This window comes from Fibrella forsythiae, from assembly GCF_017353175.1.
Classification (GTDB): Bacteria; Bacteroidota; Bacteroidia; order Cytophagales; family Spirosomataceae; genus Fibrella; species Fibrella forsythiae.
In genome coordinates, this window is sequence record NZ_JAFMYW010000003.1 from 1 (window position 1) to 57,671 (window position 57,671).

Genomic DNA, 57,671 nt, shown 5'->3' on the forward strand with positions numbered 1-57,671 from the left:
TCAAAAACAGCGCACAGCCGCCCATACCGTCGAACCGACTAAACAACGCGGGACAACGGATGTCATTACCACGTGGGCCTGCACCATGACCAGTCTGGCCGTGGGCCGAGGAGGTCATTCCATCCCTGGTCAGCAGAGTAAAAAACGGGTTTAGTTCGGCTCAGGTTATCCTATGCAGCCGCTTGATTTCTACTGGTTACGTCAGCCGCTCTTGTCCATAGAACGGCTGATGGCTACGTTACAAGACGGTAATTTATCGGCCCTGCTGGCAGACAAACAGGTAATCGAAGCAATCCACATGGCTTCTCCAGCTGTGGCCGACCAGTTGGCTATGCGTGCTTCCATAGGCGCAAAAGTGGAAGAAACAGTACTAAAATACCTCCTCCGTATGAGTACCCGTTGCACTCCCTTTGGCTTGTTTGCCGGAGCGGGGGTTGGACGTGTGGCAGACCAGTCGCAGTTTGATGGCAGGCAACGAACGTTTGTACCATATCATCGCTTGGATATGCGCGTCGTTGTGGAACTGGCGCATGAACTAAGCAAGCGTTGCTCCGTTCGAGACCAGCTTCATTTTGTCGCTAATGGAACGGCACATTGCGTTGGAAACCGAATTCGTTACATCGAAAAGCAATGGTCGAATGGACAATGGCAGTATTTCACCAGTGAAATACAAGCCACTGATCATATCTTGACTGTCTTGGACGTAGCCAAGTCTGGTGCACTCATCTTGGATTTAGTGAATGCAATTTCTGATGGAGCGCCTAAGGAAGATGCGTATCACTTCATAAATCGTTTAATAGAAGATGGTCTGCTTCAGAGTAACCTGTTACCCCCTCCAACGGGGGCAGATCCACTCGACTCGCTAGTGGCAATAATAGGAGCGTTTACTGTTCCCCCAGCGGCCTACAGCGATTTAGTAGCCATTCAGAAATTGTTAGCAGCAGCGAAAGGGCAACGTCCGCCTACTCAGCTAATCAAATCCATTCTCGAAAAGAAACTTGGTTTGCCCGCAAATTCTAGCCCCATTCTTCAAACTGACACGCGGATAGAACAGCCGACTAATCAGGTCAGCAGTCGTATTATTAATCAACTCCAAGCCCAATTGACCTCCCTGTCCGTACTGGGTCAGTTTACTACAGAAGCTAATGACTTGATCGATTTCAAGCGACGATTTTATGCGCGTTATGAAGAAGAGGAAGTGCCCTTTTTATTAGCCATGGATGAGGATAGTGGTATTGGGTATGGAAATCGCTTCAGTGAACTAACATCTACTCACGAGTTGATTAACGGTTTGTTGACGCACCAAGCAGCGAGTCCCACACCGACGTTCCAGGAAGACTCTTTGCAGGAACTTCGACTAAAACTGTATTCATGCTGGTCTTTACAAACTGATTTACCCGTCGAAATAACCGATCAAGACTTAGCCCGGTTAAGCCTAACTAAAACGTCGCTTCCCGACAGTTTTTATGCGTTCGGGTATTTTTTAGCCGCATCTTCGACTACCCTCGACAGCGGCACATATCGCTTTTATCTTAAAACTCTAGGTGGTCCTTCTGCTTTTTCCTTAATGGGCCGTTTTTGCACAATTGATGACGAATTACATCAGTTAGTGTCGTCGCAACTTAACCGCCAGCAAGAACAGCAGCCAGATCGCTTACTTGCTGAAATAGCCCACCTCCCTCAAGCTAGGGAAGGAAATGTGATTCAGCGTCCTCATCTCCGTCAGTATGAGATTCCAGTTCTAACCACATCTACGCTGCCTGTCTCGCAGCAAATTGGTCTTGACGACCTGATGATATCGATCCCTGGAGCTAACCGTGTCGTTTTACGTTCAAAACGGTTGAATAAACAAGTGATTCCACAATTGACGACCGCGCATAATTACCAGCATGGCTTACCCATTTACCGTTTCCTAAGTGACTTGCAGCATCAGCCTACTCCGTTTGCCATCAGTTGGACGTGGGGATCGATGGTACGGCTCCGCCGATTGCCTAGGGTACAGTACAAAAATATTATTTTGCATGAGGCTGCATGGTATTTTAAGCAGTCTGATCTGGTGGCAGCTGAATCAGACGATGACAATGTACGTCGTCTACGGGAGCAGGATCAATTACCCCGTTTGATAGCCATTCAACAGGGCGATCAGGAGCTGTTTTTAGACCTTGATGCTGCCGTATGCCGGCATCTATTTGTTACTACACTACGCCGTTTAGGAACCGTGCACGTCGTCGAATGGCTGCGGACACCTGCTAATTGCCCGTTAAATGGGCCTGGTGGCAAAATGACACATGAAGTTGTTATTCCCTTCGTTAGTCAGCCCCCAGCACATCTATACGGTTTGACCAAAGCTGCGGCCGTCCTCACCAGCCAGCGGACCTTCCCCCCCGGTAGTGAATGGGTATATATAAAAATCTATTGTGGCAACGCTACCTCGACGCTTGTTTTGGCACAATTAATCAGTTTCGCTCGCCAATTAGTCCATCAAGGTCAGGTGAGCCACTGGTTCTTTGTTCGTTATGCAGATCCCGAGCCCCATATTCGCTTTCGATTCAAGCTAGCTGAGCCCAGCCTCTACTCAGCAGTAGTAGTAGGCTGCCAAAACACGTTAGCAGAGTACATTAGGTCAGGAGAGATACATAGACTATTAACGGACACGTATCGCCGGGAACTCGAACGATATGGCGACGCAATCATCGAGCAGACCGAACGGATTTTCTGGCGCGATAGTGAATTAGTCAGCGATTTACTGGAGCTAGACTTAAGTGACATACTCCTTTTCCGGACTGCCTTATTGGTCATTAATCAATATCAGACGAGTTTTGGACTAACTCAGCAGGAGAAACAGCTGCACTGTAAACATATGTATAACGCATTATTTGCCAAGCATGAAGCTTTACCAAACTTACGGCAGGCGTTGGCTAATCAGTACAGGAAAAATCAATCCGATGTTTTATATATAATCCAGCAGGGGTTCCAAGAGGATGAGCGTGAAATCGTCTGTTCCGTCAACCGTTTCAGAGACTCAATCAATGAGTATATGATAGTTATACTGCATAATTTTTCCTCTAATGAACAGGGCAATAAGCAGGATTACATTGGCAATGTGGGACATATGTTCCTCAATCGCCTCTTTAGCGTCCATCAGCCCTACTACGAACTCTTGGTGTATCATCATCTCTACCGAGCCTATCAATCCATTAGTGCTCAGTCAAGTAAGGAGAGTTAGCTTGCAGGATGAAGATTTCACTATTTACAATGAGCTACTCGTCAAGCACTCCATTTTGAGTCAGTAGTTGATCACCCAAATATGACCTTTTAATTACAATAGACCAGCCACTAGGTATTTTTTTAATTTGCCCATTTAACATGGAACCGTCTTCACCAAATGCTCCTAATCAAGCGCCAGCCGAACACCTAGCCCACGGGTTTAAGCGCACCTTATTTGGTTTTTCCCCGTCGCTCAAGAAAGCGTCTAATAATTACGGGTATCTGTTTAAGACGAGCTCTTCAAAAGCCAGCCTACCGTTTTCCTCAGATAACCAGCAGTTACTTGAGCGACTAGGCCGCTCCATGATTGATTCCGATGGTCGCGATGAACAGAGTGGCTTTAGTGGCATCGATGCTGGCTATACGTATTTCGGTCAGTTTGTCGATCATGACTTGACACTTGATGTAGACTCTAAAACGAGTCAGTTGCAAGATGCCAGTCAGCTAACGAACTACCGTTCACCGAATTTAGATCTGGATTCGGTGTACGGAGCAGGTCCAGCTATTAGCGCCTACATGTACGATACGGAGAGCCTGCGCTTTATATTGGGCCGAACGAGTGGCCAAGGGCAAGAATTTGACTTACCCAGAACGACGGGAGCTAATTCTGGCCTTGCCATCATAGGCGATCCGCGTAATGATGAAAACTTATTTGTCGCGCAATTTCACATGAGCATACTACGGTTTCACAACGCGGTCGTTGAGGCCCTGAGGCCTTCATTCTCTCCAGAAAAAAAAGCAGAGTTATTCGCGCAAGCCCAAAAAGAGGTACGACAACATTATCAGTGGGTGGTGTTTCATGATTATTTGCGCACCCTTATCGGCGCTGATCTACTGAACGATCTCTTAAGCAACGGGCCAACTTACTTTACGCGGAAGAAATATCCCAGTTTCTCTATGCCCGTTGAGTTTTCAGTAGCCGCTTATCGCTTTGGCCATAGCCTTATTCGTAATCACTATCATTTCAACGCTTCTTTTTCGGACGCGCCCTTTACGAATGCATTTGGCTTTACAAAGGGAACGGTACCGTCCATCTGGAATGTACACTGGCCTAGCTTTTTTGGCACAGCGGCACAACCTGCGGTCAATAAAGCGCGGAAAATAGATACGTGTGTGGCTTTTAGCATGGGCAATTTACCCCTTGCTCCCGGTGCAGCTCCTCAGAACATGTTTACGGTGTTGTCGGCTCGTAACCTGGTCCGTAGCATGGCCTTAAACGTGCCAACGGGGCAATATGTAGCCAAACGGATGAGGCAAACGCCCCTATCTCAAGCACAGCTTTTAAGTAGTCCATACTTGAACCCGACTGACGAACAAGTTACGAGCCATAGGCAACAGCAAGAAATTCTACAGGCCGACAACGGCTTATTGCTAAAGCAGACACCCTTATGGTTTTACATCCTTAAGGAAGCTGAAGTCATTCATCAAGGGGAGCAGCTTGGTCCTGTAGGTGGCCGAATTGTAGGTGAGGTATTTATGCGCCTTTTGGTTGATAGTGAAGAATCATTTATTCACAATCCTGAATTTAAGCCTCACTATGGCTTTGAGGGAACAGACCCTAGTAAGTACAAAATCGCTGATATGTTACGCTTTGCAGGTACGTATCCCATTCCCGGTTTACAGTAAGCCTTTTCCATTTAAAAGCATTGATTTGGCAGGTCATTAGTGACGGACCAGAATTAGCGGGTATCTCTGAATACTCTCTGCTACTGTGAAATCATGAACAATGCATAAATCCTTATAACCCAACCATGAAGAAAATCTTATCAATTGACGGCGGTGGGATCAGGGGTATTATTCCAGGGCAAGTTCTAGTTAGTCTAGAAAAAAAACTCCAAGCCAAAGTTGGGGATCAAAATGCACGCCTGGCTGATTTCTTTGACTTCTTTGCCGGTACAAGCACTGGTGGCATTCTAACTTGCATCTATCTATGCCCTTCTGAAGAGGATAATCAGAAAGCTCGCTTCTCTGCTGAAGAAGCGGTAGATCTTTATATTAAAAATGGTAGTAAAATATTTGATTTGTCAATCTGGCAAAGGATTGTGTCAGCAGATGGCATATCGGATGAAAAATATGATGCTTCCGCCTTAGAGAAACTGCTTAAACGATATTTCAAATCTTTAACGTTAAGTCAACTCATCAAACCATGTATCATTCCGAGCTATGATATTCAAAAGAGGCGTGCGCATTTTTTTGCCCAGCACGATTTCCAAAAGAAAGGAGAAGGATCGGATTATTTAATCCGGGATGTGTGTCGCGCAACTTCCGCAGCACCAACCTATTTCGAGGCTGCTTTAAGTGAATCAATCAGCGGTATTTCTTATCCACTTATAGACGGAGGAGTTTTTGCCAATAACCCGGCCCTATGTGCTTATTCAGAAGTGTGTGGAGCCGATGGTGACTTAAGTGCTAAAGATATGTTCGTGGTTTCGCTAGGAACCAGCAGCGTAAATGCTAGATATGACTATGATAAAGCCAAAAATTGGGGATCCATAAATTGGATTAAACCAGTCATAGATATTATGATGTCAGGTGCGTCAGAAACGACACATTATCATCTGACAAAAATGTTTAATGCTATTGGGAGACCAACTCAGTACGTGCGCTTCCAACCCACCGATTTAAGGAATGCTAATCCTGCAATGGATGATGCTACAGAGCAAAATATAGCGGCTTTAGTTGAAGTTGGCAAAGAAACCGCCCAAGATTGTGATAAAGAGTTAGATCGGATTGTGAATATATTAGTTGGTGAAGGCCTTGATCCAGTTACCTTCTCTTAAATTAACTGGTCTTTGTCTCCGCTCCATGCCTAAAAATGCTGTTTTATACGTGCTACTAGTCTTAAAAAATGTCACTCCTGTAGAACTAGCCTACAATACCCTACTTAATAAAGAGCTCTGGTGAAACCACTAAAGTTAGATTCACACTGATAACCGCTTACTTCATGAAAAGGTCGATTTGGGCTTTACTGATTATAACGTTGTTGAATGGGTGCGCTGTCCTCAATAAAACTCAGGTTGATGCGGTGAATCAGTTTGCTTTAATCAGCAGGAACTTTTCTGCCTATCCTAGTAGAATCATTATTGAGCTAGACGATATACGGCGAGAAAGGGGATTATATAATTCGAATTCTCTTATTGATGATCCAACCGCGCATATTGACAACTTAAATAGTTTATATGATTTTCAGGTATCGAATTCAACTGTATCTGAAAAAGTAGATATTACGTTTAGAATAATTGATAAATACGCGCAATCGCTTCAGTTATTAACTTCGGATAGATACACTTCAGATGTTTCTGACCAGGTCAAGTCGTTAAGTATAGGTTTGGATTCATTGAGTAGCTTGTATAATTCGAAAATACGAAACACCCCCCCGCTACCCACAGGTATCGGTAACGTTGTTAGTCAATTGGTTGCACGAGGTGGTCGTCAGTTGATCCGAGCCAGACAAGCAAAGGAACTCAAGTTATTCGTTCCTAGGGCGGATGCATTGATCGATATTATGTGCAAAAACCTTCTTGAATTTCTTGAACAGTCTAGAATTCAAGAGTTACTGGACAATGAGGCCAATAACCTACCGCGTGATTTCAAGCTTTATTTGATCTCGCGTGCACAATTGAAATCTAATTCATCAATCAAGGATGAACAGGCTTATCTAAATTTGAGAAGCCGTTTAGATGGTGTTAAATTACTCAAAGCTCAATCTATTGCGGCTGTTCATTCTTTACAGGAAGGTCATCACAAATTAGTGTCAATCGTCATGAGAAAGATGACTCTTACGGACAATATAAAAGAAGTTCAAATTTTTTATGAGGACGTCAAGCAAGTAAGAGCTACTATTCAAAGAATTGATATCGCCAGAACGACAAGATAATGAACGGAGAGAAGATTGAAACATTAAAGCAATTGCTGCCTGCCAAAGATGAACTTATAGAACTACGATCTCGCGAAGATCTACCGAAAGGCCAAAGGAAACTACTGGATAAAGCTCTGATGCATCTCAATAAAATTGAACGCACTATATTAATAGAGATAGGCAACCAGCTCATCTGCAACTTAACAGAAGATGCAGACAAGCTCAAGCAACTCATCAATGAGATTGAGCAAAAATCAGATGCTTTAAAAACTACATCTAAAACAATTAGTCAGGCTGTCAGCATAGTAGAAGCTTTAATCAAAGTAGTATCCACCGCTACTTCAGTAGGCTTATCGTAAAAATGAAATATCAGTGTAATATATACTCATTAGTAATAAAATTTCTAATCTAGCTACATTCAAGTGCTTACGCTAAGAAACAGTAACTTCGTTGGAGAAAAGAGACTCTATAGATAAGATGTACTTAACTTTTCTTAACTCATAGCCAGCCTGTCGTTTGCCCAATACACTGTGGCTGTTTTAATAAGTTGGCTAGGTTCAATAAGTATCTGCATTAGACTTTAAAGGATGAAGATCAACTGCCAGACTTAATTTTTCTGTATGCTCTAAAATAGTGCGTTTTTTAATGCAAAGAAACAGTAGATTATCGCTAGAACACCTTTAAGTTGAAATTGCCCAACTTCTAATCACACTATTAATTATGGACTTATTAAAAATTGTAAATTCTGTAACACCTTCTTTCCCCGAAATTCAGGAAGAAATAAAGGAACTACGTAGAGCTCATCCAACAAAGAGTAAGCATGAAATAGCAGAGCTGTATGGAAATCGAATTCGTACAAAGTATACTTCAGTAGGGATTACTTCAGCGCTTCCCAGTATCATTCCAGGAGTTGGAACTCTAACTCAAGCTGCTGTCGAAGTGGGGACTATTACTGCTGATCTTGCTTTAATGCTTAGATGGATGGGGGCTATTTGCTACGGTACTGCTTTTATTTACGATAAAAATAAAGACTCTGAATTTAGTCAAGAATTTATTACTGTGCTTGGATTAGAATACGGCGCTATCACGGTTTACAAAAATGCTACAGCTTTTTTTGGTGGAAAAGTAGTCCAAGATCAATTTAAAAGACATTTTCCTAAAAAAATATTAGGTCAAATCAATAAAGCTGTTGGAATGCGACTATTAACAAAGTTCGGGACTAAGCGAGGAAGTATTGCCCTAGGTAAGCTCATACCATTTGGTATAGGTGCAGCAGTTTCTGGAACCGTGAATTATAGAACTATGGACAGCTTTAAAAATAAAGCTATAGAATATTATAGCTCTGATGACAATTCTGAATACGTATTGGTAGAGTAAAAGTGCATGCGGCTCGTGAGCGGGGAGAGCATAAGAGATATTAGACTAGAGTCAGTTTCAAGCTATTTTCAGAAATAGATTTAGTCTTAAATGTAGAAAGATTTTTCCTGTAGGACTAAAGCCATCTTACCAAACATCAACCGAAAATAACGATCCTTCTAGGAATGAAATAATGAATAGTAGCAAATTCATGTTTGAGTCCCATTAGTGAATGCACCTTGAGATTAAATGTGACGTACTTGTTCTAAGATGTGGCATCTTGAGTAAAACCTAGTGTTTGCTAGTTCCGCTATTATGATAAAAAAATTGCTGAATAAATCAGTTTTCCTCTAACAGGTATAGCTATCAAATACTCATTAAAAACGCGTACTTACAAATTTGTATTTAGTCAGTTATAGCTTTTAAATTTAAACTCAAATAGTTTAAAGATTATGGACCTCAGACATTTTTGGTGCAATTGGTGATGCGTTTAAAAAGAGCGCTATTATGTGGCCAGTGACTTGAATAATTATTTCAGCATGGGTCAAACAACAGTCTAAAAAGGGTTTGAATCGTCAGTACTATGATCTTGGTCCAAACAAAGGGTCTGCTGAGTGGCAGAAGTTGCGAAAATTGGAGAAAACCTACAACGAAGGCCACGATGCAGGTCAAGTAGAAAAGAAACAACCGTACAAAAGATAGATCACGATCTTGGAAGTAAAAGTGATCACTTTTGTCTCCAAGGTCGTAAGTGTCTATAGTTAATTATACTTTATGTTCTAACCTATGCAAAAAGTACAATCAGCGTCTTGTTATTGCAAAGACGATACAAAGTTTATTAATATTGGAATGAAGTGGTAGAATGTATATAATACACATTGTGTATTACGAAGGCTAACTCTCTCCGAATAGTACGACTACATTAATGGGAAAATCACCATTTGTGATTCGGTTGAGTTAGCAGATTAAAACCTGTTCGATTATTTCTTTCTTTTGACATTATGCTATAGGCCATAGTTATGGTAGCGTTTTAAAAACGTAGTCGTGCTCTGATTTGCCAGTTCGCATTTTAACCTGTTTAGACCATTTCGCTTATTCAACTGTCCTGGCCAGAACATGACCGCTATGTGAATGCTAGGTCTGAATGGCTCCTAGGCTTTTCCAATATGGAACTGTTACTTCCACGATATTCCGTTCTCTGTTCCATGCCTAAAGGACCAGGTTGCTGACAGGCTAACTTAACCATGTTATACGCCATGACTTCGTAACTTTATCAACCAACAAGACGATGGTTAGCATAACGACGTAGCAAGGCCTACTGGGGGATGTGCGCTCATGACGTAGATAGTTATGAGTGTTATTGAAATGGCTCGACTGTCTAATTAAAATAGCTTTGCGCTGTAGGAACATTCATAAAAGTGGTAAGTTTAGCTTAAAAAGAAATACCCATGCAAGATTACGCTAACTACCAATTTGAAATCATCTGGATTACCCAACCTGGACATTTACAGCAATATGCGCAGTTAATAGATGAGTTTTTTACACTTTATGAAGACCCGTCCAACTTTCCTGATCCTGATGAACGGGAAGAACCAAGTTTTATTAAAGGGCGCATTGCTGAAGGCACTAATAATCCGCACACGCACCTGATGGCTTACCTGTTGATTAGTCCGTCCGGTGAACAATACTTTATTGCCGGCTGTGTAGTGGAGTTCTATCCTGACAGTGCCTGCGCATTAGTAACGTATTTATTTGTTAATCAAAACTTTAGGGGGGTGAAAATTGGGGCTCAAGAGCAAAAAGTGGCCGAGTCGATGCTACAGTCCCAGCTAGGCTTAGTCGGATTAGTAGCCTTTTTTACTCAGCAATACAAAAAACCGGTTAAAGCAGTTTTGTTCGAGTCGAATAATCCAGCTCAAACAGTAGCGGAAAACGACTCAATGCCCCCCATTAAACGGATACAGTTTTTCGCTCGTCTAGGTGCACGACGTATTAATTTCGAATACATTCAACCACCGCTTGGTGATGATAAAGGCATTGTGACGAACCTGTTTCTACTAACATTTCCTTGGCTCACCCAAATGGGGGAGTCGATACCCGTGACGGTGGTGATGGAGTTCGTAATGGAACTAGCTAAGAGCTTAGACCGAAATAAAGAACCCGGCTCTGCCACCTGTTATGGCGACGAAAACTACTACCGCGACCTCGCGGCCCTCGCTGAGCTAGGTGGGGTTAAACAGCTCGACACAGTTAATCCTGAACTCATTGGTATTGACGTCGATGGGTGTAATATCATCCGGACTATGTATAATAATTTAGTTGCTCAACGTGTTGATGAAAAAAACGTGGATTTAATCAGCCCGCTTTAATTACTGGCTACTTGAGCGGCCTAGTGTAGCTTAAAGTTTTGCTTACCCCATTATTGAATGAGTGCGTATTCACACCCTGATCATAAATATGGAGCAATCACTACGAGCCGAATTCCTATCGTTTTTTCAGAAATTTTCCGATTTTTCGGATCGGGCCGTTAAACATTGGCCTTTGGCTACGTCAGCCAGCGAAGCTGACGAGGACGTTGAGATTGGCTATGAGTTTAAGGCAATTGTTACCCAAGATGCTTTTGATGCGGACGATAATAGACTATTAATCGATTCATTTTTTGCCGAGTTGTACGCTTCAGGTCGCCCGTTTAACGGAGCGGCAACGCGAACTCGTAAAGAGATAAGGGAGGCCATGGTAGCTAATGACCTGTCTCGACCAATAGCTGATACAGCGGGCCAATCGTTTCAGGCACACACTTTCTTGCTTATTGGGTATATACCGAACGAAGAGATAGTTCGGGCTCGGGCAGGTTGCGTCATGCAGTATTTCCACCAATCCCAGACGGTCTTTATTGAATCGATCTGGTTGGCCAGTGTACTCCAACAACACATCCGAAGTATTGGTGAGATTGAGTTGGTTGTCGACGGGTTAGAAAGTGAGGACGCAGAAATAGACGAGAAAATTTTGCAACGAAATCGGGAGCAGAACCGACAGACCGTCTTGTCATGGATGCTTACTTACCGCAAACCCGAACGCAATCAGCAATCGGCCCTTTTAGAGCTACTGAAAAATTACAATACCTACTCGATCACTGGTGTTTTTCTAGAGGTTCAAAACCCAATTGAATTAGCAACGATTCATCAGGACAATGAGAACCTATTGATTCAGGCAGCCAAACGATTGGCAGCCTTTCATGCTATCGAAGCACGCTATATAAAATTTGCCTATGAACGCCCCGACAGACTATCAGGGGCGATTGGTGACCGAAGCTGTTTTCTACTTACCCTGCCGCAGATGCAAAGAAAAAGCGGCGAGCTGGCGATTGACTCAGCGGTAGTAATGAAATTTATTGTGGACTACGGCAAATGGTTGTTGCACGGAAAGTATGACAATGAACGGTATGAAAAAGACCTGAAAACCTGTAATCAATTCCGCCCTAACAAGGAGACCCCGATGGTAGGGCTGCAAAACGGTGCTGACGCCATTGCCCGTAACAATAAATCGCTGTTTAAAAACCGGCTTTCAGAACACAACACGTTTCTGTATTTGCATAGTATCCCCCGTTTGGAGGAACCTCGCTTCACTTACCGTCGCTCGAGTGTAGGGTTTGAAATTCTAGTGGATGAAGATTATTTTGAACCGGTTGGCCTAGACCCCTATCACAATATGGCCCCAGCGGAACCGAAACGAACGCCATTAGGGCAAAAGGCAGCCATTCTCTGGAAAGAGTGGAACCCACCTAAACACGGGATTCCCAAGGCTCTATATTGTCCTGTCGCTCATTCAGGCGAAACCGACTTGTTCGCCTACAAGTATCAAGCTGATCCGCCGTACTACACGCGCTATTATGATATTAAAGAAGCTGACGTACAGGTAGAATTTCCGTCTCACTTCGAATTCACCTCGGAGGGGCGAATGGAAAATTTTTATCAGCTTCCCAAAACAGCTGATCAACTTAAGCAGGTCAAGGAATCCATTGAGGCAGGCGATGCCCTGCCTCAATTTACGCACCAAATACGCATGGAAGCTTGCGTTAGCTATACTTACTTTCTGAAAAGTGCCGTACGCGTATGGCATCTAGTATTGAAACCAACGTCCGGTGATGTCAGTGAGTTAGAAATTATTAAGCTCATGCGGTTCTTCAGCGGTTCACAAGAACATGAAAATGAGGAAGAACGTCGGAAGTCAGTACGCCGGATTAAGTTTTCGGTTGAAAAGGATAACGAACAGCCAACCAACCGAAAACTGAAGCCAGCTAATGCGTTTCAGCGGTTTGTGGAGAACAAACTCCCGTATTTTAAATTCCAGCCGAAAATTTTTTATTACGACGAAACGGAACAGAAGATCCAACGATGGGCTTGGCGAATAAAGACATTCGGGCAAATCATTTTTTGGATAGGATTAGGTGCATTCATTCTATGTGTACTCCTATTTAGCCTACCATCTTGGTTGGAGAAAACGTTTAACTGTTCGCCAATTGGGACGTTTCCAGCTAAACGCATGACTCCTACAATGAGAGCAGTAGACAATGGATGGAATTGGTCCAATGTATTGTTATCAGCTGTTTACTGGTCAATTGGCTTACTTGTTCTCCGTACAGTGTGGCGATGGCTTTTCAGCACTATTGCTGAATTGATTCAAACAATTTGCCAGACCCTTGTAAATCTAGCTAAGCGGTTATTTATACTTCCAGAGGAAAAGAAGCTAACGCAGGAAAAGCCAGACAATTTAATTCAACTTTTATACGACTTAACAGGAGTGCATTATGAGCAAAATAACAATGCGCAGTTCCACCGACAAATGAATGAGGCTGACCAAATTGTCTCACTTCGTAATGTCCGATCAGGGGTTGTCGAGATCGACACCGGCGATGTTAGCCCAGAACCAGAAGACGCTGATAAAAAAAATGCCGATGCGACGAGTTTTTTAGGGTTTTATAACAACCTCACTTACCCTAAACCGCCAACCGTTCGTGAACGAAACAAAATTCGCACACAAGTAAAGGAATTGTACAAAAAATTGTACGAGGGTGATATTCAAATAGAAAACGCTCCCGAGCCGTTTACGGCAGAGGAATATGCGGACTATGTTTTTAAATCGTATTGCGGTATTTGTTTGGGCATTTTCGATTATGACCGAATGAGCTTTCAAGAGATTGACGACACGCTGGTTCCCTTAGCTGATAGCAAAACTGAGGACTCGTTTATGGTTATCCATAGGGGGGTACTGGCTATGCTAGGCCATGATGATGACGTGATGGACACGTTCTGGAATACGCTTGGAACGAATGCCTATCTACTCATTCCAAGCGCAGTACTGGCCCATAACGATATGGTCTCTCGCGATGCCGATACCCGGTTAGATCAGCTGCTCAAGAACCTCCGAGAAGGGCGATCACGGTTATCAGTTCGGCAGTTAAACCTGGAGCGTAACCACATCGATGATCTACTAAACGACGACGTTCTTGGTAACGTCTTTCAATACAAGACTGAGCAGGAAATCTACGAACAGGGAATGATCCGACGGGGTATTGCCGAGCGTATTAAAGATGCCCGATCGAAATTGGAACAGTTAGAAAAACTGATTAATGAAAAACACGAAGCCGGATCAACCCGGTATCAGAGGCGGATTACGTTTTTGGCGTCACTGGTAGGTATTTTTAGTTTTTATGAGTACGTCCGTGACTACTTCCAGAATGAACTGGCACTGGACAATCCGGGCAAAAGAAACATTAAAGAAGTAGCCTTTAACGATATTCCACTCTGGTTTAAAATTCCTGCAAAGCTAATTGATCAATTGAATGAGCACATTCATATACTATCTCCAATATTACCAGGCACAGATAAGAGCCGCTATGATTCACTTTATTTAGCGCATACTGTTATCGCATTTCTTTTCGTGGTATTTGTAGCCTATTTATTGGCACTCAACTTAGCCGATCCAGGTCGAAACAAAAAATATTTCTGGCAACGCGCTACCAGTCGCTACCGTTCACTCCCCATAACCAATGCCTCGATTTCCAAAACTCGTTCAAAATCTGTTTGATAGTACGAAGCCGCAGTCTCCAGCGATTGCGTATTCCCGGCGCGATTTCATTGGCCAGTCGGCCCGGCTCATCGCTCTCAGTAGTATGGCTCCAATTTGGGCACCATCGCGAACAGCACCGCGAATTGCCATTATTGGGGCGGGATTGGCTGGTCTTACGTCGGCTTACTATCTCGAAAAAGCGGGTTATAAGACCATTTTGTATGAAGCAGCCGAACGAGTGGGAGGACGAATCTCGACGGTAAAAGATTTGCTTGCTCCTGGTATCATCACTGAAAAAGGGGGAGAGTTTATCGACTCAAACCACACCGATGTGAGGACTTTATGTAACGATCTGCAGCTTCGATTTTGGGATACGAAAACCGCCGAAGAGAAGCGACTCATTGGGACGGATTATTTTCTGAAAGGGCAACGTCTGCACGAGCGCGACCTAATTGCAGCTTTCAAGCCCTTTGCCGACCAAATTCGTAAAGATGCTGCCAGTATTCCTGATTCGCTTGACCCGAAGCACCCTAAGCTTATTGAATTGGATAAGCTGTCGATCGACGAGTATCTGCGCCAAATTGGCGTCGACGGGCCATTATTCGATCTGCTCGCAGCGGCTTTCACCAGTGAACTAGGTATTGATTCAGGAAATCAGTCCAGTTTGAATTTATTAGTCGTTATCAACACGGACCTCCGAAAGGGCTTTGAAGTGTACGGGGAAAGTGACGAACGCTACAAAGTCATTGGTGGTAATGAACAGATTGTCACAAAACTCCATCAGAAACTTAAAAGTCCGGTCGAATTCGGTTCTCATCTAGTGCGGCTCGCCAGTAAGGGAGCCACCTATGAACTGTCCTTTGCCAATGGGCGACAGATCGCAGCCGACTTCGTTATCATGACGCTGCCATTTTCGGTGCTGCGCGAAGTAGATATAACCGTCGGAATGTCCGATCGCAAGCGTCGCTGTATTCACGAGTTAGGCTATGGAACTCAGTCTAAACTGCTTATTGGTGTAACAGATCGGTTATGGCGTTCACAGGGGCTTTCGGGCTATGTGTTAAGCGATCACATTCACAATGGTTGGGATAGTAGTCAGATGCAATTGGGTAATACAGGGCAGGGGGGATATAGTTTATTCTTGGGGGCAGAGAAAGGCAAAGCCCTGCGCCTAGATCAATTCGATCAATACGTAGATGGCTGTGAGCAAGTGTTTCCGGGCTTTAAACAGCGTATCAATGGTAAAAAGGGAATTGCGAACTGGTCCCAAAATCCCCTGACGAAAGGAACGTATGCCTGTTATAAAGTTGGTCAGTATGCGTCCATTGGTGGTGAAGAAGGTAAGTCAATTAACCGGATCTTTTTTGCAGGCGAGCATTGTAGCCAGGAGTTTCAGGGGTTTATGAATGGCTCAGCTGAAACAGGCCGTAAAGCCGCCAAAGCGATTCTTGCACTGCTTCAGAGACATTGGGTAAGATCTCGGATTTAATTTATTTGCTAAATGAACGAACAACCAAACAACTTAAGGTGCCTAGGCGTATTACTAAGTTGATTCCGTACTTTAGTGAGGTAAGTTTGTCGTCACAAGATGACTAGCAGTGGTCCAACGCGAACGTCGTAACAGTAATAGACCACTGCAGAAGAAAGCTTTATGCAAGAGTGTTGTAAGGATAGCGTTTATCTTAGGTATTGTGAGCCTATGAATATAGCGTCGATAATAGGCTCGTCAGCACCTAGTATTTATTTAGTTTCCTTCAGCTTCGAATTTCTAGGCACAGATTTCTTCTTGCTACCATCCAGGTATTCCGTGGCTGTCAACGCTACATATTCATCATAATCAATCTCGGGTCTTAATACACCATTATTTTTAATGAGATGGATAACGGCATCTACAGCCAGTCTTACTGCTGGTTCTATCCACCCGCCCTCAACAGAATAAGCTTCCCCAGCAAAATATAAGTTTGAGTCGTGATATTTTTTTCCTTTCTTCTTATTTTCATTAAATCTATTGTAATTCAATAATCTGTAGTTTTCAGTCTCATTGTTTTGCCTGTAAAGCTTGGAGCATCCAGCGTAAGTTGGTTTTTTAGCCCAATGGACGATAACGGGACTATCTCTATTAACCATAGTTGAAATAACTAAGGGCTCTTCAGTACCCGGTTTCTTATAAGCGCATTTGGCAAAAATTTCGTCTAATTTCCGGAGGCAAATATCCGCCAGTTCCTTGTCGTCTCTAAATCCAAGCATTTTCATGGAATTGTCCTCCCAGGTATAACTGGCCAGTAGTACACCAGGATCGTTATCGACGGCGGCATAGATATAGATATCCTGAAGAAAGGTATCCGTTAAAATGACCTGTGGAAATTCATCTGTATCCCAGAACCGTTCTTTAAGTGGAAAGAATACCTTACAACTATTGATCCAGTGTGAAAATTTCATACTCTGCATCACATAATGGGGCAACTGCTCCTTGGGGAATTTTAAATCCAAATTTACTTGCGTTGCCCAAGTCGGAGTAGTCAGAATGACCGCATCATACGTATGGCAGTAATTTTTAGATGTTAGCTTTATCTTGCCTTTGCTGTTGGAATTTTGTGTATCAGTTAGTTTAGTAATGTCTTGCACTGCTTCATTTGTAAAGAAATTAATGGCTGACTTCGGATCAATTGCTTGTTGATAGATCGAATCTGTAATGTCTTCTACTTGGTTTATTCCTAAATAAAACAAACATTCAGCAAAGCTTTGAACACCTAGAAATTCAGGCTTATCGAGTGGGTTTCCAGAAGAGTCGTGAAATTTTTCGTCAGCGTATGGAAAGGGCTTAGTTTTACCATCAACCTCAGCCACGTTACGACCTACGATTAACTTGTGGTCAGCACCGTAGCCTCCCAAAAGCACTCTGATGACATACAAACTCGATATATCATAGAAGGCTCCCCAGCCACCATCACCGGCTCCAATTGTAAAAAAGGTTGTAGCCTGATCGTTAGTGAGCCCTAATCCTCCAAAATTGCCTTTATCAAGTAATGTTTTTAATTTCTTACCGCTTCTGTTCGTAGCAGATGGGTTTTTTCTGTACGGGGTCGTGATATTTTCTTCAAATACAAGTTGTCTGAAATCCTTTGCCTGATAGTAAGTGACAATACGCTGCCAATAAGATTTCCATTCTTTCAGCGATAAAGAATTGTATTTATCTCTAACAGTATCTTTGAAAACGCTGGCGAAGTTCTCCCATGCCTTATCTATTCTTCTCAATTCGCCTAAACCCAATTTAGCCATATTCTTCTTGTGTGTGAAAGGATTGGGATGGGTAGAAGAATCCGTAGGGGCAAAGTTCTTTTTCCAAGTGAGGAGTTTAGGCGTTTCACTATTGCCTAAAATGCCGCTTCCATCGTTTATGTAAGCCGCTGTCCAGCAGACGTCCCCACCGGGCATAGGAAAATCTTTTGTTTCTAAACCGTATAGTTCCTTGAGATAGCCTAAGATGCAATTCTCAGCATCGTTAGCATTAGTTTTGAAAAATGGTATACGCATGGCTCCCATTTCAAATGTGGTCTTTTGCCGTTTCGCCTTTATCGAGTAAGTGCGCCCTCCCAGCCGTTCACTAGCCTCATATATATCGATTGTTGTACACCCTGCTTTAATTAATTCTCTGGCGGCGAAGATGCCAGCAATGCCCGCGCCGACAATGGCTATTTTAGGCATGGGTTTACCCTTAAAATTTCCTAGGGGAAGGTGCTGGCCATCCGCATGAAGAAGCTTATAAAAATCAAAATTCCAGTCTAGCGTAGTCGGCCATTTACTGGCCCATTTTTTATCCGTTGGCATTTGGCTAACTAGTGAATTGCGTGGTTCTTAAACGTTTCAATGAATTTTTAAGCAACAAGAGCGTCAACTAATTGGTCTTACTCTACGGTCATAAAAGAGTGGTCTATTGACTAGGCTATTAAGGGTAAAGGTAGTCAGGCAAGGCCCAAGTAAGTTTGCTGAGGCTCCAATCGACCTTCTTTAGAGATATACTGACCAAACCGTTTGGAAACGTCTAAACAGTCTACTTTTCCTTAAACCAGAAAGAAACAATATAGGAAAAAGTCAATATTATTCTATTTTGACCATTGCTTTATTTATTAAGCGTTACCGGCGTCTTATAAATGCCGTTTAAGCCGCTGCAATAGACCAGTGAAAAACTTGGACAATTATCCGACCAAACCCTAAATCAGTTGAAGAGTTGATAAAGCAACGGAGCGCGTGTTGTGTACTTACAGGGCTAAGAAATGCCCCTACAAAAGCTCTGACGGCTTAATGGTAATCCCCATCAAGGCATACCTCAATCTTAATTTTACCCAATGGTTAACTTGATCGATGTAAGCAAAAAAACCTGATTTTTTAATCCACATTAGTCCCGCTTACCAGTAGACTTTACAATTTTTAGATTACATTTTTAGGAAAATAAATTCCTAACTTAAATACCTGTGTTATTATCAATTTAAGACCTAATCCATTCAATTTATACCAATTCAATTCAAGTATTGAATTTTCCCCAAAAAGTTATTTTTATCAATAAGCCATTTGCCATTTTCACGCTTGAGAATATATATTTGAGTTTCCTTAGCTAAATCTGTATACTCATAAGTGTATTTCTTTCTTTTTGTGTTGTACCATCTATTGGACCAATATTCATTCGTTTCAACTAATATACGCTTGTCATTTAAATGTATTATTGATCCCTTAATAAATTCAAATCCGGAAGGATTTTTGTAATTGTTTATTATTTCGTTCCGATTATAATGATATAAAAGTCGTTCTATTATTTTCTTTCTACCCTCACCATCTTTTGTATAGTATTTATCTAACCAGGCGGTATCAAGTTGAGGCAACAGCTTATAGGCCCGATACTCACTATTTACAGATAATTCAATAAATTGAATAATTTCTTTGTCTTTTGGAGTAACTAAATTGTATATGGAGCCAATAAGTATAGTTAAACATATTAGGATTGCGCCTAATTTTAACCAATATATTTTAAAGAAACCTTTTATATATAATAACTTTAAAAGATTGTCATTTTCAGATGCTTTTAAATAATACGTAAAATCTGGGAAATCTGAAAATTTACTTCGAGCAAATGGAGAGGCAGTATGATGAATTTCTTGGAATATAGCCATTTGAACATCATCATTAACAGAAAACTTTATGCGGTGACCCGCATATGCCCAAAAAGTAAGTGATAGTATTGGTGATAAACTTAAAATTATAGAAAAAAGAAAAGTGCTTAACTCAAAGAGAATACTATCAAATATATATATTTTGAAAAATAAACATACACCTATGGAAATTAATAGTGATAAAGAGAAGAATTGTGTTGCTCTAACAAACAATAGACGTGCTGATATAAAAACAGCTCTATTGTATCTACTACGTTTCCGCCAATCTCTTAATAATACAATTATTAAATAAGCGAAAGAAAATAAATTAAAAAAGAATAAAATAATAAATGAACAATTTCTCAGCGAATAGAATCCACTTATATTTATAGCATTACTATTAAGAGAAATAGCTCGCTGTGTTTCTGCCAATCCGGATAAGATTAGGATATAAAAGCAATAAAATCCACAATATATAAAGATAGGTATAAATTTAATTCTAGCTTTAACTTTAAGAAATTTAGTATTGTAAAACCGTTTGTAATTTTCATTAATTTCTTTAAGCCGTGTGATTAAAGAATTAATTTTTTCTTGAGCTTCTGGCGTGACTACAAATGCTTCTGCTGTCAATGAACTAAAGCTAGTTGCATCGCGTGTTAATTTAGAAGACCTGTATTGACGTCTAGCGGTTAAAATCAAATGCGAGTTAACAAAATGATTAACAATTTGTAGACCAGCGAATGCAAAATTATAACCAGCGAGAAGTTCGAAAATAGAATTAAAAAAAGATAATCTAAAACTTAAATCTTCAAAGTTATCCACAATGGTTTTATCAAATTATATGGGGTGGCTATAAACTAAAGCTTCATTCAAGCATTCTTTCAGGTTTTCAGCCATTTCGTTGTCGTTAAAATGAGCATAAGCGGCCTTACTTACTGGGTCAATTTCTATACGGTATCTTTTGCTATCACTGACTGCGAAATGAAGAGGCTTTGACTCTTTGAATAATATACCTATTTTACTTCTAGAATTATCTGTTGCTATACCAATTTTACCTCGACCTGAATCTTGAATATAATTAGCTATTAAATTGTAAGCTTCGGAATCCAAATTAGGCTCACTATCTAACAACAAGTTGACTGTGATTTTTCTATCTAGGCAATTTTTTAAATTTTCTAGATATTCTGGGTGAGAGGAATATACACCAGAAAACCGATTTACGTATAAACCTAGTTCCTCTTTAGTTTCATTGAAAATATATCGCATCAGAATAGCTGCATGCTTCTTCTCGTTATTTTGTATAGGAATACTTAAAGAGTTTTTAGAAATTTTTTCTAAAACAATTTTATAATTATCAATTGACAATTCGTCAAATGAATGAGAGTTTCGAATAAGAATTGGGGACAATAGGCCAGAGACTCCCATAGTACATATTGTTGTTTAATTAGTAACAAAGCTAATGCCAACTATGCACAAGTCAATACCATTTAATAAATCTAATATTAAATGGTACTAAAATGATATAACAGTTATTTCTCTGCGTTGTTCTGTAGAAACCCTTCTTATGCTGTTTTGATTTAATAGCATTAATTATCATATAGTGCATCATACATGTCGACAGTAGCATAAGTTACTGATAATCAATACTTTGTGTAGCTGCGGATGCGTATCTTTCTGTACTGCTTAACTTTGTGATTTAACGGAAATAGTGACGCGAAATTCGACGTATTTCCATTCATTTTTTACACCGTACCAAAACTCGTATTTCATGTCAGGAGCATTTTAACTTCTCTTAGCTCGTGTATCTTAAGAACCAGTGGGAGTCACGCTGGATGGTCATGGGGTTATCATAGATGTCGTGGAAGTCCACTCTCAATGTAATAGGTGCCAGTTGCTGACGGGCCTGATCAATGGCTGCTTCGCCCTCTTGGGCCTCAAAGCTGGTTTCAAACACCGTCAGGAACGAATTGGGTAAAATCACTTTGCGCATCGACTCATAGCCATCCAGTCGGGCATACGAGCGTCTGTCCAGTTGCAGGCACGTCTCAATGGTGGTGTACGATTTGCCGTTTTTGATAAACGTGAGCCGATCAACGATCATCGGTCCCACGCCGTTATTGCTGACCCGGACATAGAGCTGGTCATGGCGATCCCTGAAGTCAATCTAGCCTAATGGCTTGAGTGATTTTTCGTTGTGAGTTCGCTGCAAATACACTTGCCCGAACAGGCCCACTACCGCCAAGTCCGACATCACCATCGTTGCGTCCACACTCATCTGCCGTTTACCCTTTCTGGTCTGTGCCTGATAAGAAGGTATTTAAGATAAGTTGGCCTTGAAACCAACTAAAGCATTATGAATTTGGTCTCCATTAGTCAAGCGATCCTTCTAATTTTCTCCCTTAACACGCCATATATCCGTTTAGTGGCCATTATTTTACGTGTTTATTATAGCTGATAATCAGAAGATTACTTATAGTTTTTGCATGAATTTTGAATTAATATTCTTGCAATTACGTCTTAACTATGATATACTTACACCACACGAGGCAACCATGAAAATTGACCATTTGAAAAGACACTTAAAGCCGGGAGACGTCTATCGAAGAGCCGATTTAGCCCAATGGTCAAAGTCGGTTGATCGGCATGTCGAGCAGCTTGTTGAAAGCGGAACGTTGCAAAAGCTAGCTCCAGGGATATACTATATGCCTAAAGAGAGTGTTTTTGGGCAAACACCACCCAACGAAGAACTCCTGGTACGCCGGTTTTTAAAAGATGACCGGTTTCTGGTAACCTCTCCCAATAGCTACAATAGCCTGGGCGTTGGAACGACCCAGCTCTACAACAAACGCATTGTCTACAACCATAAGCGGCATGGGGAGTTCAAACTAGGCAATCGAAACTTTTCCTTCCGTAAAAAGCCGCATTTCCCCAAGAAGGCCACTTTAGAATTTCTACTAGTTGACCTGGTCAACAATCTGGACACACTTGCTGAGGATCAAGCTTATGTGTTGAAAAACGCGCTTATGAAGGCTTCCACAATGGATACGGGCAAGTTGAAGCAGTCTGTTTCAGCATACGGCAGTGTTAAAACAAAGAAATTACTCGAACCGCTTATCCTGAACAACGAACGACCCCACCATGCCCTCTAGTTATCTGCACGACCGCAACGATTTCGTTGATTTACTGCGTATTCTGGAAGACGAGACGGGCATCCAAGCTGGTTTGATCGAAAAGGATTATTGGATCATGCACGTACTGTATGGCTTGAAAAAACAACCATTCGACTTCGAGCTAAAAGGCGGAACATCTTTGTCGAAAGGGTATAAGATCATCGACCGTTTTTCTGAAGATATTGACATTCATATCAAAGCACCAGCTGCGTTAGGCGTAAATGAAAATCCCAAAAACACCAAAAGGCAGGCTGTAGAGGGCCGAAAAGCATTTTACGATTGGCTGGCGACGACCATAAAAATAGATGGTATTCAATCCATCGGGCGGGACACCAATTTTGATGACCTTGAGCATTATCGCAGCGGAGGTATACGCCTACATTATCAAAGCCAAACCGGAACGATTAAGGGTGTTAAAGAAGGAATATTGCTGGAAGCGGGGTTTGATACCGTTCATCCTAATCAGGCTTTGACGATTTCATAGTGGGCTTACGATAAAGCTAGTATCAACCCTAAAATCAACTTGATTGACAATCGAGCCGTTGATATTCTGTGTTATCATCCCGGTTACACCTTTGTTGAAAAGCTACAGACCATCGCGACGAAATTTCGGCAAGAGCAACAGGGCGGAGACGTTCGCGTCAATTTCATGCGGCAATATTATGACGTTGCCCAATTGCTGGCGAATAAGCAAGTATTAGACTTTATTGGTACGGATGCTTATAAAGCCCACAAGGCAGCAAGGTTCCCGAAAGCGGATTTGGTGATTCCGATTGCCGAAAATGACGCGTTCCTGCTCAATGATCCAATTCTGAGGGCGCAGTATATACGCCGTTATGAGGAGACATCATCGTTGTATTATCAAGGGCAACCAGACTTTTTGATGCTGCTGGACACTATCAAGACGCATTTGGGCAAAATGTAAGTCTAGCATGAGCATAAACCGTTTGACCCTGATGCATCACTTGCTGGCGTGTCGGGCAAACCATGCCAATTCGCGCTCAAGGATGATTTTATGTTCGTAGATGTCTCGGCCTTCCGTTTTCAATGTGATTAGTTTTAGCTGCATCCTGACACTATGAATGTAAGCGGCACTGTCCGTTTCGTCGAAGATGGCCTCAAAAACGGTCAGGGCTGAATTTGGCAGAATGACCTTTTCCACAGAATTGTCTCCTGAACTGTGGCTATACGCTTTCGGATCAAGATCAAGACAATCTTGAATGCTGGAATATATATTATCACCCATTTTGAACAATATCCGGTCGATGATGAGCGGGCCTAGCCCGTTATTCAAAATCTGTACAGCCACATAGTCTTTACGATCTACCAGAAAGATTTGACCCAACGGCTTGAGCGATTTTTCGTTATGGACGCGCTGTAGATAGAGTTGGTAGAAGGTTGCCAGCAAAGCCAGCAGAGAAATGATAATCGAAACAATGATGGACAAGTAAATCCTCCCCCGTTGGTCAATGTCACTGCATCATCTGGTATTCATGCAGCAATTGCAATCGCTCTTTTGCCTGGAGGTCGTAGATCAGAGGGATGAACTGATGATAGAGGCTGCATTGCGGATCTTTGCCATCGACGCGATAGACGGGGCAGCCACTGGTACACACCGATTTGTAACGACAGGTCTGGCAGTCCGTCGAGCGTGGGCCTTCATAATGACTGACAGCCTGAATCATATCGACCAAATCCAAGCCCTCATCAAAGATCGAATGCGCCTGTTTGGCGGTGTCGCCGACATGGGTATGGCAGTAATTGACCGTACCATCGACATAGACGGCCCCACCGGAAAACCCCGACGCGCAGGTCTGAAACCCTAATTCATTGGGCTTAAGGTCGCAGAATTGATGCCGTTGCGAGAACCGCCATCCTTCTTCGATTGCCTCAAACATGATGGCGTAAGCTTCAGTCAGGTAGTGATCGAGAAGCCCGGCATCAATCGCCTCGCCTTTGACAATCGAGTAGCGAAACGGAATATCGAGGTTGATCAGGTAGCGGGTTAAGTCGGGCAACCCCGCCAGATTGGCGTTGTTGATGACGGTGCTGGTCGAGACTGGAATGTTGTTTGCCAGTAATGTTCTTAGATTAGCATCCACCCGGTCGAAGGTGCCAATGCCGGGCCGCAACGACCGGGTGGCATCGTGGTAGGCTCCCTCCCCATCCAGCGATACACCAAAGCTAATGTGCTGTGCTTTGGCAAAGCCAATAATGTCGTCGTTGAGGATAGTCAGGTTGGTCAAAAACGAGACATCCAGCCCACAGCCGACTTCGGCCAGCCTCTCCCGGACTTGAGGGATGAAGGCTTGCCAGGCTTTGAACTGCGTGAGCGGTTCACCACCGGCCAGCCGAAATTTGACCGAGGCAAGGCCACGCCGCTGCACGGTCTCTACCAGCTTGTGCAATAGCTGTTGCTGCACGGCGGCACTCATGCCGCCACTGGTATTGAGTGTCCCGATATAGCAATAGCCGCAGGACAGATTGCAACGGTTGGTGGTGTGTATCCAGAAATTGAGCGAACTTACCCGGTCCGGCTTTGTCGGCTGGCTGAACTGATCATCAAACCGGATCAGTTCGGTTTGAGCCAATAGCCTGAAAAAGCCGTCTACCATGTCCGGCGCAAGGCCAAGCCCTTCCGCCAGTACTGCCGTATCGGTCTGGCTGTCAACAGCATTCAATAATCCATATTGTGCCTGGTTCAGTAGCCGGAGAGAATGCGGATGGGCGCAATTGACCGCGTAGAAATAGCCGTCCTCAACGGGCCGTAGCAGCAGATGAGGGGATTGTATGGGTGTGGCGGTCATCATAACATAAGTGAGTGGGTGAACTGCCACAATCGCAGTCGTCGGTCAATAAAACTGTCCTGGCACAGTCGCAATCTGAACGGAATGCGGTTGGTGCACTTGAGCAATCACAATTGGAATTGACCGATAAGGCAATAAGCTGGCTCTGGCCGAGATGCTGTTGCAGAAAGGCCAAATCATCGAAAAGCAGAGAGGTATTGAGCGAAGTTGTCATTGTCCAGGGTATTAGCGTTGTGCGGCTAAAACTACTGGCTCTGAACGGCTTGGCTGCGCTGGTAGGCCTTGTATCGCACAAGCCGACAGCTTGTTTTTTACAAGCGCTGAATTGGGTTAGCTTTGTGTATGGAGAACACGCCACCACCAACCGTCCATCACGGCCGCAACGTCAAGCGCATTCGCGAGATGCTGGGGATCAAACAGGAGTTTCTAGCAAGCTCACTGGGGTTAAGCCAACAAGCTGTTTCTCAGTTGGAACAAAAGGAAGTATTGGACCAAGCGGCTCTGCAAAAAGCGTCGAAAGCATTAGGGATTGCGGAAGGTGTAATTGAAAACTTTAATGATGAAGCCGCCATCAATATTGTTGCCAATACAATTAATAACCACGATCAAGCCAGTGTAGTCAACTACTATCCGACCTTTAATCCAATCGACAAGATTGTCGAACTATATAATGACAAGATCGCGCTATATGAACGAATACTAGCGATTGAGCGGGAGAAAAATGAATTGTTGCAACGGCTTTTGGATCCAAAGCAGTAAGTCAAGGAACCTCCTCATTAAAAAATGATACCTAGCCGATAGGTTGACTAAGCACTCACATCTTGTGAGATCTTTTTAACTGTGGTGATACATATATGTATCTTAACTAGCAAATGGTTATGTTTGAAAATATCATCCGTTCACATGCAAACACGACTACTAAGCAGTTTACTGATTTGTCTAATTTTTCTTAGTTGTCGTCAGCCAGAAACGGCAATTAAGCCCAGCACAGAAATCAACCAACTTATCGATGCACAAACTCATTTGCATGAACCGGCACTTGAAGGGACTGTGTTATTGAGTGATGAACCGTCCTACCCGCAAATTATCAATGGTTCTGGTTACACGACGCGCAAACGTACCTTTCGACAATCCAAGAGATTCTCTACCCATCTCAACGCAACAAGTTTTGATCAAGCCGATCCGAATAATGGCCAAGGCTTATATGTGGGATCAATTGTGCGCTTAAGATCATTTGGGCAGCAAGGAAATCTTACGTCTATTGGTGTTACGGCGCGTGAACCGGTGACCCTGACGAGCAGCTTGCCAGGTGCTACGTCCAAGACAATACAGCCTGGAAAAGCTGCTTATCAAACCGTGATGAATCAGTGGCTACAACAGCCAGCCAATGTCGTTTCCTCCATCAGCTACGATGCAACAGTGATGAATTCCACAGAGCAAGCTCTCATGAGCCAAGGGATCAATGTTGGTTGGGGACCGGTGACGTTTGCCAATCAATTCAGTGCCTCCACTGATTTGCAACAGCAAGATATTGTGGTGGCCTTTAAACAGATTTATCACACGGTGACAATGGAATATCCGGGGAGTGCGGCAAATTACTTCACAGCCTCTGTTGATTTATCATCATTACGAGCCGCTACTGGTGCTAATGATCCGCTCGGCTATGTGAGTGAAATAACGTATGGCCGGATTCTCTTAGCTAAGCTTCATTTTAAAACCAGTATCAACACTGATAAGCAACAACTCTCAGCGTCAATCTTAAGCGGTATACAGCAAGGCTGGAACCTAAGCGCCGAATTGAAGAAAACGTTGACGGAATCGAGCGTACAACTCACCGTTTTGGGTGGAGATGCTGCCAGTGCAGCAAAAGTTTTGGTGAAGACCAATGGGCTAACAGCACTTGAGTCGATTAATAAATGGATAAAAGATGGGGCTAACAGTCCGGATAAGGGGACACCCATTTCTTACCAAGTCCGCTACCTATCAGATAATAGTTTGGTTACGTTGGGAGCTTCGGCAGACTACGCTGTGAGGCCTTTACCGGTTGCGATTTGACTGAGAGAGAACCGATGCAGCTAAATCCTTCGTCTCATCACTGTACTTCGTACTTTTGAGAACTTTGGATGCGATAGTCTCCATATCGCTTCCGGTCTGTTTCCCCTTATTGGTCTGTGAGAGGGCGAACCCCGCCAGCTTTTTTGCCGTCGCAGATGCGGATGGATTATTTAAGGTTTTGGCCGCTTGCGAAGCAATGCCAGAAGATGTTGTTTTGCTGTTCTTAGCCATGGCTGTTTAGTAATTGTGTTGTAAAAGTACTTACTTTATTGCAAGGTGAATATACTAGATTTTACTTGAAGACGATACAGACCTATTGGAATGTTTTTTATACTTCAGTCATACGATAATTGTGACAGCTTCTAATATAAAAGTATATTGAGTAGCGAATTATTCATCTCCGTAAAGTGACGAGCATCAGTGTGGAATTGCTCTACTATATTATATCGAACCACGGCTACATAAGAGCAAAAGAACTAATACTGATATAACAGAACTGATGGTTTGCATGTAACTTCGCTAACACGCAGATTATGCTCAACAATGGCCTACAGCGATCTCTTAGCCCAGCAAGACAAAGAGCTGCAACAGCTTCATCAGCGGCTTTATGCCGATCAGGCCATGATCCGAAAACTGCAAAGCGACCATTTCGACCAGACGCGCTATGACGGGCAACTGGAACGGCTGCAAGCCGATTTCGAGCGTCAGCGCGATGTAATGCAAACCCGTTTCGAGCAAGAGCAAAAAGCCTATCTCAACGAGCCTGATATGCCACAAGTTGAGAAGAAGCCGGACATTTCATAGAGCCAGAATAAGGTCGTTTTGATGATGCAGGGATATAGAAAACAACAAGCGAATCAAGGCCAGAAGAATCAGGAACCGGCACAGCCAGATAAACAAGTACAAGCCTCCTCACCGTCAGCCAGTAACCCCAAAGATGAAGACATCAAAAAGTTGATGGAGGATAGCAAAAAACGCCGCCAATCCTGGCAGTATAAGCGAGGCGGTCATAAGCGATAGACATTACGCAACGTCTCGTTGAGCAATATTACAATAGGAGCGTTTACATGCTGTTTTTGTGGAAAATAACAAAACGGGCATATAAACTGAAACTTATCAATACTATTTATTTAATAAATAAGATAATCTAATGTATTTCTCTTTTATGCTATATTTAGCAGAAAAAGGGAATATAGGAACTTCGTTAACTTCCAGCAAGCCTTCCGCAACAGTGGTCTGATCGAACTTCACGAGGTACAAAAGGTCTTTCCTGGTTTCCATGTCCGGCGTATACCTATTACTCTAAATTAAAGACCGGAATCGAAAATTATTTTTTCAAAGCTTTACTCTTCGTCTTTGGTTTTTTTACTATAAGCTTAGAGTAATTGAACATTAAGTGAAATAATTCCAAATCCGTTTTAGTAATAGCTAATTTATGCTTCGAATTGTAAGAATAACTGAAATTTGAATTCAAATTGCATTGAGAAAAAATACTATCAGAGGAATTAAATATAGTATTATTTATTATTTCGTTTTTTTCGGACTTCATTAATAAACTTATAGAATTCAAATTTTGTAAAGGAGAAAAATCTTTGACAATAAAGCCAATCATAGCATTCAAACCATAATGGGACGAGTATTTTTCTTCGATCACAAACCGGTTCATTCCTTCAGTGACATATTTTCTATTCAACGATTTGCCACCATCAAGTCTTTTACATTCAACTACAAAATAATCTGTTTTAAGATTTTTAAAGTTTTTAGCATTTAAGACTTTAATATCTATATAAGCAGATACGCCACCTAAATGCTTAGGTTCTGCCTCAAATATATAATTTTCGAGATTGTATTTTTCTCTAAATTCATTTTCAAGTAAATAATCATAAACTAACCAATCTCTTATTTTCTCTTCGTCATTTTCTAATAATTTCGAACTTCCTAAGCTTTCCGCATAGCAAGATGCAATCCCATTTAAAACAACAATAAATTCTTGTCTTTTAATAAACTGACTTTCTCCTAAATCAAAGTTAATCATGATATAAATAGAAAACGTTTAGTTATTAAACTGATTGATTTTGATTGATTATGGCTTCAAGAATCTCGCCAAGGTCTAAATGGGCTAAAGCGCGATGCCAAACTTTAAACTCGTTAGGCTTCATTATATAAAAGGATTTATCGTTAAAAATCTTTACATCTTTTTGTACAAATAAAGTTTCTGTTTCCTTACTAAAGGATAAGCTTACAAGCCATTTGATAATATTAAAGTCTTCTAATTGAGTCCATTTTATTTTATGCTCGGGGATTAATTCTGTTAAGTGAAAATGCATAATAATTGCGTAGGAATTTAGATAGATTTCTGTAGAAAAAAACATGTCAGATCTATCTCTATATAAATTCTCAAAGTGGTCAATAAATACGTTAGCATACAGCGATAAATAATCTTTATCTTGAAAGCTAAGCCTTCTGAATGGAGACTGTCTGTTCTGAAACAGAGGAATACTCACAATATTAGCATAGTCAATAAGGTCAAGTTCTAGTCTACTTACCTTGTATGCTTTATTGATTTCTGTCTCTAGTTTAGAGAAAATATTTAAGATCTCATCAGAGTAAAAGGAATTCGGCTTTCTTTTGCCTTCAAGATTTTTATTAATTGGATTACTGAGAATTTCTTCAATTTCTGATACTAGATTAGATATATTCGTTCCATTATCTATTAAAGGGAAGGCTAATCTCTCATTATCATGAACTTGATCACGTTCTATACCTATTGAAGATCCGGTTAATAAAAAGTAGTACCCACAAAGATTAGAGTTTAAGACAGCGGAGAAAATCTTTAGTTGATCTACATCACTTTCCTTTAAAGCCTTTATAGCAGTGATCGAACTGTTAAATACCGATTTTTCATAGCTAAGTGCCGATAAAGATTTGAAACTAGGGTCTGTTCCTTCTTTTATTAAGAGCATAGGAGGCTCAAAAACGGCAAGATTAAGCGGCAAATATGCTACACTTTTTTCACTGAAAAGCCCTAAATCACTGTTCAAATGAAATTGTTGAAGATCGTGTTTAGATACTTCTATGAGGTTATATCCAATTAAGTTAGTTGAATCTTTACTCCTTAGACCATCTTTCCTTTTAAATCCCTGATTAACAATAAATCTTTTCTCATCAGAAACTACCTCATTTATAGTCCTCAACCTTTTAAGCCTTTTTATAAAATAAAAGTCTGATATTGTTCCAAATACCAAAAGTTTCCAAATCCAGTCGTTCTCTACGAAAAAACTTTGAACAACTTCTTTATAATCATATTTTTCTACAACTAATATTTTAAAAAGCCTAAAAAATATATTAGGTTTAATTGAGATGTGCTTAACTATATTATTACTAGTATTCCTGCCTTGAGCAAATTTATAGAAAATAATACTTGGTGGTCCAATCGTAGTCTTATTTTTGCCAGCAATTTTTGGAATTTTTTTATCAAACACTTGTCGTCTAATAACAGAAAGTTCCACTACTTGCTCAAGATAAAACCGTTCTAGAAAATATCTCCTAAAATCTTTACCATTGTTGTTGTAAAATATTTTACTCGTAATAATTAAAGCACAGCTAGGAGCGGTCCTCTGTTTAGAAGCTATATCACTGATCCGAATGATAAATGCCTGAGCTATTTCACGATTAGAAATGAGTCTTTTATCTGACCACTCATCTTTCTTTGCTCTTTTCTCACAGTATATCTCGAAGAGTTGCTTTTCGTCTGATAAAGGAGTCCCCCACGGTGGGTTTCCTAAAACAAAATCAAACTCAACTGTAGCAACTCGTGTTCTAAACAGGTACTCACTACTAAATTCTTCGGAAAAAAAGTCACCTTCAAAAAAATTATCTCTCAGATTAGGAAATTTAAAAGTAGATATATCTTTAGGCTCTTGAAAATCCAAAAGAGTTAGGTAGATAGAAAAGATAGCAATGTTAATAGCTTCAGGGTCTTTATCAACACCAAAAATGTTATCAGTTACTAATGAGGATAATTTAGATTTGAGCTCGAATTTGGAAACTTTGCTTATTCTCTGGTATTGATTAATTATTTTCCGCAAGCTTTCTACTAGAAATATTCCAGATCCACAAGATGGGTCGAGCACTTTACAGTTATATTCATTTGGGTTGTTGTCGAAATACTTTTTTACAGTTTGATTAAGTATATATTCTGTAAGAAACAAAGGGGTATAATAAGAAGACTGGGCAACTTGTTTTTGCTCGCCAATGAACAACTCATAAATGTTGCTTATGAATTCGACAGGAATAATTTCGAAATCATAGTACTTAAAGTTAGCGAAGTAGATAACAATTTGCTTCTCAATTATGTTGCCTCCTGTGAAAAGATTGAACACTATTTCTATGTGCTCCTCTCTAACATAAGCTTTTTCTTCTTCTAAGGTGAGAACTTTTGTTACGGCCTCATCATCATGTACTGATAAAGTTGTAGGAAATAACATCTCATTTGCATCATTTAAGAATTTTTCATTCAAAAATGAAAATAGCTCATATAGGATTGAAGGAGACGTTTCAGCTAATATATCGTTAAATCGTTCATAATTTAAAGGCTCTCCCTTAAATTGCACAATTACATCTCTGTCAATTAAATATCTAGTGAAAATTAATCTGCCAATTATACTATTTGCTAATTCACTTTTTAGCAATCTATCACTCAATGCTTTTTTCGCATCTGCAATATTCTTCAGTAGAGTAGCATCTACCCTATCACCTTTTACGCCTTCAATTTGATCACTAAAATGCTCCCACGTTTTACCTGAAATTAACTCCCAATAACTGAACTTACTCAAATCGTTCTCATCTGTCAGTATATTAAGTAACCCTATTTTTTCGTCGAGAGAGAATCCATTAAAAATTTGGATTTGATCAGGTAGTATGAAAAAAACTGTTGAAATTCTATTAAAATTCCAGCAATTTTTGTGAATCTCTTGAATTTCTTCAGGAATTGGTGCAACAGTAAACTCAAAAAAGAAAATAAAGTTATCTTCGGAGTTTGATGTATCAATATGATAAAAAGCTGTAGGCTTTATTTTTTCATTTATTATTTGAGAGGTTTTTAATGAATAGTTTTTCTGCCAGTCAGTGTTAGACAGGAAGTGTATGCCAGGCTTACTAGTAAGTTCAAGCTTGTCAAGAAGTTCTTTAAGTGAGTATGCCATAGTATAGCTTTATCTCAGCTATCTACCTATTTAGATGAAAAATTGCAATATATGTGCAAATGGCTAATCTTGCAGATATATTTATTCTATATCCAGTAAACTTTAACGATGTGCTTTAATTTCAATTAGTATTTACAAAATACTTTGATTACCTTGATACCCTAACTTTGATTTGGACTATAGCAGAGTTTACTTGCATAAGATTCAATAAGTGCCTTACTTTCAGTAAGTTATGATTTGATAAGCTAAGAATCAATGATAAATAACTTTTAATTGTACATGGTTTATTCTATCGCTTCCGTTTAATAGTCTGCTTATCGCGAATGGCTTTCATTTTAGCCATCATCGCCTCCCGTTGATGTTGTTCCTTGCCTTATTGCATGGCTCGATTATAGTCGCTCGGCGAATTATCAGTTTGCGCTTGTAGGAGCTCGTTGAGCAGTTCCGGCTCATGCTTCGATAGTTGATAGCCATGATTGAAGCCTTTTAAGAATTCTGGTGATGGTTCGTCTTCGTCAGTCATGGCTAGAAGGTGCTTTTGGCGTGACGGTTCAGATAAGCCTCAATCGAATCCGTATCATAGAGAATGATCTTCTTTTCTGGCTGGGTAAACCGGATGCTGCCCTCGTCACGCAGCTTCTGCAACGTAGTCTTGCTTTGTATGCGTAACCGTTGCATGGCCTCAATGCCGGAAATCCATTTGTCCTCCCGGACGTTCTGTTGCTGTTGAATACGTTCCACCACCTTGTCAATCAAGGCGTAAAACGCATCTTCTTGGAGGCATATTACTTCCATTAGGAGAGACGCGGCTTGGCCGCGCTAAGGTGTGGCAGACTACAGCAAGGTAGCAATTCTTTATAAAATTCAAAAAAGCTGATTGGGTTACTTTGGTTTGCGTGTGGTTGGTTTCGGTTTCGCTGGTTTCTGCTTTTTATCGTCGTCCATGTTCAGCACTGCATCCAATGCATCATCAGTTTGCTGGGTGGTGAAGTTCGATTGATAACCCATCGTCGTTAGGATACTACTGTGCCGGTAAAGCTTTTGCAGGATTTGCACGGGGATCTTATCACTCGCCACTTGGGCAAAGGAGTGACGAGCCAAGTGCATGGTCAGCTTCTTGTCAATTTTAGCCGCTGGGGCCACTTGGGTTTTGAGGCACTTATCAATGGCACTCGTCTTGAAAGCAATCGTTCGCTGGGTGATAAACTTGTTGTCAAAATCGACACCCTTCAATTCCGGGAACACCAGATCAGCCTTGTTTTGCTGGAAGGCTTTGTAGTGGTCGATTATCTTAATCGCCTTCTCCGGTATTTTGAGTGAGCCGCTCTTATCATTCTTGCCCATCGCATAGTGTAACCGGTCATTCTGAAAGTCTCTCCATCGTAAGCGTAACACGTCACTGACACGCATACCGGCAAAGTAGTAAGAGAACAGCCACAGATTACGGGCGTGGTTGGCCGGTTCTACTAAAGCGACCGTCTCCAGACTTTTAATCTCCTCGGCGTTCAACCCGACTTTGCTGGATTCCGGGAACTTGATCTTCATCTTGCCTTTACCGAACAGATAATGCTTGGCATCAATCACGCCATCCTTGATGGCATGGCTGAAAACGGAGCGCACCATCACGATATGATTGACAGCGGAGCGTTCAGAATGGTTATGCTTGGTTTGCAGGTAGGCTTTAAACCGTTCCAGCATGGCAACAGTCATGTCCTGGAAGGCCAGGTCATTTTTGATGAACTCTTTGAAGTGTTTTACCCGTGGCTTGTCCGCCGTGTATTGATTGTATTTTCCGGCTTCTTTCAAGCGTTGCAGATACAAGTCGGCTTGCGCAAAAAAAGTCGATCCGGCTGTTGGTTTGATCTTCTGCTTGACGGCTCCCGGAGAGACGTAGGACTTCTGGGTCTCAAGTTCTAACGAGTGGTCGTTAGCCTCAGAAAGCTTTTTGAGAATGAAGTTGTTGAGCCGGGCGGCATTGGGGTGCGACTTCTTGACGCGCTGTTGAGACTGGTCCCAATCATCGACGCTGATATGATACCCTAGATAAATAAAAGACGACTTACGGTCTTTCGTGATGCGCAATGTGAGTGGCAACAAGCCATCTTTGTTTGGTTTCTTGCGCAGAACAAGCTTAACAACAGCCATTTAACCTCCGAAGTTGGTACAACAATGGTACAACAAATGGTGGTTTTACTTGGTTTTGACTGATTTAATTTTTTTGATAATTCACTGATAATCAGAAGTATTGATACATATCAAACCATATTAAACCAGCTAAAAGAGGACTGAAAATCCTTGTGTCGGCGGTTCGATTCCGTCCATCACCACCGCACAATAAGCCTTCTCTATTCAGGGAAGGCTTTTTTGTTGGTGTCTGTTGGCTCGATCCGATGGGCTTAATAGTATGCATGCATACCATTTTTAGTGAGGGGCAAATATACGGTTTCCCCGATTGCAGTCAAGGCAGAAATTCGGGTAATTTTGACACAACCCACCACGCCCGTCTTTCCTGCCGATGTCTACGTTGACCCCTTCTTTTTGCCGTATCGGCTACCTGTTGCTTCTGACATACATATCAGCCCCTGGACAGGCAATCGATCAATCAAGCGTTGACAATAGCCCGATGACGATGCAGATTAGCACTCAGCCAGCGACTACTCAGACCCATACCGATTTTACGGAAAGTAGCTGCCCTGCCTCCCAGGCCTGTGTGGATACGCTGGCGGCCCCCGACACCATACGCCGATCTACGCGCCGGTTGCGTACGGGGTTACTATTGAGCTCGTCAGTGCTATCGCTGGGAGCTACGTATGTGTATCTCGAAAAAAAATGGTGGAGCGAGGGCTACACCAACTTTCATCTCGACGATGGCCGCGATTTTCGCTATGCCAGTAATATCGACAAGTTCGGCCATCTGCTGGGTGGCATCGTCACGGCCGATACATACTATGGGGGCTTTCGCTGGGCAGGCATGACGAAGCAGCGGGCCGAATGGTATGCCGTGGGGGCAGCCGCTTTCGTTCAGCTGAGTATCGAGTTTAAAGACGGGTTCTCGCCGCGTTACGGACTTAGCTGGGCTGATGTGGCGGTGGGTACGTTGGGTGGTTTCTGGCCGATGCTTCAAAATCATGCTCCGTTTTTTAGAGATAGCCAGGTTAAATTCAGCTACTGGCAACGTACCGACAAATACTACGAGCATCGGGGCATTAAAACACAGGCTTTCTCGATCGACGACTACATCAATCAGACTTACTGGTTCTCGTTTTCGCCGAAATACCTGTTTGGTTCGTCGCTAAAACAGAAATGGCCCGACTGGCTGCAGCTCTCCGCTGGTGTTGGTCTCGACGCCGATACCTGGAGCCCAACGCGCAATGGCGAGGGGGGCTTGTGGGAAATCTACCTGGCTCCAGACATTAACCTGGTGGAGCTGTTCAAACCCCGTAAGCCGTGGCTAAAATCGATCCTACACGTGTTGAGCTATATCAAAGTGCCCATGCCAACCCTGCAAATTGCGCCCCGCCCGCGCCTGTGGGGACTATATTTTTAGGGTGTTTCGCTTTATGGTAACGTGCAGTTGATGAATACTAGAAAACCACCGTATGAACCGCTTACTCCCTGCCCTGACTGTAGTTACGCTGACTACTCTGTGTCTGTTTGCCCTGCCGGGGCTGAGGCTTGCTGATACTCCGAATGGCGATTGGGCCGACTATCTGGGCGGTCCCGACCGGGCGCATTACTCACCGCTGACGCAGATCACACCAGAAAACGTGCAAAAATTGCAGGTTGCCTGGACCTACAGTGCACCCGACGAAGGACAAATGCAATGCAATTCGCTGATTGTGAATGGTATATTGTACGGCGTTACGGCGTCGGTTCAGGCGTTTGCGCTCGATGCAGCTACCGGCCGTGAGCTCTGGCGCTTTGGCGATGCCCTGAAAGCCTGGCACAGTACCAGCCGGGGGGTGGCGTTCTGGCAGAATCCGGCGAAAACGGACCAACGCATTCTTTACACCCTGGGTAGCAACCTTTACGCGCTGAATGCGCAGACCGGTAAGCCTATTCCAACGTTTGGAACTGCCGGACGCGTTGACCTGCACGCGGGCCTGGGGCCGGAAAACGGCGAGAAGTTCATTATCTCGAACACGCCCGGCACCATTGCCGGTAACCTGATTATTATGCCGGTGCGGGTGTCGGAAGAAGCCGGTGCCGCACCGGGGCATGTTCGGGCGTTCGATGTGCAGACGGGCAAGCTGGTCTGGACGTTTCGGACCATTCCGCACCCAGCCGAGGCGGGCTACGATACCTGGCCTAAAGATGCGTACAGGAACCCAAACATCGGCGGGGTCAACTGTTGGGCGGGAATGGCTTATGACGCCAGGCGGCAGATCGTTTACGTACCAACCGGCTCAGCCTCCTTTGACTTTTATGGTGCCAATCGTAAAGGCGCAAACCTTTTTGCCAATTGCTTGCTGGCACTCGACGCTCGCACAGGTAAACGGCTGTGGCACTTCCAGTTCATTCACCACGACATCTGGGATCGGGACTTGCCCGCCCCGCCCACGCTGCTGACGATCCGTAAAAACGGCCAACCGATCGACGTGGTGGCGCAGACAACCAAGACCGGCTATGTGTATGTGTTTGACCGGGTAACGGGTAAGCCAATTTTCCCGATTCGCGAAACGCCCGTTCCGGCGTCGGACATGCCCGGCGAAGTAGCCTGGCCAACACAGCCATTGCCGACTCTGCCAGCGCCTTTCGTTCGCCAGACACTGACGGCCAGTCAGTTGAATTCGTTTTCGATAGATAGCGATTCGATGCGCACCTTATTCAATCAGGTTGACCATCGCCCGTTTGCCCCGTTTAATCAGACCTCAGGTACGTTGCTGTTTCCCGGTTGCGACGGTGGTGCCGAGTGGGGCGGGGCGGCTGCCGACCCGAATGGTACGCTATATGTGAATGCCAACGAAATGGCCTGGATCTTCAAGCTTCGCGCTACGCCCAAAGAGGATGAACTCGCCCACCTGAGCCCCGGTCAGCGGGTATATACGGTGAGTTGCCAGACCTGCCACGGCCCCGAGCGGAAAGGCAACCCGAAGAGTGGGTACCCGTCGCTGGTCGATATTAGTACCCGCCGCAACAAGGCGTATGTGTCGCAGGTCGTGAGCGGTGGAAAAGGCATGATGCCAGGCTTCACGCAGCTTACGGGCGAAGAGAAGCAGGCATTGCTGTCCTTTCTGTTCGACGAAGAAAAAAAAGAAGTGAGTGCCTATCCAAGAAGAGCTAAAGCTGGAGCCAAAGCGCCTGAGCAACCCTATAAAATTACAGGCTACAATCGCTTTGTCGACAGTCAGGGGTTGCCCGCCATTGCACCGCCCTGGGGCACCCTTACCGCCATTGACCTGAACACCGGGCAACACCGCTGGCAGGTACCGCTAGGCGATGTGACGTCTGTTTCGGCCAAAAACGGCGGGACACCCACCGGTACCGAAAACTACGGCGGCCCCGCCGTAACGGCCAGCGGACTGCTTTTTATTGCAGCAACGAAAGACGAACAGTTCCGGGCGTTCGATACGAAAACGGGCAGGGTTCTTTGGCAAGCCACATTGCCGGCGGCAGGTTACGCAACGCCAAGTGTGTATCAGGCAGGCGGCAAGCAATACGTTGTTATTGCCTGCGGTGGCGGAAAACTGGGCACCAGGCGAGGCAACCAATACGTAGCGTTTACGCTTCCGTAGCAACTGAAACGGCCGTGCTTCCCGAAAACTTCGCGCGTATAGACGCCGGTCTGAACGGGTTAGCGTAGTTTTGTGTAGCCTAAAACCAGACTCTGGCTCCCGTAACGTATGGCTCAAACAGCTAACCCTATCTATTTCAAGGGCTTTAATGGTGTCCGATTTATTGCTGCATCGGCAGTAATTGTTCACCATATTGAAGAGTATAAGTCGGTATTCTTATTTGGCCGCGATGACTTGTGGGCGCATCCGTTTGCCTATCAGTTGGGGCGGTTGGGAGTATCGCTGTTCTTTGTGCTGAGTGGTTTTCTAATTACGTATCTGTTGCTGGCCGAGAAACAGAAGACAGGCACGATCGCCATTCGTAAGTTCTACATCCGACGGATTCTGCGCATCTGGCCGCTCTATTTTCTGGTGATCGGGTTGGGGCTGCTGGTGTGGCCGCTGATTCCTATTCTGCATACGCCCGCCATGCTGGGCGATGTGTACAGCAATTTCGGGCTGAAGCTTCTCACCTACGGGCTTGTGCTGCCTAACATTGCGCTGGCCTTGTTCGATAACGTACCCATGGTTTCGCACGCGTGGTCGATTGGGGTTGAAGAGCAATTTTACCTCATGTGGCCGTGGCTGGTGATGAGCAACAATCCCAAACGCACCCTGAAAATTGTGCTGGGTATTGTTGGGGTGTTGGCTCTCTGGTTCCTCTACGAACGGTTTGTGGCCCGCCCTGTTTATCTGGCCGAAAACACCCGCTATTCGCCTTTCGTACTGCTGGCCTTCTTCCTGGCGCAGTTCCGAATTGGTTGTATGGCTATCGGCGGGGTGGGGGCCTGGCTGCTCTTCTCGCGGCATAAACTACTGGCATTCGCGTTCCGGCGCGATGTGCAGATTGCCGTTTATAGCGTGCTGGCCGTTTGCATTGCGTTCAGTATCAAGCCACTGGGTTTCAACTACGAGTTTTACGCTTTGTTTTTCTGCTTCATGTTGCTGAATCTGGCGGGTAATCCGGCTTCGTTGGTGAAACTGGATAACCCGGTGTCGCGCTTTATGGGCGATATTTCGTATGGCCTTTATATGTACCATCCACTGCTGATTACGTTGTGTATAAACAGCCTGTTACTGTTATGGCCGACCTTGCCGGTTCACGGTACTACCGCCGACCCGCTGTTTATGGGCTTGTTGTACATCGCTAGCTTTGCCATGACTACGCTCGTGGCCTGGTTGTCGTACCAGTATTTCGAAAAACCATTTTTATCGTTGAAAGACCGATTCGCGGTTGTTGCCTCCAGTCGACGACCTGCCGAACAGGCTGCCTCGCCGGCCTCTACGCCGCTGGCCCCCTAACTTTGTGTTATGCTCATTCTCCTTGTTAAAGGTATTTCTTCACTATTGCTGACGCTGGCAATTGGTCTGCTGCTGTGGCAACGTACCCGCGTTGAACAGCTGCTGGGTACGAAGAAAGCGCCCTGGATCAGCCTGTTTTTTGTCGTTTTTCGGCTGCTTCCTTTTCTGGGTACGTATGTGGTTATGGGTTTCGAGCCGCAGTCTGACGTGCAGTGTTTTTACCCCATTGTATCGTCGGCCACCCGGTTTGAAATTCCTTACGTGGGCGCCTACAATGCCTACAGCCCGTTTTTTGGTTACCTGCTGGCTTTGCCACTGGCCATCTACGATAACATCCGCGTCATCGTGCTGACGTTGCTCCTGCTGGAAACGGTAACGGTCTGGTTAACGCAGCGCCTGTATCTGCCTCAGCTTACTCAGGGCGAGCGGTTATTCCGTTGCCTGATCTATTACATGCTGCCCGTTTCATTCATCTTCGCGGTCTTCAGCGGGCAGGAAGATATCCTGGTTTGGGGTGTAGCGCTGGCGGGTGTCTGGCTCTGGCAAACGCGGCAGAATGCGTTTCTGGGTGGTGTTGCACTGGGAATCGGCTTACTACTGACCAAGGCCACGTTTGTCTTGCTGATGATTCCGCTCTTTCTGCTCACTCGCCGAAAAGTTGCGTTTGTGGCGGGGGCGGCCGTGGTTGGTTTGCCGGTGCTGGTTTGGCTCTACCTCACCACAGGTACGTTGTTTATGGATCAGCCCCTGCACGAAGGCGATTATTTAAAAGCCCCCAACTGGCGGTCGGTATTGAATCCGGTATTGGTGGGCAACGTTACGCTGAACGGCAACCTCGGCAAGTGGATTACCCTTGCGCTGCTACTGGTCGTGATCATTGGCACTACGTTCTGGGTACGTAAGCGCGAAGCCCTGACCGGCTATTTACCTACGCTCTACATCGCCATTTTTGCGGCTATGAGCGTATTGCAGCAAAATGCGATCACGGTCTATGCGTTTGCGTTCATGCTGCCCCTCGTTTTCTGCCTCACCAATTTCCGGGACAAGACCGAAGTAGCTATTTTGCTGATTTTCAATTTGCTGGCCGCCAACCATCCGTCAATCTGGTGGCGTATGAAGCAGCCGTATTACACATTCAGCTCGCTCAGCAACCCGCTGTATCTGGCCGAATACGTGATGGAATGGCTCATCATTGCTGGCTTTGCCTGGTGCGTGTGGCTGGCTATCCGGCAGCTAAGGCGTGGCCCGGTGCCTACTCTACCCGCTTGAACTGCTGCTTGGCCTGTCGGCGCGACAGGGCGTTGAAATGCCACCATTCGTACTCGATCGGTATGAACCCGCCTGCCCGCATGGCTTGCCGTAACAAGCGCCGGTTTTCGACCTGTTGCTTCGTTAACTGACCTGATTTTAAGAGTTGCCCTTCCTGTTTGGGGTATGCTTTCGGCCCGAAAAAATCGTAGGGCGTACCCATATCGAGGGCGCGACCATCGGCGGTGGCCAGCGTAAGGTCAACGGCGCAACCGTAGCTGTGAATGGAGCCTTCGCGCGGGTCGGCTACGTAGGTACGCCGCTGTCGTTCAGAATACTGGGGCAGGGCATTCCACAGCTTCCATTGAGCCGATTGAGGGCGTGCAGCATCATAAATCAACAAACGTAGTTCGGGTCGACGTACCTGGAGCCATTTGCTGGCATCGGCCAACTTTCGGGCGGCCATTGGTTGCAGGTACGCCCGTACTAAGTCGCCATACACATCCTGTTTTACGAAGTTATCCGTAGTCGAATACTTCAACTCAACCAGCAGGCTGGCGTCGATCGTCTGCACGTTGACCAGCCCCTGCTTTTGCATGGAAGCGTCGGTTTGGGCAACCGCGTAATGAGTGAGTGAATGAACGAGTGATAGAGTGAACAGGAAAAGGATGAAGCGAAAGGGCATAAGACGGATTGTTTGCTGGCGTTTGCGGTCGTAAACTTACAGCACAACGGTATGCTCATCCATTTCGATTGGGCGATTTGCTCCGTCAACAACCGTTGTGGGACTCATTCTTTAATTCACAAATCGAGTTATGGCCCTTAACTACATCTGGGTAGCTTTTTTTCTGATTGCCTTCCTTGTCGCGCTTGCCAAACTAATTTTCCTGGGCGATACCGAAATCTTTAAACTCCTGGTTGAAGGGCTCTTCGACTCATCCAAAGTGGCGGTAATGGACATTGCCCTGCCCCTGGCCGGCGTAATGACCTTCTTTCTGGGTCTGCTCAACATTGCCGAGAAAATAGGGGCCATAAGCGCCATGGCGCGGGTTATCGGTCCGTTTTTCAATAAACTCTTTCCCGAAGTACCCAAAGATCACCCCGCCAACGGGCAGATGATCATGAATTTTTCGGCTAATATGCTCGGTCTCGACAACGCCGCCACCCCGTTCGGGCTGAAGGCCATGCAGAGTTTGCAGGAACTGAACCCCGATAAAGAAACGGCCTCCAACGCGCAGATTATGTTTCTGGTACTTCATACCTCAGGCCTAACCATTATTCCGCTTGGCATTATGGCGCAACGGGCTATTCTGGGTGCCGCCGACCCGTCAGATATATTCATTCCCTGCCTCATCGGCACCTACGTAGCTACTGTGGCCAGTATTCTGATCGTGGGTATAAAGCAACGACTCAACCTGTTCAATACCACGGTGTTGGGTGGTATTCTGGGCATTAGCGCGCTGCTGGGGCTGGGTTTGTGGGGGCTGGCTGGCTTGCCGAAAGAGAAGCTCGAAGTAGTTTCGAAAATAGTGGGCAACGTTTTGCTGATGAGCATCATCGTAACCTTTCTGATTGGAGCCATCCGCCAAAAGATTGATGTCTTCAGTACGTTTATCGAAGGAGCAAAAGCGGGTTTTGAGACGTCGGTACGGATTATTCCCTACCTGGTTGGGATGCTCGTTGCTATCGGTGCGTTTCGCAACTCGGGTGCGATGGACTACGTGGTGGGGAGCATGAAATACCTGATCAGCCTCACCGGCCTGAACACCGATTTCACCGACGCCCTGCCCGTAGCGCTGATGCGCCCGCTGAGCGGTAGCGCGTCTCGTGCCCTGATGATTGACGCCATGAAGCAGTTCGGTCCCGATTCATTCGTGGGTCGCCTGAGTTGCATTTTCCAGGGTGCTGCCGATACCACGTTCTACATTGTGGCCCTGTATTTCGGGTCGGTCGGCATCAAAAAGACCCGCTACGCCATTGTTGCCGGGCTAGTGGCCGACTTCATCGGCGTCATTGCCGGTATCGCGCTGGGGTACTTTTTCTTCCACTGATCAGGTACGTTGCTGGCAGAAGCGGGCTGTCGGCAAAATCGTATCGTTGGTAAACCTCATTCATCATGCTGACAGCGATAAAAGGTACTTATAGCAACGGCCGAATCATTCTTCACGAAACGCCACCACCTGTTGAGGAAGGAGCAGAGGTCGTAGTAACCTTTTTAAGGGATTCTGGACTGCGTACCATAAAACCTGAGAAGCCCAACGTGGTAGGCGCGCAAGGTGTTCGATTTGGGTCATTGTTTGGGAAGGTCGGTCTTCCAGATACGTTCAATGGGCCTCTTTATGACCTCAACGAGTATATGTAATTGCCGTGAACGCACTTATTGACACACAAATACTGATCTGGATTCAGGAGAACAACCCGATTATTTCCCTGAAAGCTCGTGCTGTGCTGTCGAGTGTAGACAATCAGATTTATCTATTTCTCAAATCAGTTTTTTCGAGATAGCTATCAGGCTAAAAATCGGGAAATTGCCTGCTTTTCGGCTAACTACTGATGAGTTGATGCGTCAGACGGTTCGTGATGGCATGCATATTTTACCGATTGGGGATCATCACATTGCCGCTTACGATCAGATTCCTCTTTACGCCGATCATCGCGGTCCTTTCGACCGGTTGATTTTGGCAACGGCATTAGTAGAGAAAATGCCAGTTATTTCTGCGGATGGCCATTTTCACCGGTACAATGATGTCGTGGAGATAATTTGGTGATTGATGCGCGTGGAATGACCAGTCAAGCCCCCTGTTCATTATACACCTGTACACTCAACGAACAACATGACCGACGTACACATACCCTAGAATATAGGCTCAATCTTTTTAATAAATAATACGGTGGTAGTGCCCGACCCATCTACCCCACCAACCCGGCTAGATCGATCTCGGCAGAAGGGGTGATGTCGGCGCTGAGGACGCGCTGCATGTAGGCGAGTGCCGCCTCAGTGTTAGGGGCTGAACCGGAGGCTACACAGTCGGGGGGAACAATCAGTTTCAAATCGCGGACGTAGGCGTCGATGGCCGAAAAAAGTATGCATACGTCGGCAGCAATGCCGGTCATAATCAGCGTGTTGGTTTGCAGGTACGTTAACAGTGTTTCCAGCGTGGTGGCATAAAAAATCGAATGCTTCGGCTTAAGCACCCTATAATCGTCGGCATCGGGCCGGATGCGTTCCACTACGGGTTTGCCCCGTACATGGTCGGTAAGACAGTGGGTCAGCAGATCGTCGAAATTAGACCGCCATTTGCCAAAGTTATCGTTGACGTACAAAACCGGAATGCCAGCTTCTTTGGCCCGTTGTTTCAAGGCCGCAATCTGGCAGGCTGCTGCCAGCGTAGGTTCCAGAAAGTCAGGGCCTTCGGGAAATTCAAGGTCATTGATCATATCGATGACCAGCAACGCTACCGGCGACGAGTCAGGAGCATTACCGTGAAGATCTTCGTTTGTCTGGTTCATAACGCGTCGCCTGTCTTTCAGCCATGAGTGGGAGGTATCAGCTCGTTAACACGCATGGAAAGCGTTGGGTTGAAATTATGTCTGAGTGGTTGCTGCTACCCGCACGAAAAAGCCCGCTGCAGATGAGCCGACCTTACGTCTGCGTCATCTGCGGCGGGCTTTTTATGAAAAGACAGGTTCTGCCTACGCCTTTGTCAGAACGAAAGAGAGTGTTCCTGTATCGTTTTTATTGTCGTTGTCAAAATCAGCCGTAACGGTTTCTGAGAGTTTCAAGGTGGTCCCGCTTAGCGAAACATCGTATGTTGTGACATCCGTGCCGTCTTTAATAGTCAGTTTAGTGCCTGTTAAGGTCCAGGTGGCGGCACTGCCAACGGGGCTTGCTCCTATTGATGTACATTTGGCTGTGGTGCTGCCTATCACTTTACCGTCGGCGCTGAAGGTGAGGGTGGTGGCCTTAAAGCAATCAACAAAATCCTGACCCAGCAACTGCTTATAGAGGAGCAGCAGGTCATTTGTCTTGGTGCCCGTGCCCAGAATATCGTAGGCAGGATCAATCGTGTAACCGCCAATGAGCCAGGAACCCTGGATCGATGAGGCGCTGGGTGTTACGTCGGTGTTGCTCTTGCTACAGGCACCAAACCAGAATGGCATAGTTACTAGTAGTACCCACGCTAGCTGGCGTGTAGAAAGTGATAGATTCTTCAACGGATTGAGGTATATAGTGAAGGCTAAACATACCTACTTCCAGGCGCAATTCACTAGGCGGGTACTAGAAAATGTACTTATACTTTATTGAGTGGTTATCTTTCCTTTGTCTGGTGTTTTGCTTTAAGCAGTTGCGTACGTGTTGTATGGTTGGTAGCAGACTCTGATTTATTCCGGCATTGGGAGACGTACCTACACTTTAATGATGATCCGGCGTTTGTACATGATCCAGAGGATGACGGCCCAGATCGTGACGAGCGTGAGCGCACCAGCCAGAGACGCCATCGTAGGGTCGGCAAATTGTGGTGCAATAAACCCTTTGTACAGGTACTGAATCAGCCCTACTTTAGTTTCCGTACCGTTAGGGTAGGGCAGCTGAATGAGGTTCATGATCCGGGGAATCAGGCCCGACAGGAAGAAGACGGTAATGGGATTGACCCCAAATGCAACCAGCACGCCGTTCCAGCGAAAGCCTTTCCGAACGTCGATGAGGTAATAGAAAATGGCGAGGCCACACATAGCCAGGCCACCCGCCAGCAACACATAAGAGCTGGTCCAGAGGGCTTTATTGATGGGAAATGCCGGGTTGAACAACGTACCCAGCACCGCCAGGGCCACGCCGGACAGGAAAAGGAACAGGGCTTTCTGACTTTCGCGGATAGATGAGCCGTAGTTCTTCGTCTGCAGCCAGTAGCCAGCCAATAAGCCCAGCAAACTGGTTGCCACAGCCGGGTACGTGCTCAGGAGCCCTTCGGGGTCCCAGACTTTCGCCGCGCGATACACGTGGGCGGGCGTCAGCACAGTGTAATCGAGCCAGGCAGCGAGGTTGGTTTCGGGCTCCAGATTCGGGTAGCCGATGCCTGGTACCGGAATAACAGTCATCATCAGGTAGTAGCTGACCAGGATCAGGACGGCAATAAGCAGTTGCTGGCTGGGTGTGGTTTTTCGATAGATCAACGCGCAGGCGATGTACACCAGGCCTATGCGCTGTAATACACCCATAATGCGCACGTTGCTGAAATCGAAGCGGGGAAACAGGTTCAGGAAAAAGCCAAGCATAAACAGGATTAGCCCACGTTTAATGATCTTAGTTACGGCTCCCGTCGTTTCATCCTGCCGTCCGTAAAGCCCGTAAGCGGGCTTGAGCGCGAAGGTGATAGACACGCCTACGATAAACAGAAAGAACGGAAAAATCAGGTCAGTCGGTGTCCAGCCATTCCAGGGCGCGTGGGCCAGTGGTGCATAGAGGTGCCCCCAGTCGCCGGGGTTATTAACCAGAATCATGGCCGCCACGGTAAGACCGCGGAAAGCATCGAGTGAGCGAAGGCGCATTTGGGATAATTGTATAGAGGGGGTGATCATTGAGTGGTCATTTCGCTACATCCGTACCGGTCACTGGTTGCCATTCATTGTTTTTGCGACTAATGACTCTCAATGACCACTTAATGACAATCAATGACTACGTACCCAAAGTAGAGGATAATGGGTCATACTCTTTCTGTATGCAAGATGTCGATTTCTGATGAAGGAACATCGGTCTCATCTTCACTCGATCATGTCAACACCCCTTCGCATTGCGCTCATTGGCCCCGGTAAAGTGGCACACCTCCACGCCCGCGCTACCCAACAAACCCCCGACGTTCAACTCGTGGCCGTTTGTGGTCGAAACGAACAAAAAACCGTCGACTTTGCCGGTCAGTACGGTATCAGGCCCTATACCAACGTAGCCGAAATGGTTGATCGGGAAGGCATCGATGTGTGTGTGGTGCTGACCCCCCATCCAAACCACCGCGAACCGGCCATTGCCGCCCTTGAAGCCGGCGCGAATGTGCTGGTTGAAAAACCGCTGGCTGCTTCGCTCGACGACTGCGACGCCATGATCGCCACAGCCGAACGTACCCGGAAACTGCTAAGTGTGATCAGTCAACGCCGGTTCTATGCGCCCTGCCAACGCATTCGGCAGGCGATCGACGCGGGCAAGATCGGTGTGCCTGCGCTCGGGATGGTGCAGATGCTTGGCTGGCGCGACGAAGCCTACTACGGTAGTGATCCGTGGCGGGGTTCGTGGGCGCATGAGGGCGGTGGCGTGCTTGTGAATCAGGCTCCGCACCAGCTCGACCTGCTGCTCTGGTATATGGGCGAAGCCGAATCGGTCTATGGGGTTTGGCGGAATGTAAACCACCCCTACATTGAAGTAGAAGACACGGCCGCCGCCATTGTCCAGTTCAAGAACGGGGGCATCGGCAACATTGTGACCAGTAACAGCCAGAAACCGGGCCTCTACGGGAAAGTACATATTCACGGGCAAAATGGCGCCACGGTTGGCGTTCAGACAGACGGCGGTAGTATGTTCATCGCGGGCCGGTCGGGTATTCAGGAGCCGCCCGTCAACGATCTCTGGACGGTGCCCGGCGAAGAAGCACAACTGGCCGACTTCCAGGCTGAAGACCACGCCTACTTCGGTCAGACCGACGCGCTGACGCATTATTTTGGCCGGCAACTCGCCGATTTTTGCCAGGCGATACGTACCCAGACGCAGCCAGCTATCACCGCCCACGACGGCCGCCGGGTAGTTGAATTATTCCAGGCAATCTACGAATCGAACCGAACAGGCAAGGCCGTGCGGCTAACGCCGTAATAATCACCGCTTACTAAGAAAGAAACGCATTTTCAAATACCCCCAGAGCATCGGTATATCTTTGATATTAACTCTATAGAATTAGTTAGTCAAGTAGGCTACAGGTAGGCGCATAATTGATGCACTGATGTATAATCTGCTTGCCAACTGATTACCTAGCGATTAATTTCTTTCATACCGAAGATTGCTCACAATGTGAAAAAACGTTTCCTTTTCTCAGTTCAGAACTTGTTATTTAGTGCTGCCCTGCTTGGCCTTGCGGTTGGAGCGTATGCTCAAACGACCTATTACGTATCCAGTACGGGTGCCAACAGCAATGACGGCCGCTCTGAGGCGACGCCTTTTCAAACGCTCGACCGGGTCAATTCAGTAACGCTTCGCCCGGGCGATCAGGTCCTTTTCCGGCGGGGCGATACCTTCAGGGGTACGTTGCAGATTCGCCAGTCAGGTACGTCGGCCCAGCCTATTATAATCGATGCCTATGGCTCGGGCAGTAAGCCCATGCTGGCCGCTTCGTTGCCCATCAGTACCTGGACGAACGTTGGCGGCAATGTATGGCAGGCCGATGCATCGGCGCTGGAAAGCCAGGTAACGGGTGTGTACCGAAACGGAGCCGTTCTGCCGCTTGGGCGTTACCCTAACGCCGATGCACCCAACAAAGGGTACCTGACCATCCAGTCACATAATGGCAATTCGCAACTGACCGGTAAAGAGCCGCTGCCCGCCAATTTTTCGGGCGGAGAGGTAGTTGAGCGCCCTGTTCAGTGGATCATCAACCGCGTGCAGCTAATCCAGCAAAACGGAAATACACTGACGCTCGGCGGTGTTGATTCATACGGGCTGGGCGATAATTGGGGGTACTTCATCCAGAACCACCCCGCCACGCTCGACCAGAACGGCGAATGGTATTTCAACCCGGGCAATAAAACGTTGCGTCTGTATTCAGATGAGAATCCGAACAACCAGCTCATTACAGCTACGAAATTCGCCTATGGAATCAGCCTGATCAATGTTAGTAACGTGGCGATTCGTAACCTGACGGTAACGCAAACGATGTATACCGGTGTGCTGATCGAGAACGGTACAGGCATTACGCTAACGGGAAATGACATTACTGATTCGGGAGAAGACGGGCTGGTGGCAAGAGGAAGTGGTAACACTGTTCTGATTGAGAATAGCCTGATCGAAGAGGTAAATAACAACGGGGTGAGTGTGTCTGGTTATCAAAATTTCACGTTTCGGGGCAACACATTACGGCGGGTGGGTATCATGCCCGGCCGGGGTAAAAACGGCGATGGAACCTACATCGGTTTCAATGCAGTGAATACCGATAATGTAAAAATCGAAAATAACATTGTTGATCAGATTGGCTATAACGGCATCAATTTCACCGCCAATACAACCGTTCAGCGCAACCGGGTATCTAATTTTTGCCTGACTAAGAGCGACGGCGGCGGTATCTATATCTGGAACGGCAACCGGGCGTCGATGAGTGGCGTGCGTATTCTGGGCAATATCGTCTTCAACGGCATCGGCGCTCCGGAGGGAACGCCCGGCGGAGCTTATTCGGGAGCTAACGGTATTTTTCTCGACGATTGCACCACCAACGTAGAGGTTCGCGACAACACGGTATTTAACTGCCACGGTCTGGGTTTTTTCCTGCACGGTTCGCTGAATGCGCAATTCACAAACAACACCTCATACAATAACGGCGAGGCGCAACTGGCCGTCAATAGCCGTAACGGCGGCTGCTCCCCGCGCGACAATCTGGTTCAGAACAATGTACTGGTGAGCAAGACGGCGAATCAACTGGTGACCAAATACGAATCGCACCTGAATGATCTGACCAGCTTCGGGCAGTTCGACAATAACGTGTATGCCCGGCCATTCAACGATGAGTTCAAACTTCGGGCCGTATCTAATCCTGGTTCGGGTGTGACCGGTGCCGATCTGTCGTTGGCAGAATGGCAAGGCCGATATGGGAAAGATGGCAGTTCACGCAACAGTCCGCTGACATACAAACCGTTTGCAACAACCGGTAATGGCGTGTTTAAACTCAATAACACGTTCGGCACTACTAACGAAGGCTGGGATGTGTATAGCCCTTATGGAAACGGACGGGTAACCTGGGATAATGCCAACCGCCTCGATGGAGGAAGCCTGGCTATCGGGTTCCCTTCGTCGTCGGGTCAAAGTAATTCGTATGCCCTGGCATCGAAAGATATTGGCCCGGTAAGCCAGAATAAGGTTTACCTGCTCACGTTCGACGCTATAGCGTCGGGCAGTAGCAAGCGGGTCGACGTGTTTATCCGCCAGAAAACCGGCTCGTACAGCGATCTGGACAGCCGGGCGCAGATTCTGGTTGGCACCGGGCGGCAGCACTTCGAGTTTTCGTACATGGCTAACGCCAGCGAAGCATCGGCCATTGTGGTTTTTCAGGTGACGGAAGACGGACAAACGCTCTGGATCGATAACGTGCAGGTACAGGAAGCCACCCGCACGGTACAAAATCCCGACGATTTTACCCGGATCGAATACAACGACACCAGTCAGGATAAGACAATCGCGCTGAGTGAACCATACCGCGATGCCCGCAATACGCTCTATACCAGCCAGGTTACGCTGGCACCGTTTACATCAGTTGTATTGTTTAAAAATAACGGCGACACGCCACCACCACCGCCCGTAATTCCCCTGCGTGACCCGGAGAATCCGGCCAATGCGGTAGCTGGTTTAGACTACAGCTATTACGAAGGCGTCTGGACCTCATTGCCGGATTTCAACTCGCTGACTGCCGTAAAGAAAGGAACCGCCAAGCAGGTCGATTTAGCACCCCGCAACAAAGACGATAACTTTGCCCTTCAGTTCAAAGGCTACGTGAACGTACCTACTGATGGCGTATATGTGTTCTATACCAGTTCCGACGATGGCAGCAAGCTATACATTGGCACCAATGAAGTGATAAACAACGACGGTGCCCACCCAGACGAAGAACGCTCAGGTACCATTGGCCTGAAGGCCGGTCGCCACGCCATCACGATTTCATATTATGAAGGCGGTGGCGGGGAGGCATTAAGTGCCAGCTATAGTGGGCCGGGCCTGAACAAACAGATCATCCCTGCTTCGGCTTTCTTCCGGGTAGGTACCGACACGCCACCGCCGCCTTCGCCTATAACCCTGCGCGACCCCGAAAACCCAGCCAACACAGTAGCTGGTCTGGACTATAGCTATTACGAAGGAAGCTGGAGTGCCTTGCCTAACTTCAATGGCCTAACCCCCGTGCGAACAGCCACTGCCAGCCAGGCAGACCTGAATCTGGCCTACCGCAGTGATAATTTCGCTCTTCAATTCAAGGGTTACGTGAACGTACCTACCGACGGGGTGTACACGTTCTATACCAACTCCGACGATGGCAGTAAGCTGTTTATCGGCACAACAGAAATCGTGAATAACGATGGTGGGCATGACGTGCAGGAACGCTTTGGTAGCATTGGCCTGAAAGCCGGTCGCCACGCCATTACCATTCCGTATTTCGAAAGTACTGGTGGGCAGGTGTTAGGTGTAAGCTACAGTGGCCCAGGCATCAGTAAACAGATAATTCCTGCCTCGGCCTATTTCCGGGTGTCTGTTGCTCCGCCGCCGCCACCCGCTGTCAGCCTGCGCGATCCTGAAAACCCGGACAATGCAGTAGCCGGATTAGACTATGGTTATTACGAAGGTAACTGGGGTGTGTTACCCGACTTCAGTAGCCTGACCCCCGCCCGAACGGGCATTGCCAATCAGGCAGATCTGAACCTTGCTTACCGAAATGATCAGTTTGGCTTGCAGTTCCAGGGCTACGTGAACGTACCTACCGACGGCGTATATACCTTCTATACGTATTCCGACGACGGAAGTAAGCTGCTGATTGGCACCACCGAAGTGGTGAATAACGATGGGGGCCACGCCGAACAGGAACGCTCGGGCACCATTGGCCTGAAAGCGGGTCGCCACGCCATTACCATCCCGTATTTCGAGGGCAGCGGCGGTCAGGTACTGAGCGTCAGCTACAGCGGGCCGGGTATCGACAAACAGGTGATTCCGGCCTCGGCTTATTTCCGCGTGTACACCGCCCCGCCACCACCCCCTGCCAACACGGGTACCGGTACCGGTTTGCTGGGGCAGTATTTTAATAACAAAAGCCTGACAGCTCCGGTCGTATTTAGTCGGACAGACGCCGTTGTTGATTTCGACTGGGGCAATGACTCGCCCGCACCCAGTGTAACCGTCGATAATTTCTCGGTTCGCTGGACGGGTCAGGTTGAAGCGCCGGTAACGGGCAATTACGTGTTCACCACCATCGGTGATGACGGAATTCGTCTTTGGGTGAATGATGTGCTGGTGATCAACGACTGGAACGACCACGCGCCAACCACAACCAACAGCAACAGCATTGCCCTGGTAGCTGGGCAGCGGTACAACATCAGGGTGGAATACTACGAAAATATCATTGGTGCTATAGCCCGCCTGCGGTGGACGTACCCGGGACAGGCGCAGCAGACCATTCCGCAGATACGGTTATATCCGGCCAGTGCCAGTGCGCGTGTAGCGGCGGCAGATGAGCGGGACATTCGGCAGTCGGTGGTATTTCCCGTACCCGCCCGCGATGAGCTGACCATCCGGTATATGAGCGAGCAGGCCGGAACGGCCACGGTGCAGCTGATAACTACGGCAGGTATTCCTGTGCTACAGGCCGATCATCCGGTAACGGCTGGCGAGAATCTGCTAAAACTGCCCGTTCGTGAACTGACCCGCGGTTTCTATCTGCTGAAACTGACGCAGGGCCGCCAGCAACGCACCTGGAAAGTGTTGCTGAGCGAATAGACATACGGCCAAAAACAAGCTGGCCGCTGGTTCAGACCTATAAAAAAGGCCGCCTGCTCGGAAGAGCGGGCGGCCTTTTTGTTGCTTAACGCGTTGGTAACTAGTTAGGCTAATTCTTGCCGCCACCCATTCGGGCAGGAGCCGCTCCGGTCGAAGCAGCCGTAGTAAGCGGTTCTCCTTCTTTATCCAACTCAACAACGTCATAGCCGAGCTTCGAGAGGCCCGGCTTAACCAGCGCCTTATCTCCCACAACCATGATCACCATCTTATCAACAGGCAACCGTTTTTTGGCAATCGCATCAACCTGCGCTTTCGTGATCGTACGCAGAATGTCGGCCTGTTGCTCTACGTAGTTCTTCGGCAGATCATAGTCGATGATCCGGCTCAGGAAGATCGCTTTCTGGAACGATGTTTCGTAACGCAGCGCATCCGTCTGGCCAAGTGAGCTTTTCACGAACGTCAGCTCCTGATCGGTAATACCCCCCTGACTGTAGTTCTTCATTTCCTTGATGAACTCTACCACCGAGCTATCAGTAGCCGCTGCTTTCACGCCCGCGCTGGCCGTAAATGGACCAGGCGTTTTGGTACTGCCAAAACCCGACCGGGCACCGTATGTCCAGCCTTTATCTTCGCGCAGGTTCAGGTTGATCCGGCTGCTGAATGCACCGCCGAGCATGTAGTTGGTCAGACCGGTTTTATAATACTCGCCGGTGGCGTCGTAAGGCAGATCGGTCAGATAACCAATCCGGATTTCCGACTGAGCTGCCTTTTCCTTGTCGATCAGGTAAATGCGTGTTTTGTCGATTTTCTTAGCTGCTATAGCCTTAGGCATGGCAACCGGTTTGGCGGCCCATTTTGTCAGGAAGGCAAGTTTGGGCATAACCGTCGATTGCTCAACGTCGCCAACGATCACCAGATTGGTTACCGATGGTGAGAGCGAGTTTTGATAGAAGGCCTTCACGTCGTCGAGGGTAATGGTCTCCACCGTTTTGGTAGTGCCGCTCAGCGGAACCGCCCGGATGTTGCCTTCTCCGTATAGCAGTTTGTTATAGGCTTTGTTGGCAATAACGACCGGCTGCGTGCTTTGGCTGGCAATATTTTCCAGTTGTTGCTTCTTACGCCGTTCAAAATCGTCGGCCGAAAACTTGGGGTGCAGCAGTTTTTCTTCCAGCAGTGCCAGTGTGGCGTCGATGTTTTTAACGGGCGATTCAACCGATACGTTGATCTCTTCGGTAGTAGCCTGAATGTTGATGCTGGCACCCAGTTTTTCCAGTTGCGCGTTCATCTCTTCATTCGAGTACTTTTCGGTGGCTTCGTTCATCAGCGAGGCTGTCAATTGGGCAATCCCCGCCTTCGATGGGTCTTTAGCCGACAGCAGATGCCCCCCTTTAATACCGAACAGCATCGTTACGGTTGGTATCTCGTCGTTGCGCGTACCAATTACTTTCAGGCCGTTAGGCAGTTTATCGGTCCAGAAAGGCGGTACTTTCAGGGCTGGGTTGGGCCCAGGGCCCGGTTTCACTTTCCGGTCGAAGCTGTCTTTTGCTTTGGTGTACGTTAGCCCGTTGTAGCCGTAATCGGGAGCCTGATAGCCAGCGGTTACGATCGTGTAGTTGTCGGGTTTGGCCACGATATCGGCCTTGCCTTTCGGGTATACGGTCAGCAATACGGCGTTTTTGCCTTTGATATACTGGTTGTATACCCGCATCACGTCGGCTTTGGTTACGCTGTTATACCGCTTGATCTCCTGCGGAATGTAGTTGGGGGTGCCCAGGTACGTTTGGTAAGCAGCCAGTTGCGACACCTTACCGGCAACGCTGGCCAGACCCGAAATGAGCTGCGCTTCGCGAGAGGCTTTGAATTGGGCAAGGTCGTCGTCGGTAACGCCCCGGCTTTCAAACTCGGCCAGTGTCTTCCGAACAACGGCTTCGGTGCTGTCCAGGCTTTTATTGGGAAACGGCAGAATGCGCATGGTCAGTTGCCCCGCCAGTTCCGACGTTGGATGCCCGGCATTGGCCTGAACGGCCAGTTGGTTCTTGACCAGGTTTTTGTAGAACAGCGAGTTTTTGCCGCCCCCCAGAATTTCGGCCAGCGCGTCGAGCGGAGCTTCGTCGGGGTGATAGTTTGGCACCGTTGGAAACACGATCTGGAGCAGCGGGAAGCGAACGTTGTCTTCATACGATACGCGCCGGTCTTTGTCGAGCACAACCGCCGGAACCACCGTTTTCGTTACCTCCGGTCCGCGTGGAATGCCGCCAAAGTATTTCTCAACCAGGGCCACAACCTGTTTGGGGGTAACATCGCCGCCAATCGTCAAGACAGCGTTGTTCGGCCCGTACCAGCGCAGGAAGAAGTTTTTCAGGTCGTTGACGTTTACCCGGTTCAGGTCTTCGATGTACCCGATCGTTAGCCAGGAATAGGGGTGGCCGTAGGGAAACAGGTTTTTTGACACATACTCGCTCGCCAGGCCGTACGGACGGTTGTCGTAGTTTTGGCCGCGTTCGTTTTTCACGGTAGCCCGCTGAATCTCGAATTTCTTCTGCGTCACGGCGTCGAGCAGAAAGCCCATCCGGTCGGCTTCGAGCCAGAGCGCCCGCTCCAGCTGATTACTCGGCAGCGTTTCGTAGTAGTTGGTCCGGTCGGTGTTGGTCGAGCCGTTGAGCGTTCCGCCCGACTCGGTCACGATCTTGAAGTGCTCATCGTCGGCCACGTGGTCGGAGCCCTGGAACATCATGTGTTCGAAGAAGTGCGCAAAACCCGATTTGCCAATTTCCTCACGCGCCGAACCAACGTGGTAGGTCACATCGACATGAACAACGGGATCTGAATGGTCTTCGTGAACCACCAGCGTCAGGCCGTTGGGAAGTACGTACTTTTCGTAGGGGATCAGGAGTTCTTTCCCTTGCCGGGTCACTTTCTCCACTAACTTAGTCTGCGCTGATGTTGTGCCTGCTATCAGACAACTCACCAGCACCGACAGGTAAACGGTCGCTTTTTTCATGTTGGGTACTAGCAGAAGTAAGCTTGTAAGTTACATAGAGAATAAATACAAAGGGTACGAATTCACCGTTTTACAGGCCGGTACACACCGGAAAAGCCATCGCGTCTGGGTACGATGGCTTTTCCGATAAAGAATATGAGTGGTTACAACAAAATACCGTTAAGGTCAGTAAGGCTGTTGCTTTTTCAGCTTGTCGTATTCCTTCTCGATCTGATTACGCTCGTTTGGGGATCGATAGACGGCCATATAGTGCGACGCTAACCCAATGCCCCAGCCCAGCATGGGAAACAGCGGCCAGGGGAAAAATGAGCTTCGAAAGCCCACATAAGGCGAACTTAACCCGGCAACCAGGTAAATAAGCCAAAGCCCGGCGTTGATGATCAGATATGAACGAAGATGTATACGAAAGCCAACCCGTGCTTTGGCTTTTTTCCACAAAATTGGGTCGCGGTTGACGTCAAACGTTTCCATAATTACCAGGTTTATGCCGGCCTTGCTGATGACCGATGCTCCGAAAGTACATCGGTATGTAGGCGGAGCACCAGCCTAATCTGACCAACTTCCCACTTTGCAGGATGAACGCCGTATTAGATCAGACAGACAAGCCAGGTCAACGAATTACCCGGATGTCGGCGGTCGCTTCGTCGTCTTCGCCGGGGCGGGTAGCGTGGTTATTGGGCGTCGAATCGGGATCAGTTACCGACGAACGACTTACTTCGGCCAGGCACGAGCCAGAAGCAGCGGGCAGCCAGTATACCGTTTTTGTCGCCGTTTCGTTGATACCGAGTTGACCTACGTCGATCACCAAAGCCGCCGTACTGACCGTTCTCCAGGTGGTTTTGTCGAGGCTATATGTACCGTTGGCCAGCGTCAGACTAACCTGCACCGACGATGTTGCCGCCCCACCCCGGTTGTTGATGCGCATCGCCACCTGAATGGTATCGCGGGTCTGAACTACCCGTTTGCTGAATGAAAGCAGCATACTCAGATCGGCCTGATTAGCCACGGGCACAGGCTGATTACCAGCCACAGCGGGCAATACACGTCCGTTCGGGTTTGGCGAAACAGATACGAAATGGGTGGTGTCAGCGGTTCGCCAGCTCGCCTGCCCTGTATCATCTTCGCCATCACCAGTGCCCGTATTGGGCTGGCTATCAGGGTCGGGCGTATCGGCACTGCTCACTTCTATGGCGTTAAAGTACGTACCCGGCCGGTTTACCAGCGTCTGGAAGCTGACTGTTCGCGAATCGCCCGCAGGTACGTTGCCAACGGCGTAGCGCAGGCTGTCGCCTTTGGTGGCCGAAAAACTACCGGCATAGCTGAGGCCCGCCGGCAGGCGATTCGTCAGCGTCAGGTTTTCGGCCAGATCGGGCCCTGCGTTACTTACCCGAACCGAATACGTGATCAGATCACCCGGCTGGCAGAAACGCTTATCCACCCAACTACTGAGCGATACATCAGCCCCGTTCACGAACACCCGCACTACAGTGCCTGTGCCGGTACCGCAACTATTGGCCACGTTCACCAGTGAATAGCTGGTGCTTTGGCTAGGGGCTACCGTGAATGAGTACGGGTTTTGACTGGTATTGACCACCGACGCCCCCCCCACGACCGAAAACGACCACGGCCCCGTTCCGCTGAACTGAACGGGTACAACGGCCGCCTGGCCCGAGCGAATGAACGGCCGCCCTAACACCGT

The 57,671-nt window shown here is 46.3% G+C and carries 41 protein-coding genes, 1 tRNA gene and 1 pseudogene (1 of these 43 running past the window's edge); 24 read left to right on the top strand and 19 right to left on the bottom strand.

All coding sequences use genetic code 11. The features are described 5' to 3' along the window. Positions 1–172 precede the first annotated feature (172 nt). The 9 genes from J2I46_RS11425 to J2I46_RS11470 all read left to right on the top strand — a co-directional run bounded on the left by J2I46_RS11425 (position 173) and on the right by J2I46_RS11470 (position 16,040). Positions 173–3,226 (top strand): lantibiotic dehydratase, encoded by a 3,054-nt coding sequence (locus tag J2I46_RS11425; protein WP_207329178.1) that lies wholly within the window; start codon positions 173–175, stop codon positions 3,224–3,226. A 140-nt stretch (positions 3,227–3,366) separates the two neighbouring features. Then, complete coding sequence (locus J2I46_RS11430; RefSeq protein WP_207329179.1) at positions 3,367–4,893, top strand: peroxidase family protein; 1,527 nt, start codon at positions 3,367–3,369, stop codon at positions 4,891–4,893. Positions 4,894–5,018: 125 nt separating this feature from the next. Continuing rightward, on the top strand, positions 5,019–6,047 hold the full coding sequence (locus J2I46_RS11435; RefSeq protein WP_207329180.1) for a patatin-like phospholipase family protein: 1,029 nt from the start codon (positions 5,019–5,021) through the stop codon (positions 6,045–6,047). Positions 6,048–6,211: 164 nt separating this feature from the next. Then, positions 6,212–7,144 (top strand): hypothetical protein, encoded by a 933-nt coding sequence (locus J2I46_RS11445; RefSeq protein ID WP_207329181.1) that lies wholly within the window; start codon positions 6,212–6,214, stop codon positions 7,142–7,144. Further along, positions 7,144–7,485 carry a hypothetical protein gene (locus tag J2I46_RS11450; protein WP_207329182.1) on the top strand — a complete coding sequence of 114 codons (342 nt, stop codon included), beginning with the start codon at positions 7,144–7,146 and terminating at the stop codon, positions 7,483–7,485. The genes J2I46_RS11445 and J2I46_RS11450 overlap by 1 nt, the downstream gene beginning before the upstream one ends. A gap of 361 nt (positions 7,486–7,846) precedes the next feature. Further along, on the top strand, positions 7,847–8,503 hold the full coding sequence (locus tag J2I46_RS11455) for a hypothetical protein (protein WP_207329183.1): 657 nt from the start codon (positions 7,847–7,849) through the stop codon (positions 8,501–8,503). Positions 8,504–9,930: 1,427 nt separating this feature from the next. Beyond that, positions 9,931–10,851, top strand: coding sequence for a hypothetical protein (locus tag J2I46_RS11460; protein ID WP_207329184.1), 921 nt, complete (start codon positions 9,931–9,933; stop codon positions 10,849–10,851). Positions 10,852–10,939: 88 nt separating this feature from the next. Beyond that, complete coding sequence (locus J2I46_RS11465) at positions 10,940–14,569, top strand: hypothetical protein (protein ID WP_207329185.1); 3,630 nt, start codon at positions 10,940–10,942, stop codon at positions 14,567–14,569. Beyond that, a complete protein-coding gene (locus tag J2I46_RS11470; protein WP_207329186.1) occupies positions 14,532–16,040 on the top strand; it encodes a flavin monoamine oxidase family protein in 1,509 nt (502 codons plus the stop codon). Before J2I46_RS11465 ends, J2I46_RS11470 begins: the two co-directional genes overlap by 38 nt. A gap of 251 nt (positions 16,041–16,291) precedes the next feature. Here the strand turns inward: J2I46_RS11470 and J2I46_RS11475 are convergent, their stop codons facing one another. The 4 genes from J2I46_RS11475 to J2I46_RS11490 all read right to left on the bottom strand — a co-directional run bounded on the left by J2I46_RS11475 (position 16,292) and on the right by J2I46_RS11490 (position 21,796). Further along, positions 16,292–18,379, bottom strand: coding sequence for a flavin monoamine oxidase family protein (locus tag J2I46_RS11475; RefSeq protein WP_207329187.1), 2,088 nt, complete (start codon positions 18,377–18,379; stop codon positions 16,292–16,294). Positions 18,380–19,068: 689 nt separating this feature from the next. After that, positions 19,069–20,517, bottom strand: coding sequence for a hypothetical protein (locus J2I46_RS11480; protein WP_207329188.1), 1,449 nt, complete (start codon positions 20,515–20,517; stop codon positions 19,069–19,071). Positions 20,518–20,532: 15 nt separating this feature from the next. After that, a complete protein-coding gene (locus tag J2I46_RS11485; protein WP_207329189.1) occupies positions 20,533–21,120 on the bottom strand; it encodes a hypothetical protein in 588 nt (195 codons plus the stop codon). A 367-nt stretch (positions 21,121–21,487) separates the two neighbouring features. Next, the gene (locus J2I46_RS11490; protein ID WP_229379718.1) at positions 21,488–21,796 is read right to left on the bottom strand and encodes a hypothetical protein; all 309 of its coding nucleotides are present in this window, start codon (positions 21,794–21,796) and stop codon (positions 21,488–21,490) included. 382 nt (positions 21,797–22,178) lie between these two features. Between J2I46_RS11490 and J2I46_RS11495 the strand changes: the two genes are divergently transcribed. Next, on the top strand, positions 22,179–22,844 hold the full coding sequence (locus J2I46_RS11495; RefSeq protein ID WP_229379719.1) for a DUF6088 family protein: 666 nt from the start codon (positions 22,179–22,181) through the stop codon (positions 22,842–22,844). Positions 22,845–22,941: 97 nt separating this feature from the next. Then, a pseudogene (locus J2I46_RS32840) lies at positions 22,942–23,790 on the top strand (nucleotidyl transferase AbiEii/AbiGii toxin family protein). Positions 23,791–23,826: 36 nt separating this feature from the next. Here the strand turns inward: J2I46_RS32840 and J2I46_RS11510 are convergent. Both J2I46_RS11510 and J2I46_RS11515 read right to left on the bottom strand, forming a co-directional pair. Then, entirely contained in the window at positions 23,827–24,312 is a 486-nt protein-coding gene (locus J2I46_RS11510) for a hypothetical protein (protein ID WP_229379720.1), read from the bottom strand. A 25-nt stretch (positions 24,313–24,337) separates the two neighbouring features. Then, positions 24,338–25,675, bottom strand: coding sequence for a radical SAM/SPASM domain-containing protein (locus J2I46_RS11515; RefSeq protein WP_207329192.1), 1,338 nt, complete (start codon positions 25,673–25,675; stop codon positions 24,338–24,340). A 339-nt stretch (positions 25,676–26,014) separates the two neighbouring features. Here J2I46_RS11515 and J2I46_RS11520 point away from each other — a divergent pair, with 339 nt between their 5' ends. Both J2I46_RS11520 and J2I46_RS11525 read left to right on the top strand, forming a co-directional pair. Continuing rightward, positions 26,015–26,431, top strand: a complete 417-nt coding sequence (locus tag J2I46_RS11520) for a helix-turn-helix domain-containing protein (protein WP_207329193.1) — start codon at positions 26,015–26,017, stop codon at positions 26,429–26,431. A gap of 144 nt (positions 26,432–26,575) precedes the next feature. Beyond that, the gene (locus J2I46_RS11525) at positions 26,576–27,727 is read left to right on the top strand and encodes a thiol-activated cytolysin family protein (protein ID WP_207329194.1); all 1,152 of its coding nucleotides are present in this window, start codon (positions 26,576–26,578) and stop codon (positions 27,725–27,727) included. Here the strand turns inward: J2I46_RS11525 and J2I46_RS11530 are convergent. Next, a complete protein-coding gene (locus tag J2I46_RS11530) occupies positions 27,710–27,958 on the bottom strand; it encodes a hypothetical protein (RefSeq protein ID WP_207329195.1) in 249 nt (82 codons plus the stop codon). The two genes, J2I46_RS11525 and J2I46_RS11530, sit on opposite strands and share 18 nt — an antisense overlap. A 312-nt stretch (positions 27,959–28,270) precedes the next feature. On the opposite strand from J2I46_RS11530, the gene J2I46_RS11535 reads away from it, so the two are divergent. After that, positions 28,271–28,531, top strand: coding sequence for a hypothetical protein (locus J2I46_RS11535; RefSeq protein WP_207329196.1), 261 nt, complete (start codon positions 28,271–28,273; stop codon positions 28,529–28,531). 523 nt (positions 28,532–29,054) lie between these two features. On the opposite strand, the gene J2I46_RS11540 is transcribed toward J2I46_RS11535, so the two are convergent. From J2I46_RS11540 to J2I46_RS11560, 5 genes are all read right to left on the bottom strand, one after another. Then, positions 29,055–29,762 carry a hypothetical protein gene (locus J2I46_RS11540; protein ID WP_207329197.1) on the bottom strand — a complete coding sequence of 236 codons (708 nt, stop codon included), beginning with the start codon at positions 29,760–29,762 and terminating at the stop codon, positions 29,055–29,057. Between the two features lie 25 nt (positions 29,763–29,787). Then, positions 29,788–32,931, bottom strand: a complete 3,144-nt coding sequence (locus tag J2I46_RS11545) for an HsdM family class I SAM-dependent methyltransferase (RefSeq protein WP_207329198.1) — start codon at positions 32,929–32,931, stop codon at positions 29,788–29,790. 373 nt (positions 32,932–33,304) lie between these two features. Then, positions 33,305–33,454, bottom strand: a complete 150-nt coding sequence (locus J2I46_RS11550) for a hypothetical protein (RefSeq protein ID WP_207329199.1) — start codon at positions 33,452–33,454, stop codon at positions 33,305–33,307. 2 nt (positions 33,455–33,456) lie between these two features. Beyond that, positions 33,457–33,726: a helix-turn-helix domain-containing protein gene (locus tag J2I46_RS11555; protein WP_207329200.1), complete on the bottom strand. Its 270-nt coding sequence runs from the start codon at positions 33,724–33,726 to the stop codon at positions 33,457–33,459. Positions 33,727–33,813: 87 nt separating this feature from the next. Further along, the gene (locus J2I46_RS11560; RefSeq protein WP_207329201.1) at positions 33,814–35,076 is read right to left on the bottom strand and encodes a site-specific integrase; all 1,263 of its coding nucleotides are present in this window, start codon (positions 35,074–35,076) and stop codon (positions 33,814–33,816) included. Between the two features lie 38 nt (positions 35,077–35,114). Here J2I46_RS11560 and J2I46_RS11565 point away from each other — a divergent pair. The 5 genes from J2I46_RS11565 to J2I46_RS11585 all read left to right on the top strand — a co-directional run bounded on the left by J2I46_RS11565 (position 35,115) and on the right by J2I46_RS11585 (position 41,276). After that, positions 35,115–35,258: transfer RNA gene (locus tag J2I46_RS11565), tRNA-Phe, on the top strand. A gap of 188 nt (positions 35,259–35,446) precedes the next feature. Next, a complete protein-coding gene (locus J2I46_RS11570) occupies positions 35,447–36,478 on the top strand; it encodes a VanZ family protein (RefSeq protein ID WP_207329202.1) in 1,032 nt (343 codons plus the stop codon). A 52-nt stretch (positions 36,479–36,530) separates the two neighbouring features. Beyond that, positions 36,531–38,666, top strand: coding sequence for an outer membrane protein assembly factor BamB family protein (locus J2I46_RS11575; protein WP_207329203.1), 2,136 nt, complete (start codon positions 36,531–36,533; stop codon positions 38,664–38,666). A 108-nt stretch (positions 38,667–38,774) separates the two neighbouring features. After that, a complete protein-coding gene (locus J2I46_RS11580) occupies positions 38,775–40,007 on the top strand; it encodes an acyltransferase family protein (RefSeq protein WP_207329204.1) in 1,233 nt (410 codons plus the stop codon). Positions 40,008–40,016: 9 nt separating this feature from the next. After that, positions 40,017–41,276, top strand: a complete 1,260-nt coding sequence (locus J2I46_RS11585; protein WP_207329205.1) for a hypothetical protein — start codon at positions 40,017–40,019, stop codon at positions 41,274–41,276. Here the strand turns inward: J2I46_RS11585 and J2I46_RS11590 are convergent. Further along, entirely contained in the window at positions 41,260–41,940 is a 681-nt protein-coding gene (locus J2I46_RS11590) for a M15 family metallopeptidase (RefSeq protein WP_207329206.1), read from the bottom strand. The genes J2I46_RS11585 and J2I46_RS11590 overlap by 17 nt on opposite strands. 130 nt (positions 41,941–42,070) lie before the next feature. Here J2I46_RS11590 and J2I46_RS11595 point away from each other — a divergent pair, with 130 nt between their 5' ends. The 3 genes from J2I46_RS11595 (at position 42,071) to J2I46_RS11605 (ending at position 44,023) form a co-directional block, all read left to right on the top strand. Then, positions 42,071–43,306, top strand: a complete 1,236-nt coding sequence (locus J2I46_RS11595) for a spore maturation protein (RefSeq protein WP_207329207.1) — start codon at positions 42,071–42,073, stop codon at positions 43,304–43,306. 65 nt (positions 43,307–43,371) lie between these two features. Then, positions 43,372–43,617 (top strand): hypothetical protein, encoded by a 246-nt coding sequence (locus tag J2I46_RS11600; RefSeq protein WP_207329208.1) that lies wholly within the window; start codon positions 43,372–43,374, stop codon positions 43,615–43,617. Positions 43,618–43,774: 157 nt separating this feature from the next. Then, complete coding sequence (locus J2I46_RS11605) at positions 43,775–44,023, top strand: PIN domain-containing protein (RefSeq protein WP_310589028.1); 249 nt, start codon at positions 43,775–43,777, stop codon at positions 44,021–44,023. A 142-nt stretch (positions 44,024–44,165) separates the two neighbouring features. Here the strand turns inward: J2I46_RS11605 and J2I46_RS11610 are convergent, their stop codons facing one another. The 3 genes from J2I46_RS11610 to J2I46_RS11620 form a co-directional block, all read right to left on the bottom strand. Continuing rightward, complete coding sequence (locus J2I46_RS11610; protein ID WP_207329209.1) at positions 44,166–44,765, bottom strand: cysteine hydrolase family protein; 600 nt, start codon at positions 44,763–44,765, stop codon at positions 44,166–44,168. 183 nt (positions 44,766–44,948) lie between these two features. Continuing rightward, positions 44,949–45,416, bottom strand: coding sequence for a lipocalin-like domain-containing protein (locus J2I46_RS11615; RefSeq protein ID WP_207329210.1), 468 nt, complete (start codon positions 45,414–45,416; stop codon positions 44,949–44,951). 246 nt (positions 45,417–45,662) lie between these two features. Next, positions 45,663–46,802 (bottom strand): acyltransferase family protein, encoded by a 1,140-nt coding sequence (locus J2I46_RS11620; RefSeq protein ID WP_229379721.1) that lies wholly within the window; start codon positions 46,800–46,802, stop codon positions 45,663–45,665. A 223-nt stretch (positions 46,803–47,025) separates the two neighbouring features. On the opposite strand from J2I46_RS11620, the gene J2I46_RS11625 reads away from it, so the two are divergent. Both J2I46_RS11625 and J2I46_RS11630 read left to right on the top strand, forming a co-directional pair. Next, positions 47,026–48,108, top strand: a complete 1,083-nt coding sequence (locus J2I46_RS11625; protein WP_207329212.1) for a Gfo/Idh/MocA family protein — start codon at positions 47,026–47,028, stop codon at positions 48,106–48,108. A 195-nt stretch (positions 48,109–48,303) separates the two neighbouring features. Next, positions 48,304–52,971, top strand: a complete 4,668-nt coding sequence (locus J2I46_RS11630; RefSeq protein ID WP_207329213.1) for a PA14 domain-containing protein — start codon at positions 48,304–48,306, stop codon at positions 52,969–52,971. Between the two features lie 109 nt (positions 52,972–53,080). Here J2I46_RS11630 and J2I46_RS11635 read toward each other — a convergent pair whose 3' ends face one another. The 3 genes from J2I46_RS11635 to J2I46_RS11645 form a co-directional block, all read right to left on the bottom strand. Continuing rightward, positions 53,081–55,972, bottom strand: coding sequence for a M16 family metallopeptidase (locus tag J2I46_RS11635; protein ID WP_207329214.1), 2,892 nt, complete (start codon positions 55,970–55,972; stop codon positions 53,081–53,083). A gap of 165 nt (positions 55,973–56,137) precedes the next feature. Further along, on the bottom strand, positions 56,138–56,443 hold the full coding sequence (locus J2I46_RS11640; RefSeq protein WP_207329215.1) for a 2TM domain-containing protein: 306 nt from the start codon (positions 56,441–56,443) through the stop codon (positions 56,138–56,140). Positions 56,444–56,582: 139 nt separating this feature from the next. Then, positions 56,583–57,671, bottom strand: the end of a protein-coding gene (locus tag J2I46_RS11645; RefSeq protein WP_207329216.1) for a DUF11 domain-containing protein. The gene runs 4,131 nt beyond the window's last position; 1,089 of the gene's 5,220 nt are visible here — the last part of the coding sequence; its start codon lies beyond the right edge, outside the window; it ends in the stop codon at positions 56,583–56,585.

Coding starts and splice junctions, on each gene's coding strand:
- J2I46_RS11425 (WP_207329178.1), top strand. CDS start 173: ATGCAGCCGCTTGATTTCTACTGGTTACGTCAGCCGCTCTTGTCCATA.
- J2I46_RS11430 (WP_207329179.1), top strand. CDS start 3,367: ATGGAACCGTCTTCACCAAATGCTCCTAATCAAGCGCCAGCCGAACAC.
- J2I46_RS11435 (WP_207329180.1), top strand. CDS start 5,019: ATGAAGAAAATCTTATCAATTGACGGCGGTGGGATCAGGGGTATTATT.
- J2I46_RS11445 (WP_207329181.1), top strand. CDS start 6,212: ATGAAAAGGTCGATTTGGGCTTTACTGATTATAACGTTGTTGAATGGG.
- J2I46_RS11450 (WP_207329182.1), top strand. CDS start 7,144: ATGAACGGAGAGAAGATTGAAACATTAAAGCAATTGCTGCCTGCCAAA.
- J2I46_RS11455 (WP_207329183.1), top strand. CDS start 7,847: ATGGACTTATTAAAAATTGTAAATTCTGTAACACCTTCTTTCCCCGAA.
- J2I46_RS11460 (WP_207329184.1), top strand. CDS start 9,931: ATGCAAGATTACGCTAACTACCAATTTGAAATCATCTGGATTACCCAA.
- J2I46_RS11465 (WP_207329185.1), top strand. CDS start 10,940: ATGGAGCAATCACTACGAGCCGAATTCCTATCGTTTTTTCAGAAATTT.
- J2I46_RS11470 (WP_207329186.1), top strand. CDS start 14,532: ATGCCTCGATTTCCAAAACTCGTTCAAAATCTGTTTGATAGTACGAAG.
- J2I46_RS11475 (WP_207329187.1), bottom strand. CDS start 18,379: ATGCCAACGGATAAAAAATGGGCCAGTAAATGGCCGACTACGCTAGAC.
- J2I46_RS11485 (WP_207329189.1), bottom strand. CDS start 21,120: ATGGGAGTCTCTGGCCTATTGTCCCCAATTCTTATTCGAAACTCTCAT.
- J2I46_RS11490 (WP_229379718.1), bottom strand. CDS start 21,796: ATGATCGTTGATCGGCTCACGTTTATCAAAAACGGCAAATCGTACACC.
- J2I46_RS11495 (WP_229379719.1), top strand. CDS start 22,179: ATGAATTTTGAATTAATATTCTTGCAATTACGTCTTAACTATGATATA.
- J2I46_RS11515 (WP_207329192.1), bottom strand. CDS start 25,675: ATGATGACCGCCACACCCATACAATCCCCTCATCTGCTGCTACGGCCC.
- J2I46_RS11520 (WP_207329193.1), top strand. CDS start 26,015: ATGGAGAACACGCCACCACCAACCGTCCATCACGGCCGCAACGTCAAG.
- J2I46_RS11525 (WP_207329194.1), top strand. CDS start 26,576: ATGCAAACACGACTACTAAGCAGTTTACTGATTTGTCTAATTTTTCTT.
- J2I46_RS11530 (WP_207329195.1), bottom strand. CDS start 27,958: ATGGCTAAGAACAGCAAAACAACATCTTCTGGCATTGCTTCGCAAGCG.
- J2I46_RS11535 (WP_207329196.1), top strand. CDS start 28,271: ATGGCCTACAGCGATCTCTTAGCCCAGCAAGACAAAGAGCTGCAACAG.
- J2I46_RS11540 (WP_207329197.1), bottom strand. CDS start 29,762: ATGATTAACTTTGATTTAGGAGAAAGTCAGTTTATTAAAAGACAAGAA.
- J2I46_RS11545 (WP_207329198.1), bottom strand. CDS start 32,931: ATGGCATACTCACTTAAAGAACTTCTTGACAAGCTTGAACTTACTAGT.
- J2I46_RS11550 (WP_207329199.1), bottom strand. CDS start 33,454: ATGACTGACGAAGACGAACCATCACCAGAATTCTTAAAAGGCTTCAAT.
- J2I46_RS11555 (WP_207329200.1), bottom strand. CDS start 33,726: ATGGAAGTAATATGCCTCCAAGAAGATGCGTTTTACGCCTTGATTGAC.
- J2I46_RS11560 (WP_207329201.1), bottom strand. CDS start 35,076: ATGGCTGTTGTTAAGCTTGTTCTGCGCAAGAAACCAAACAAAGATGGC.
- J2I46_RS11570 (WP_207329202.1), top strand. CDS start 35,447: ATGTCTACGTTGACCCCTTCTTTTTGCCGTATCGGCTACCTGTTGCTT.
- J2I46_RS11575 (WP_207329203.1), top strand. CDS start 36,531: ATGAACCGCTTACTCCCTGCCCTGACTGTAGTTACGCTGACTACTCTG.
- J2I46_RS11580 (WP_207329204.1), top strand. CDS start 38,775: ATGGCTCAAACAGCTAACCCTATCTATTTCAAGGGCTTTAATGGTGTC.
- J2I46_RS11585 (WP_207329205.1), top strand. CDS start 40,017: ATGCTCATTCTCCTTGTTAAAGGTATTTCTTCACTATTGCTGACGCTG.
- J2I46_RS11590 (WP_207329206.1), bottom strand. CDS start 41,940: ATGCCCTTTCGCTTCATCCTTTTCCTGTTCACTCTATCACTCGTTCAT.
- J2I46_RS11595 (WP_207329207.1), top strand. CDS start 42,071: ATGGCCCTTAACTACATCTGGGTAGCTTTTTTTCTGATTGCCTTCCTT.
- J2I46_RS11600 (WP_207329208.1), top strand. CDS start 43,372: ATGCTGACAGCGATAAAAGGTACTTATAGCAACGGCCGAATCATTCTT.
- J2I46_RS11610 (WP_207329209.1), bottom strand. CDS start 44,765: ATGAACCAGACAAACGAAGATCTTCACGGTAATGCTCCTGACTCGTCG.
- J2I46_RS11615 (WP_207329210.1), bottom strand. CDS start 45,416: ATGCCATTCTGGTTTGGTGCCTGTAGCAAGAGCAACACCGACGTAACA.
- J2I46_RS11620 (WP_229379721.1), bottom strand. CDS start 46,802: ATGCGCCTTCGCTCACTCGATGCTTTCCGCGGTCTTACCGTGGCGGCC.
- J2I46_RS11625 (WP_207329212.1), top strand. CDS start 47,026: ATGTCAACACCCCTTCGCATTGCGCTCATTGGCCCCGGTAAAGTGGCA.
- J2I46_RS11635 (WP_207329214.1), bottom strand. CDS start 55,972: ATGAAAAAAGCGACCGTTTACCTGTCGGTGCTGGTGAGTTGTCTGATA.
- J2I46_RS11640 (WP_207329215.1), bottom strand. CDS start 56,443: ATGGAAACGTTTGACGTCAACCGCGACCCAATTTTGTGGAAAAAAGCC.